Origin of the sequence: Plantibacter sp. Leaf1, from assembly GCF_001421315.1 — a bacterium.
Classification (GTDB): domain Bacteria; phylum Actinomycetota; class Actinomycetes; order Actinomycetales; family Microbacteriaceae; genus Plantibacter.
On record NZ_LMJX01000001.1, the window covers coordinates 434 to 58,104 of the forward strand.

At 67.1% G+C, this 57,671-nt stretch carries 46 protein-coding genes, 2 tRNA genes and 1 pseudogene (1 of these 49 cut by a window edge); 25 read left to right on the plus strand and 24 right to left on the minus strand.

From position 1 onward, the window contains the following. The 3 genes from ASE44_RS18640 to ASE44_RS00020 all read right to left on the minus strand — a co-directional run. On the minus strand, positions 1 to 572 hold a 572-nt coding region (locus ASE44_RS18640; RefSeq protein WP_200920973.1), incomplete at its 3' end, for a hypothetical protein. Continuing rightward, positions 569 to 1,150: a hypothetical protein gene (locus tag ASE44_RS00015; RefSeq protein WP_157579730.1), complete on the minus strand. Its 582-nt coding sequence runs from the start codon at positions 1,148 to 1,150 to the stop codon at positions 569 to 571. The genes ASE44_RS18640 and ASE44_RS00015, both read right to left, overlap by 4 nt. A gap of 758 nt (positions 1,151 to 1,908) precedes the next feature. Next, on the minus strand, positions 1,909 to 2,463 hold the full coding sequence (locus ASE44_RS00020; protein ID WP_056776269.1) for a MarR family winged helix-turn-helix transcriptional regulator: 555 nt from the start codon (positions 2,461 to 2,463) through the stop codon (positions 1,909 to 1,911). Between the two features lie 170 nt (positions 2,464 to 2,633). Between ASE44_RS00020 and ASE44_RS00025 the strand changes: the two genes are divergently transcribed. The 3 genes from ASE44_RS00025 to ASE44_RS00035 all read left to right on the plus strand — a co-directional run bounded on the left by ASE44_RS00025 (position 2,634) and on the right by ASE44_RS00035 (position 7,442). Continuing rightward, on the plus strand, positions 2,634 to 3,929 hold the full coding sequence (locus ASE44_RS00025) for an MFS transporter (protein WP_235522504.1): 1,296 nt from the start codon (positions 2,634 to 2,636) through the stop codon (positions 3,927 to 3,929). A gap of 21 nt (positions 3,930 to 3,950) precedes the next feature. Further along, complete coding sequence (locus tag ASE44_RS00030; RefSeq protein ID WP_056776275.1) at positions 3,951 to 6,599, plus strand: alpha-L-rhamnosidase; 2,649 nt, start codon at positions 3,951 to 3,953, stop codon at positions 6,597 to 6,599. Positions 6,600 to 6,698: 99 nt separating this feature from the next. Further along, entirely contained in the window at positions 6,699 to 7,442 is a 744-nt protein-coding gene (locus ASE44_RS00035) for an NADPH-dependent F420 reductase (protein ID WP_255353609.1), read from the plus strand. Positions 7,443 to 7,959: 517 nt separating this feature from the next. On the opposite strand, the gene ASE44_RS00045 is transcribed toward ASE44_RS00035, so the two are convergent. Then, positions 7,960 to 14,712, minus strand: coding sequence for a PA14 domain-containing protein (locus ASE44_RS00045; protein ID WP_056776283.1), 6,753 nt, complete (start codon positions 14,710 to 14,712; stop codon positions 7,960 to 7,962). Between the two features lie 906 nt (positions 14,713 to 15,618). Between ASE44_RS00045 and ASE44_RS18645 the strand changes: the two genes are divergently transcribed. From ASE44_RS18645 to xerC, 3 genes are all read left to right on the plus strand, one after another. Beyond that, positions 15,619 to 16,281, plus strand: a complete 663-nt coding sequence (locus tag ASE44_RS18645; protein WP_157605280.1) for a hypothetical protein — start codon at positions 15,619 to 15,621, stop codon at positions 16,279 to 16,281. A gap of 932 nt (positions 16,282 to 17,213) precedes the next feature. Beyond that, complete coding sequence (locus tag ASE44_RS00050; protein ID WP_056776286.1) at positions 17,214 to 17,402, plus strand: helix-turn-helix domain-containing protein; 189 nt, start codon at positions 17,214 to 17,216, stop codon at positions 17,400 to 17,402. Beyond that, on the plus strand, positions 17,399 to 18,553 hold the full coding sequence (gene xerC, locus ASE44_RS00055) for a tyrosine recombinase XerC (protein ID WP_056776289.1): 1,155 nt from the start codon (positions 17,399 to 17,401) through the stop codon (positions 18,551 to 18,553). Before ASE44_RS00050 ends, xerC begins: the two co-directional genes overlap by 4 nt. A gap of 198 nt (positions 18,554 to 18,751) precedes the next feature. Here the strand turns inward: xerC and ASE44_RS00060 are convergent. The 6 genes from ASE44_RS00060 to topA form a co-directional block, all read right to left on the minus strand. Further along, positions 18,752 to 18,827 (minus strand) — tRNA-Thr (locus tag ASE44_RS00060). A gap of 35 nt (positions 18,828 to 18,862) precedes the next feature. Then, complete coding sequence (locus ASE44_RS00065; RefSeq protein WP_056776292.1) at positions 18,863 to 19,504, minus strand: TetR/AcrR family transcriptional regulator; 642 nt, start codon at positions 19,502 to 19,504, stop codon at positions 18,863 to 18,865. Positions 19,505 to 19,517: 13 nt separating this feature from the next. After that, positions 19,518 to 21,140 (minus strand): alpha/beta hydrolase, encoded by a 1,623-nt coding sequence (locus ASE44_RS00070; RefSeq protein WP_327078802.1) that lies wholly within the window; start codon positions 21,138 to 21,140, stop codon positions 19,518 to 19,520. 9 nt (positions 21,141 to 21,149) lie between these two features. Further along, on the minus strand, positions 21,150 to 22,283 hold the full coding sequence (locus ASE44_RS00075) for a DNA polymerase III subunit delta' (RefSeq protein WP_056014551.1): 1,134 nt from the start codon (positions 22,281 to 22,283) through the stop codon (positions 21,150 to 21,152). A 184-nt stretch (positions 22,284 to 22,467) separates the two neighbouring features. After that, complete coding sequence (gene tmk / locus ASE44_RS00080) at positions 22,468 to 23,103, minus strand: dTMP kinase (protein WP_056776296.1); 636 nt, start codon at positions 23,101 to 23,103, stop codon at positions 22,468 to 22,470. Beyond that, the gene (gene topA / locus ASE44_RS00085; protein WP_255353606.1) at positions 23,100 to 25,982 is read right to left on the minus strand and encodes a type I DNA topoisomerase; all 2,883 of its coding nucleotides are present in this window, start codon (positions 25,980 to 25,982) and stop codon (positions 23,100 to 23,102) included. The genes tmk and topA overlap by 4 nt, the downstream gene beginning before the upstream one ends. A 120-nt stretch (positions 25,983 to 26,102) precedes the next feature. On the opposite strand from topA, the gene ASE44_RS00090 reads away from it, so the two are divergent. After that, complete coding sequence (locus ASE44_RS00090) at positions 26,103 to 26,348, plus strand: hypothetical protein (RefSeq protein ID WP_056014545.1); 246 nt, start codon at positions 26,103 to 26,105, stop codon at positions 26,346 to 26,348. Between the two features lie 19 nt (positions 26,349 to 26,367). Here the strand turns inward: ASE44_RS00090 and ASE44_RS00095 are convergent, their stop codons facing one another. From ASE44_RS00095 to ASE44_RS18875, 3 genes and pseudogenes are all read right to left on the minus strand, one after another. Continuing rightward, positions 26,368 to 26,781 (minus strand): Rv3654c family TadE-like protein, encoded by a 414-nt coding sequence (locus ASE44_RS00095; protein ID WP_056776299.1) that lies wholly within the window; start codon positions 26,779 to 26,781, stop codon positions 26,368 to 26,370. Continuing rightward, positions 26,778 to 27,131, minus strand: coding sequence for a TadE family type IV pilus minor pilin (locus tag ASE44_RS00100; RefSeq protein ID WP_056776301.1), 354 nt, complete (start codon positions 27,129 to 27,131; stop codon positions 26,778 to 26,780). The genes ASE44_RS00095 and ASE44_RS00100 overlap by 4 nt, the downstream gene beginning before the upstream one ends. A gap of 3 nt (positions 27,132 to 27,134) precedes the next feature. After that, positions 27,135 to 27,248, minus strand: a pseudogene (locus ASE44_RS18875) (DUF4244 domain-containing protein); the annotation flags it as partial. A gap of 23 nt (positions 27,249 to 27,271) precedes the next feature. On the opposite strand from ASE44_RS18875, the gene ASE44_RS00105 reads away from it, so the two are divergent. The 8 genes from ASE44_RS00105 (at position 27,272) to ASE44_RS00135 (ending at position 33,912) form a co-directional block, all read left to right on the plus strand. Then, positions 27,272 to 28,741, plus strand: a complete 1,470-nt coding sequence (locus ASE44_RS00105; protein ID WP_056776303.1) for a recombinase family protein — start codon at positions 27,272 to 27,274, stop codon at positions 28,739 to 28,741. Between the two features lie 1,023 nt (positions 28,742 to 29,764). Continuing rightward, complete coding sequence (locus ASE44_RS18320; RefSeq protein ID WP_157579731.1) at positions 29,765 to 29,923, plus strand: hypothetical protein; 159 nt, start codon at positions 29,765 to 29,767, stop codon at positions 29,921 to 29,923. Positions 29,924 to 29,949: 26 nt separating this feature from the next. Further along, entirely contained in the window at positions 29,950 to 30,336 is a 387-nt protein-coding gene (locus ASE44_RS00110) for a hypothetical protein (RefSeq protein WP_056776304.1), read from the plus strand. Beyond that, entirely contained in the window at positions 30,333 to 32,351 is a 2,019-nt protein-coding gene (locus ASE44_RS00115) for an AAA family ATPase (protein WP_056776306.1), read from the plus strand. Before ASE44_RS00110 ends, ASE44_RS00115 begins: the two co-directional genes overlap by 4 nt. Continuing rightward, on the plus strand, positions 32,348 to 32,974 hold the full coding sequence (locus ASE44_RS00120) for a hypothetical protein (RefSeq protein ID WP_056776309.1): 627 nt from the start codon (positions 32,348 to 32,350) through the stop codon (positions 32,972 to 32,974). Before ASE44_RS00115 ends, ASE44_RS00120 begins: the two co-directional genes overlap by 4 nt. Beyond that, complete coding sequence (locus ASE44_RS00125; RefSeq protein ID WP_056776312.1) at positions 32,974 to 33,369, plus strand: hypothetical protein; 396 nt, start codon at positions 32,974 to 32,976, stop codon at positions 33,367 to 33,369. Before ASE44_RS00120 ends, ASE44_RS00125 begins: the two co-directional genes overlap by 1 nt. After that, positions 33,362 to 33,709, plus strand: a complete 348-nt coding sequence (locus ASE44_RS00130) for a hypothetical protein (protein WP_157579732.1) — start codon at positions 33,362 to 33,364, stop codon at positions 33,707 to 33,709. Before ASE44_RS00125 ends, ASE44_RS00130 begins: the two co-directional genes overlap by 8 nt. Positions 33,710 to 33,723: 14 nt before the next feature. Next, positions 33,724 to 33,912 (plus strand): hypothetical protein, encoded by a 189-nt coding sequence (locus ASE44_RS00135; RefSeq protein WP_056776316.1) that lies wholly within the window; start codon positions 33,724 to 33,726, stop codon positions 33,910 to 33,912. A 913-nt stretch (positions 33,913 to 34,825) separates the two neighbouring features. On the opposite strand, the gene ASE44_RS00140 is transcribed toward ASE44_RS00135, so the two are convergent. Next, positions 34,826 to 35,602 (minus strand): tail fiber domain-containing protein, encoded by a 777-nt coding sequence (locus ASE44_RS00140; RefSeq protein ID WP_056776318.1) that lies wholly within the window; start codon positions 35,600 to 35,602, stop codon positions 34,826 to 34,828. Between the two features lie 330 nt (positions 35,603 to 35,932). Between ASE44_RS00140 and ASE44_RS00145 the strand changes: the two genes are divergently transcribed. Both ASE44_RS00145 and ASE44_RS00150 read left to right on the plus strand, forming a co-directional pair. Then, positions 35,933 to 36,283: a PadR family transcriptional regulator gene (locus ASE44_RS00145; RefSeq protein WP_235522506.1), complete on the plus strand. Its 351-nt coding sequence runs from the start codon at positions 35,933 to 35,935 to the stop codon at positions 36,281 to 36,283. Beyond that, positions 36,280 to 36,843 carry a hypothetical protein gene (locus ASE44_RS00150; RefSeq protein WP_235522507.1) on the plus strand — a complete coding sequence of 188 codons (564 nt, stop codon included), beginning with the start codon at positions 36,280 to 36,282 and terminating at the stop codon, positions 36,841 to 36,843. The genes ASE44_RS00145 and ASE44_RS00150 overlap by 4 nt, the downstream gene beginning before the upstream one ends. 27 nt (positions 36,844 to 36,870) lie before the next feature. Here ASE44_RS00150 and ASE44_RS00155 read toward each other — a convergent pair whose 3' ends face one another. The 3 genes from ASE44_RS00155 to ASE44_RS00165 form a co-directional block, all read right to left on the minus strand. After that, positions 36,871 to 37,938 carry a type II secretion system F family protein gene (locus ASE44_RS00155; protein ID WP_056776319.1) on the minus strand — a complete coding sequence of 356 codons (1,068 nt, stop codon included), beginning with the start codon at positions 37,936 to 37,938 and terminating at the stop codon, positions 36,871 to 36,873. Further along, the gene (locus ASE44_RS00160; RefSeq protein ID WP_082455550.1) at positions 37,935 to 38,969 is read right to left on the minus strand and encodes a TadA family conjugal transfer-associated ATPase; all 1,035 of its coding nucleotides are present in this window, start codon (positions 38,967 to 38,969) and stop codon (positions 37,935 to 37,937) included. Before ASE44_RS00160 ends, ASE44_RS00155 begins: the two co-directional genes overlap by 4 nt. Positions 38,970 to 39,142: 173 nt before the next feature. Continuing rightward, positions 39,143 to 40,222: a LacI family DNA-binding transcriptional regulator gene (locus ASE44_RS00165; protein ID WP_056776322.1), complete on the minus strand. Its 1,080-nt coding sequence runs from the start codon at positions 40,220 to 40,222 to the stop codon at positions 39,143 to 39,145. A 151-nt stretch (positions 40,223 to 40,373) separates the two neighbouring features. On the opposite strand from ASE44_RS00165, the gene ASE44_RS00170 reads away from it, so the two are divergent. From ASE44_RS00170 to acs, 4 genes are all read left to right on the plus strand, one after another. After that, a complete protein-coding gene (locus tag ASE44_RS00170; RefSeq protein ID WP_056776324.1) occupies positions 40,374 to 41,321 on the plus strand; it encodes a nucleoside hydrolase in 948 nt (315 codons plus the stop codon). Between the two features lie 53 nt (positions 41,322 to 41,374). Continuing rightward, positions 41,375 to 42,760, plus strand: a complete 1,386-nt coding sequence (locus ASE44_RS00175; RefSeq protein WP_082455677.1) for an MFS transporter — start codon at positions 41,375 to 41,377, stop codon at positions 42,758 to 42,760. Between the two features lie 12 nt (positions 42,761 to 42,772). Continuing rightward, complete coding sequence (locus ASE44_RS00180; RefSeq protein ID WP_056776331.1) at positions 42,773 to 43,711, plus strand: ribokinase; 939 nt, start codon at positions 42,773 to 42,775, stop codon at positions 43,709 to 43,711. A 460-nt stretch (positions 43,712 to 44,171) separates the two neighbouring features. Continuing rightward, on the plus strand, positions 44,172 to 46,163 hold the full coding sequence (acs, locus tag ASE44_RS00185; protein WP_056776334.1) for an acetate--CoA ligase: 1,992 nt from the start codon (positions 44,172 to 44,174) through the stop codon (positions 46,161 to 46,163). A 75-nt stretch (positions 46,164 to 46,238) separates the two neighbouring features. Here acs and ASE44_RS00190 read toward each other — a convergent pair whose 3' ends face one another. Both ASE44_RS00190 and ASE44_RS18745 read right to left on the minus strand, forming a co-directional pair. After that, on the minus strand, positions 46,239 to 46,709 hold the full coding sequence (locus tag ASE44_RS00190; RefSeq protein WP_056014522.1) for a RidA family protein: 471 nt from the start codon (positions 46,707 to 46,709) through the stop codon (positions 46,239 to 46,241). A gap of 23 nt (positions 46,710 to 46,732) precedes the next feature. Next, entirely contained in the window at positions 46,733 to 46,888 is a 156-nt protein-coding gene (locus ASE44_RS18745) for a hypothetical protein (RefSeq protein ID WP_164488328.1), read from the minus strand. 108 nt (positions 46,889 to 46,996) lie between these two features. Between ASE44_RS18745 and ASE44_RS00195 the strand changes: the two genes are divergently transcribed. The 3 genes from ASE44_RS00195 to ASE44_RS00205 all read left to right on the plus strand — a co-directional run bounded on the left by ASE44_RS00195 (position 46,997) and on the right by ASE44_RS00205 (position 53,138). Continuing rightward, positions 46,997 to 49,339: a transglycosylase domain-containing protein gene (locus ASE44_RS00195; RefSeq protein WP_056014519.1), complete on the plus strand. Its 2,343-nt coding sequence runs from the start codon at positions 46,997 to 46,999 to the stop codon at positions 49,337 to 49,339. A 120-nt stretch (positions 49,340 to 49,459) separates the two neighbouring features. Continuing rightward, entirely contained in the window at positions 49,460 to 52,012 is a 2,553-nt protein-coding gene (locus ASE44_RS00200) for a transglycosylase domain-containing protein (protein WP_157579734.1), read from the plus strand. 151 nt (positions 52,013 to 52,163) lie between these two features. Continuing rightward, positions 52,164 to 53,138 (plus strand): metallophosphoesterase, encoded by a 975-nt coding sequence (locus tag ASE44_RS00205; RefSeq protein WP_235522508.1) that lies wholly within the window; start codon positions 52,164 to 52,166, stop codon positions 53,136 to 53,138. A 239-nt stretch (positions 53,139 to 53,377) separates the two neighbouring features. On the opposite strand, the gene ASE44_RS00210 is transcribed toward ASE44_RS00205, so the two are convergent. The 4 genes from ASE44_RS00210 to ASE44_RS00225 form a co-directional block, all read right to left on the minus strand. After that, a tRNA-Pro gene (locus ASE44_RS00210) sits at positions 53,378 to 53,451 on the minus strand. A gap of 123 nt (positions 53,452 to 53,574) precedes the next feature. Then, positions 53,575 to 54,108: a hypothetical protein gene (locus ASE44_RS00215; RefSeq protein WP_056014513.1), complete on the minus strand. Its 534-nt coding sequence runs from the start codon at positions 54,106 to 54,108 to the stop codon at positions 53,575 to 53,577. A 244-nt stretch (positions 54,109 to 54,352) separates the two neighbouring features. Next, positions 54,353 to 54,901: a hypothetical protein gene (locus ASE44_RS00220; RefSeq protein WP_056776337.1), complete on the minus strand. Its 549-nt coding sequence runs from the start codon at positions 54,899 to 54,901 to the stop codon at positions 54,353 to 54,355. A gap of 122 nt (positions 54,902 to 55,023) precedes the next feature. Beyond that, complete coding sequence (locus ASE44_RS00225) at positions 55,024 to 56,823, minus strand: DUF4012 domain-containing protein (protein ID WP_056776339.1); 1,800 nt, start codon at positions 56,821 to 56,823, stop codon at positions 55,024 to 55,026. A 134-nt stretch (positions 56,824 to 56,957) separates the two neighbouring features. Between ASE44_RS00225 and ASE44_RS00230 the strand changes: the two genes are divergently transcribed. Beyond that, on the plus strand, positions 56,958 to 57,440 hold the full coding sequence (locus tag ASE44_RS00230) for a VanZ family protein (RefSeq protein ID WP_162235713.1): 483 nt from the start codon (positions 56,958 to 56,960) through the stop codon (positions 57,438 to 57,440). Here the strand turns inward: ASE44_RS00230 and ASE44_RS00235 are convergent. Further along, positions 57,416 to 57,671, minus strand: partial view of a UDP-glucose/GDP-mannose dehydrogenase family protein gene (locus tag ASE44_RS00235; RefSeq protein WP_056776345.1) — the 3' portion only. Its footprint extends 1,055 nt past the window's final position; the window shows 256 of its 1,311 coding nt (coding positions 1,056-1,311); its start codon lies off the right edge, out of view — the gene reads right to left on this strand; the stop codon is at positions 57,416 to 57,418. The genes ASE44_RS00230 and ASE44_RS00235 overlap by 25 nt on opposite strands.

The following is a 57,671-nucleotide window of genomic DNA, read 5'->3' on the forward strand; positions in this document are numbered from 1 at the left end:
CTAGGCGCTTCGGCGCCGGTCGCCGAGCTCGCACCACCGGTCCCCGACGCCACCCCGGTCCCTGAGCCTGTCGAAGTTCGGCCCCGATCTGGCTCGCCGCCGCCTCGGCGCCGCAGCTCCTCTGGATTACGCACGACAACCACGAGCCCCCAAGCGAGAGCGATCGTGACGACCACGAACGCGACCGCCCAGATCCACGGCCAGAGGTCCGGCGGGGTCGGTTGGCCCAGTCGGACCTCGCCCGTCCCGTCGCGCACCCACGCTGCGACTGACGCACCGACCCGCGCATCGTCGCTGCGCACGACGGCGCGCTGCGTGCCCTCCGCCGCCGGGTAGGTCACGGTCACCGTCCGGTACTCGACCCAGTGACGGTTCCGGCTGTTGCCTTCCATCACCCGTTCCGTGTCCTCGCCGACCACCTGCGCGGTCAGCGGTGAGTAGGTGGCGGTGATATCGGTGACGAGACGCTGCACCGCGGTGGCGCCTAGCAGTCCGGAGAACCCGGTCAGGATGACGAGGACGAGCACGGTGACCACCCGCCCGGACACGGACGATCGCGGCTGGGCGTTCACGGCCCGGCTGGCGGCTCGAAGCCTCGATAGGCGTGGACGGCGGCGATCGTCTTCGCCACCTGGGCGTCGATCCGCTCGAGCGGCCAAGTGGAGGAACCACCGCAGACATGCATCGACGCAAGCACCGGGAGGTCGCCCGCGCTGATGCCGGCGTGGTACCAGACCGGGTGGGATGCGTATTTGGCTGCTTCGTCGGGTGCGAGCTCGAACTGCCGCCGCAAGTGCTCTCCAGCGAGGTAACCAGGCGGGCGCCAGAAATCAGCAGGAACGAAACGGTACGGCGCGAGCTCCGCTGTGACGGCATCGTTCGCCTGCTGACCGGCGAAGTAGTAGCCAGTGTGCACGATCAATCGTGCGGGCTCGTAGACGGTCTCGTTCCCCGTGTGCGGAACGGGCGCCACCGTGCGGGCGAGCGCAAAAAGCCGTTCATACTCGCCGTAGACCGCGAGGAACGCCACCACCCTGACGACCTCGGAGAGCTTGACCTCCCGGGTGAACGAGAACGACCTCGCCGCGGTCTTGGCGTATCCATGCACACGTCGGGGCAACGCGAGCCCGCTGGTGTCCAGGAGCTCCACGATCTGCGGAGCGACGGCATCCGAGAACGCACGGAGCTCCTGCTTCGTCGCCCAACCCGAAGCCGGTTCAGCACTCACAGCTTCTTCATCCTCAGATCTCCCCCGATGGTCCGGAACGCGTGTAGACAGCTTGGCCGAGCCCGTCCCGCGGGTGCAATGGGGACATGTCCCCAGCGATCACCGGGAACACCTCGAGGAGCGCGAGTACCGAGAGCGGAGTGAACCCACGCGTGACGCGACGCGCTGGCCTAGTCCCTGAAGAACGGGCAGCGGGTTCGTCGGTGACGGGCCGGTTGTTGATGTCGCGAGGTCCGTCGACCCGGAGGTCAGGATTGAGCGAGGCCAACCACACTTGCGGGCGCGCGGTAACAGCAGGACGACTCAAGCTTTGAAGGCCCAGCCAGCCTTGCAAGCGAGCCACCCGACGGAGCACGCCCGCTCAGCAGCGGCTGAGACGCGCGACCAGCATGTCGTTCTACCCGACGATCGACCCTCGCAGATGTGAACGCCCGCGCAAAGTGTCGCCGTGGCACCGCTGAATCAGTGGGTGTCCACCGCCAAGTGTCGCCGCCGTTCCAGCGCAAAGTGTCGCTCCGAACATGCTCGCGTGATTCCGGAGTTCTGAGGCAGGAATGGGGTCATATGGTGGCGCTCCGCGGCGGGGCTTACGTGTGGAACGGCGCTGCACGCGTCGAGACCGACCGTCGCGTCAGGTCCTCTACTCCGCATGAACAATCGCCTTCCGCCTCAGCGAGCCGCTATTCATCAGAGCCAAAAGAGACGCCAGCAGTCACGGTGAGTGGATGGTCGGGATACGCATCGAGAGTGGTTGCGAGTTTGACCATCAACCGCTCGAGCAGTTCGATGTCATCGGTGCTCCATCCAGGCAGCGCGCCGAAGTCCTGCATGGAGGCGAGCACACGTGACCCGAGATCCCGACCGGTGGGGGTCAGCCCGATGACGGTGCCTCGCGCGTCTCGAGGATCGTGCGCACGGAAGACCAGGCCGGCGGTCTCCAGGCGAGCGATGACGCGACTCATGTTCGAACGCGTGGTGTCGACAGCGTCCGCGAGGCCGGTGGGGGTCGCCAATCCTCGGTAGATGAGCTGGTTGATTACAAGGAACGCCGGTAGGTCTTTCGGGAACGGGAATCCGCTGTCCCTCATGAGTTGTTCACGGAAAGACCGCGACGTCCCCCAGGTGACGATGGCCTGGAGCGCCGACTGGAGTCTCGGTAGTTGAGTTCCCGCGAGCGGAGCGATGTCCACTGCTGCGAGGGCGTCCAGCGGGAGGGCGTTCTTGCTTCTCGACATCGGACGGAGCTCTCTCTACGACACGGGCTCTCAGCTTAGAGGGCCTGCGGGCCAAGTTCGAGAAATCTATTTGACTCAGGAACATACTTGGTGGCACTCTTGGCCCGTTGATTCGTTTCATTTCGTCCCCCGACGATCCCCACGCTCGTGCACTTCAAAGGAGAAGTCCCGTGTCACTCACTTCCAAACCCGCCCCTCGCCCGTGGTGGGTCGCCGTTGTTTCCGGCATGGCCTCGTACGTCGATGCTGCCGCCATCACCGGCTTCGCCACCGCGATCGTTGTCTTCCAGCAGATCCTCGGGCTGAACGAGATCCAGATCGGCATGGCCGGCGGAGCACTCACCGCTTCCATGGCCATCGGTGCGCTCGTCGGCGGTCGGCTCGGTGATCGTTTCGGTCGTCGGCCCGTGTTCACCGCGACGATGATCGCGCTCATCATCGGCGCTGTCGTGCTGGTGTTCGCATCGTCGTTCCCCGTCATCCTCGTCGGGGCGATCATGCTCGGATTCGCGAGCGGTGCCGACCTGCCGGTCTCGCTGTCGACCATCTCCGAAGCGGCGACCGAGCACAACCGGGGCCGTCTGATCGGGTTCACGAACCTCCTGTGGATGGCAGGCATCATCGCGAACATCGTCATCAGCACCCTCGTCGGCGACCTGGGGGCCGTGGCACCGATGATCCTGTTCGGACACATCGCTGTGGTCGGCGCCCTGATCCTCCTCGGACGGCTGACGATCCCCGAGTCGGCAACGTGGCTCGCAGCCCGGGCCGAACGACGGGCCGGGGTGAAGACGGTCCGCGCGGAGCGCGCCGGCATTCGTATCCTGTTCCGAGGCCCCTACGGCACCGTCTTTCTCGCGTTGATCATGTTCGCCTCCCTGACCAATCTCATCGCGAGCACGATCGGCAGCTATGGCACCTACATCCTTGTGAACTTCGGGGACGTCTCGATCAGCCAGGCATCACTCGTCACCCTTCCGCTGCTACCGGTGAGCATCATCGGGTACCTCTGGTTCATGAAGATCGCCGACAAGCCCGTCCGGTTCCGCTACTTCCAGGCGGGAGGCATCGCATTCGTGCTCTCTCCGCTGGTCGTCGCGCTCTTCGGTGCAAGCGTCCCCGTCTACCTCGTCAGCCTGCTGCTCATGGGCGTCGGCTCGGCCTTCGCCTTCGAAGGCATCCAACGAGTGTGGGCACAGGAGCAGTTCCCCACGCTCCTGCGCACGACAGCTCAGGGCAGCATCATCGCCATCCAGCGATTCACGGCCGCCGCGCTCGCAAGCGTCACACCGACCCTGCTCATCGGCGGGCCATCACTCCTGTTCGGCATCCTGACGGTCGGCTCAGCCATCGGCGTTGGCTGGGCCTGGATCGTGTTCCGCACCCGCGATCGTCACGACGAGTTCGAGTCAGAGGCCGGCGCCACTGAACCGGCAGAACACTCTGCGCCGATCGCCTTCCACTAACCCTGTTCAGAGGACTCCATCATGACCCCGCATTCGCTCACCGTCGATCGACGCCCCGCACCGTTCGGCATCGACTCGGCCTCGCCGGAATTCGCCTGGAAGCTCCCGAACGACGCACCTCCGCAGCTCGGATACGAGATCGAAGTCTCCACCGACTCGTCGTTTGACCTTCACAATCTCCTGTGGTCGAGTGGGCAAGTCAGGAGCACGACCCCCTACGGCGTCCGCTATGTCGGCGGAGCGCTCCGGTCCCGCACCGAGTACCACTGGCGGGTGCGGGTGCACGAACCCGAAGGCGCCGTCAGCGAATGGGCTGCCGCGTCCTTCGAGACCGGGCTGCTGAGTCCGAGCGACTGGCAGGCCGACTGGATCAGCCACCCACTCACCAACAAGAACGACCCCCGAAGCATCTACCTCTCGACGACGATCGAGCTCCCAGCGGCTGTCGTCCGAGCGCGTGCGTACACGAGCGCGCTCGGGTGGTACCGGCTCTTCATCAACGAGCACGACATCACCGGTACCGCCCTGGTGCCGCGGTGGACACCGTTCCACGAGTACACGGAGTACCAGGTGTACGACACCGCCGACGAGCTGCGGGCCGGCACCAACACCATCGGCATCATCGTCTCCGAAGGACGATTCCGCGGCCGCCTCGGCGCCTTCTCTCTCCCCAACCGCTATGGCGATCAACTCGCGGCCCTGCTGCAGCTGGAACTCGATCTCGCCGACGGCACCACAATGCAGGTGACGAGCGACGCGGGCTGGACCTCCAGCCACGGGCGGGTGCGGGTCGCGGACCCGAAGGACGGTGAGCGGGTCGACCTTCGCCTCCCGGAACTGCCGTGGCTGAAAAGTCCTGCGGAAGGCTCCGTCTCCGCTGTGATCGTCCCTGAGCGGCGCCGAATGATCGCGGAATCCGTCGCACGGGTCGAGCAGATCGACCAACGCCCCGGGACGGTGTCGCGGACACCATCTGGCAAGCAACTCATCGACTTCGGCCAGAACCTCTCCGGCGTCGCACGCGTCAGACTGTCCGGCCCGGAGGGCGCCACGGTGCGGCTGTCGTACAGCGAGGTGCTGGCCTCGAGCGGGGAGATCGCGACCGGCTACCTCGGGGGCGGCTCGTCCAAGAAGGATTGGTTCCAGCGCGATGAGGCGATCCTGGCAGCCGAACCCGTTGTCTACACCCCAGGCGCCACGATCAAAGGGTTCCGCTACCTCTGCATCGAGGGGCCGGCCGACCCGATCTCCGCGGACGACGTCGAGGCCATCGTCCTCTCGACGCCGCTTCCTGCCGTAAGCGAGTTTCACAGCTCGGACGACCGGCTGAACCAGCTGTGGAAGAACGTGGTGTGGTCGCTGCGCTCGAACTTCACCGACACCCCGACCGACTGCCCGACCCGGGAGCGCAGCGGCTGGACGGGAGACATCCAGGTGTTCGGGACCACCGCCGTGCAACTCGTCGACGCCGGCGCCTACCTTCGCCGCTACCTCCGCAACCTCGCGGCAGAGCAGCACTCAGACGGAACGATCCCTCCGTTCATCCCCTCGGAGGCAGCACCAGGGATCAGCCGCAACCCGTTGGGCTTCACCCGCACCTCGGCAGGGTGGGGCGATGTCGCTGTCATGCTCCCGTGGACGCTGTACCAGTACTACGGCGACACCGCGGTCCTTCGCGACCAGTACGCCAGCTCGAAGGCGTGGGTGGACCAGCTGGCGTCACGGGCCGCGCGCAAACGAGGCATCAGGCGCAGGTTGCGGCGCGGCGTCGGACAGCTCGAACGGTACGTCGTCGACACCGGCTATCACTGGGGTGAGTGGCTCCGACCCGGAGAATCTCTCGCGTCGGAGATGCCCGGGAACTTCCTCGGACGACGCACCAGCGTCGCAACGGCCTACCTCGCCCACTCCGCACGACTCCTGTCACGAATCGCCGACATCGTGGGCGAGGACGCGGATTCCCGTCGCTACGCCACCCTGGCCGAGAACGCCGGCTCCGCCTGGCGCGCCGCCTTCGTATCCGACGGAGGGAGACACATCGGCGACGACCGGCAGGACGACTACGTGCGCGCCCTCGCATTCGACCTGCTGGAACCACAGCACCGCGACCGAGCGGCCGCCCGCCTCGTCGAACTCGTCCAGCAGGCCGGGAACCACCTGGCCACCGGATTCCTGAGCACGCCGATGCTACTCGACACACTCGTCGACACCGGTCACCCCGACGTCGCTCTGCGTATCCTGCTCCAGACCAGCGCCCCGTCCTGGCTGCAGGCCGTCGAGCGCGGTGCGACGACCACCTGGGAGACCTGGAACGGCTACAAGCAGGGCGAACCCGAAGCATCACACAACCACTACGCATTCGGTGCCGTCGCCGCGTTCCTGCAGGAGCGCATCGCCGGCCTCGCACCCGCCGCTCCCGGATACGCCCGGCTCCGCATCGCTCCCATCATCGGCGGGGGCCTGACCTCCGCCGCGGTCTCGATAGACACCCCGTACGGCCGTGCGTCATCGGCCTGGGTTCGTGACGAGTCCGGAGCAGTCGCCCTCACCGTCGAAGTGCCCTCCGGCATCCAGGCGGACATCACGCTCGGCGAAATCTCGACCGAAGTGGGATCGGGGACTCACCAGTTCACGTCGAACGCCTGGGAGACCGCACACAGCACCCGGTAACCCCGCCCACCACCGTTCGCCTGGCTGGACTGCACCCCGGAACGTCACCTCACAAGGCGAATCCCCTGCCACGTTCACCCGCGACCACAGAAACGAGACATCTTGAAAATCGGCATCATCGGATCCGGCGCAATCGGCGCAACCCTCGCCCAACGCCTCAGTGGCGCCGGCCACGAGGTCGCTATCGCCAACTCACGCACACCCGACACCATCGCCCCCGAGGTACTGAGCACCGGTGCGCGAGCCGTCTACGCAGCAGAAGTAACCACCGACGCTGATGTGGTGATCGTCTCCGTCAACACCGGCAACATTCCGGACATCTCCGACCTCGTGCGCACCGCACCCCGAGACACGGTGATTATCGACACATCGAACTACTACCCCCTCCGCGACGGCCAGATCCCTGAGCTCGACGCCGGGCAAGTCGAGAGCCTGTGGGTCGCGGATCACTACGGTCGACCAGTCGTGAAGGCGTGGAACATGATCACCGCGCAATCACTCAATCTCTACGCCTCCGCCCCAGGCACCGACGGACGGATCGCCATTGCGGTCGCCGGCGACGACGCGGACGCGAAGGCAACCGTGATGACGCTCGTCGACCAGAGCGGATTCGACGCACTCGACTCCAGCGCACTTGCCAACTCATGGCGCCAACAACCTGGAACCCCTGCCTACTGCACCGACCACACCCGCGCTGAGCTCCCAGCAGTGCTCGACCGCGCCGACGCGCAACGGTCAGCACGTCGCCGAGACCTCTTCATCGAAGTCGCCACGGAACGCGGACAGGCAGAGGGCTCAGTGAGCGCCGACTACCTGGTGCGCCTGGGCCGCACGATCTACTAGAGCGACCTCACCGCGCCCATCACTCGTCGGCTGGTCTAACTCACGTACGCGGATAACGTGAGTTATGACAGCGTGAGTGTTTCCTCTGCGGATAATTCGACACCGATCGGACCCCCGGCAGGCCGACGTTTCGCTAGCACGATCGCTGCAACATCCAGCACCGTCTGCTCCTTGACCTAATCCTCGGTGAAGGCCGCACGGGTTTCCGGCCTACCGGCCAACCAACTCGAGCCTCTAAGGGGTCTCTGACCGAATAGCTCTGCCTCCACGCGCGTCTCCTCAGACCCGCGTTTCAGCCATCGGACGTCCCAGCTAACGATTAGGGATTGGAAGTAGGCGGTGTCGTCAAAGTAGTGGTCGCCCGGCACTTCATCCTCTGGACCTGTCTCGACGAACAACGTCCACCAAGGCTCCCGAGTTTCGGGGTACGCGAACACATGACGCCCCTGCAGGTCACCATGCCGGATAATTCCAACTCGACCGTGTTCACCCCAGAAATCCGCCTCCGACTGCACACTCACATCCATCCCTTGCGGTGGTTCACGTGGAAGTTCCTGTAGCCTGGCGTCTTTTCAAGACCCCAGGTCAGGTTGGACGACTTCCCATACTTACCCTTCACTTTTGCGCCACGATACCCTCTCATTCCGTTTTGGATCCATTTCGCGCCGTTCCTCGCCTTGTCGTGTACCGCCGAGCGCTCCCAGGACCTGGTCATGATCCGTCCGGCAACTGCAGCCGTAGCACGAGTGGCCTTGATTGTCGCCTTCGCACCCTCAACGCCCTTGATGAAAGCGTTCGCTGCACGGATAACTCTGAATACTCGGTACGCAGCGACAAGCAGCCCTGCGCCCGGAACAAACATCAGGGCGATCGAGGCAATATCCGCGACCAGCCACCAGTCGATCTCAAACTCTCCGGTGACATCGAACTTGTTGACTGGGTCATTTGGGTAGATGTACGAGTTTTCGACTCCCCCGTCGACCGGGTCTACAGAGAGGAATCGTCCGAGGGCAGCAACGTACTGTCGGGCACCCATCTCGATCGTTGCGATCGAGCCAAGTCGTTCTGACAGTTTCTGGTGTTTTCCGACCCATCCGTAGTCTGCCTCGCCTCCGATTGCTCCTGGTCCAACGTCATTTGAGACATTCGTGCCGATAGCTCGAGTGACGGGGTCGACCGTTTGCCCGAACGGGTCGTATCGGTACAGGTCGAGTACTTCGCCGTCATCGTTCGCATTGACAAGCACGTCGCCATGAATGTTTGGGTACAGCCAGTTCTGGGGACCACCCGTCGGCTGCTGCACGATGACGTTCCCTGGGAGACTTGTCGTAGTGAGTGTCAGGTTGTTCGCGCCGTCGAGAATGAGGTCAGGGGTATCTCCGGCTCCGGTGAAGGACAACCGTTGGATCCGGTCTGGCTCGTTGGGGAGGCTGACCGTCCGCGCGATGATGCGGTCAAGCGCGTCTCTGAGGTAAGTCACCTTTCCGAACCCTGCGATTTCGGTTGACAGGTGGCGGCCTGCTGAGTCGTAGACGAGGGCTTGCGGTCCGAGAGTGGTCGTATTGCCCTGAGCGTCATAGGCGATTTCGCCAACACCGAGACCATCCGATACCGGGTCTGCTCCGGCGGCAGGAGAGCTGACAGTGCTGCCCATCAATCTGTCGGCCCCGTCGTAGCAATAGGCGGTGACTGAAGTGGCGGTCGGGCGCACATCCGTCATGGTGGTCCGGTTGCCGTTGAGCCCCGCGCCGGCTGACGACCCGCCCGCGCATCCTGACGTGGTGCCGAAGCCATAGGAGAGTTGGTGTCCGGGGATGGTCGCGTTGATGAGCCTGGCTGCGGTATCGAAACCGTAGGTTGAGATCTCCTTCGACGATCCCGCCGTCATGGTGTTCTGGACGGTTCGCCCGGACTGAGATCTGACGACCTCGTCTGTGACGTTCGGTTGGTTCGGGAAGGACCAGCGCAAGCTCGACGTGGCGCCCTGCGCGTCCTGGCCAATGGCCAGCGAGGATCCGTTCCCGAATCCAGTGGACGGGTAGTCGACCGCGATCAGCGCGCCTCGCAAGGAAACGTCAGCAAGTGCGGCGTGTCCGTAAGTCACCTCGGCGGCCGAAAGGCCCTCTACTGTCACCGTCGTGGTGCGCCCTTCCTCGTCGTAGCCGAAGGTTGTCGAGGCTGCCGTTCCACCAGGTGGTGTCGTCGTCAGCGCAGTGAGATGACCGAGAATGTCGTACTGTGCAGTCGCAACAGTGCCCCAGGCATCTACGTACTGGGTGACGTTCCCGCTGAGATCTGTCGTGGTCGTCACACGACCACTCGCGTCCTGCGTCCAGCTCGTTAGAGGACTCGCGGTCGCGGTGCCGTCTGCGGTATATGCGGACGTAACGGTTCGTGCTGGGCTCGTCGCATTCGCAGGGTAGCTCAGAGTTGCAGTGCGGCCTCTGGCGTCGAATGTTGTGCAGGTCCAAGCAGTATCACCGATGCGTTTGCTGCCGACGCCGCGCCCGAAGAGGTCATACACGTACTGCGTCGTGACCTTCGTGTTCGTGCTGTTCGTAGCTTCGGCTGTGCTCTTGAGGAAACCGTATTGGGGAGTCGATGCGGGTAGACCGCAAACGCTCCCTACGTGGGCCTGTTGGAGCGTCTCGGTGTTTCCGTAGTAAGCGTAGGTGCTGCCGCCAACAGCGGCTGTTGTGCCTGCCGCAGTGGCCGCCGGCAGTCGTTGGCTCGTACGACGGAGGTAACTGGTGGGAGCTTCGTGCTCGTAGGAGGTCGTCAGGTTCAAACCGCCCGGGTCTACGGTCGATGAATCGATGAGCCCCAGCCAGGGCGAGGAGCTCTGGAACTTGGTCGTCGTGGAAGGCGCCTCAGCTCCAGGCACTGAGGCTGGAGCCTGATCGATGGTCGACGTCGTGGTGACGATTCCGTAGTCCGGCTTGAGTTGTGCGCCGGGGATGTGTGCGCGCGCTTCTCCCGGTGGCGTCCAGAAGAGCTCGAGGCTGGCCGGACCGGTGTCCTCGAAGTATTCGACGCGGATTCGAGCGGTCTGTCCCGCGATCACGTTGACGATTCCTTCTGCTGACCACCGCACCGCGTGGCTAGACCAGTCCTCTGTAACGAGGACGTCGTCGATGTAGACCCGTGTGCCGTCGTCGGCGTAGGTCTGGAGCTTGTACTGGCCCGCCTTCGGGAAGGTGACGGTGCCGGTGAGGCGCATTGAGACACCATCGACGGCGGCATCAGTGGGGCTCCTCTGTTCCCAGTCTTTCGCGATGCTCCCGCCAGCTCCAAGGATCCCCAGTGTCATGGCAGTGGGTACGCCCGTGAGCGAACGGTTCGGGAAGAGAACTGCCGCGAGACTGACGAGGCCTTCGTCATATCGTTTGATGGTGTGCGGGGTGGTTGTGGCGCAGTCGGCCGAGGGCGTGCGGTCGGCGAGGAAGCATCCGGCAGGTGCGGGACCGAAGGTGTCCGTTAGACGGTCCTGCCCGTCATAGAGGTTCGTGGTCGTTTTGCCCTGAGGACTCGTTGTCGAAAGGACCTGGTCTTTTTCGTTCCAGAGGGTGTTCGTTGTCAATCCCGTGGCGCTGATGTCGTTGGTTTGTCGCCATGAGCTGTCGTACTGGACCGTCCGCGCATGCCCTGGCGCTGGTGCCGCGGTCGGCGGGGTGAAGCCGGCTCGGTCGATGTGGCTCTGTCCGGCCTCGTACGAGTAGCTGGTCCAGGGTCGATTTGCCTCCGTGAGGCCGTCAGGTGCCGCCTGGGTGACAACGGAGGCCCTTCCGGCAGCGTCGTAGGTGATGGTGGTTCGGGCTGCTGGTGGGCTGATGATTCCGCTGGCTGTCGCCCAGTCGTTCTCGAGTGCATCGCGGATCGCTGTAACACGGCGGTTGGAGTCGTATCCGAACGTGACTGGTTCGTTGCCGGGATCGAGGATCGCGGCAAGCCGCCCGCTGCTGTCATAGAGCAATCGAGTCGTGTCGTTCGTTCCTGCGACGTGTCCCGGGTAGATGATGCGGCAAAGCATCCCGGCCGGGACCGCTGTGTATCCGGCTGGGACCGGGCATGCGGAGCCGGTGACATCAGAGTCGGTTGGAGCAAGCCCAACCGATGCTGCGCTGTCGCCCGAATACGCGAATCGGACTTCGCGCGAGTAGGTCTTGGGGTTCGAGCCGGCGTTCTCGGAGACCCGGTCGGAGATCCGATCAACTTGACCGGTTCCAGTTCGGTAGCTCGTCACCGTGGACGCAGGCTTCTTCAAGTCGGCCGGGCTCGTCGACGATGAGACCTTACCGTCTGCGCCGAACGTGTACACCACGCCGCTCTCGTCGGTGAATGACACGGAGTTGTTGAGGTTGAGGGCCATGACGCCGTACTCCCCCACCGGGGGTTCGTACCCACCGTTCGAGGTCTTCGTGTACGCGTGCGTACCTCCAGTCACATCCGTGAGAGTGATCGAGCCTTCTTGCACTCGCACACTGGAATAGTCGCCGGAGCCGCTTGAGAGCACTGTCGACGAACCCCAGCCGTCAGGGAGCACCTCGACCGTCTTCGTGAACCACGATGCCGGCACCGGGAAGGGTGTCCCAGTTGTACCGAGCTTGGCCCAAAGCTCAACCTGGGCGGTACTGGTGTTGTCGAAGTACTCCATCCGGAAAGGCACCGGCGTTGCAGTCAGTGTCTTCGCGGAACCCCATATAGTCGCGCCAGCCGAGTGGGTGTCGGTGTACTTATCGATAACTTTCGTATCACCGACCCAGGTGGCGACACCGTTGTCGTGCATCGCTCCGAACGTGTAGGAACCGGCCTCGGAAGGCGTGATGAAGCCCGTCCAACGGGCGAGAAATCGGTCCACGGGAACAGCGGGGCCCGGGGATCCTGCGTCCCATCGGAACGAGACTTGCGGATCAGTTCTTACGAGCACGGGCTCCCGGCCAGCAAACGTCCACGACTGTGTCGCGCCCGGTTCAGGGTTGGCGTCGAAGTACTCGCCCTTCAGGCCCCGGTTGGAGGACTTCTGCGAGTTGTAGGTGAAAGCCATACCGATCGGTCCGCCGAGCGTGTTGACGGTGGGCGAGGTGAAGCTCATGTTCACGTTGCCGTTAGCCAGGTTCACTGTGACAGGACCTGCCGCGTCGGTGGGCGATGGGCCCGGGTCGCCGACGCGCTGGTTCACGGTGAATCGTCCGACCCATGAGGTGACGGATTCTGAGTACTGGTCCTTGGTGAGAACCGTCCATGAGTAAGCGGTACCGTCCTGCAGGTAGCCGGCTGGTGCCGTCCAGGTCAGGCCCGTCTGCCATCCGGAGCTCACGACTGCGCCGGTCTTCGCGTCGGTGCCGGAGGCGACTCGGAACCAATACTGCAGCGGCCGGTTCTGCGGGTTGGCGGGCGCCGCAACAGCGAATGTGGGCGATGTCGTGACGACGACAGAGCGATCTCCGGGCGATGCGGTCGACAGAGAGGTCCCCGGGGTGTCATTGGTGGTGAAGGACCAGATCGGTGAGCTCTTGCTGTTGTTCACTCCCCAGACGCCGTTGTACTCATCGGCGACGAACCCGCGCCAGTAGTACCGGGTGCCGGGTTGAAGTTTTGGCGACGGCATCTTCGCTGTGTCGGCGGTGATCCAGCCAGTCTCCCAAAGTGGGCTGAGGTCGGGGTTCGGGTTCAGGCTTACACGGAAGTAGTAGCGGAGCGAGGTGCCAGCCGCGGGCGTGCCGGTTACTTTGAACGTCGGCGTCAAGGTCGTGTTGGTTGCGGCGTTCCCAGGTGAGGGCGCGACGATGGAGCCGAACGCCGCGTATTCTTTCCACCATACGAACATGGATGTGTCCACATGCTTGTAGGTGAACGTGTTGCTCTCGTCGCCGACGAACATGAGGTACGAACCAGCTACACGGTCGTTTACCCATTGGGCAACGCGGCTACTAAGGCGGTCGTCCTGCGCCCAGCCCGCGCTGTCCGTGACGTGAAAGCCGCCGAGGTGTTCACCCGCAGCTGCATAGTTGAAGGCAGTGGCGTGGTAAATGTTGTTTTGGCGAGCGGTAACGGTGCTGTCATCGCTGATTGCTGTCGCGTGGATTTCGGCGCGTAGCACCTGCTTGCCGAAGAATTGCTCGTAGTTGAAGTGGGCGATCGTCCGCCAGATACCGTTGGAGTTTGTGTTTCCCATCTGGATGCCGTAGTTGACGTTGGTCTGACCATTCGTCTTGTACGATCTTGTGTCGTTCTGCGGCACCCAAGTGTCCGGGTCGACCATGACGGGATAGACCCGCTTGAGGTCATTCAGCCACGCCCCGCTGGCCTCGAGCGTGATCCACCAGGCGTTGTCGCGCTGATCGAGTCGCACATCGAGCGGGGCCTGATTGTCTGCTTGTTTTCCTCCAACGCCCGCAGAGTCCCACATCGTCGGCGGCTGCATGACGAAGTCTACGTCGCCGCCTTCGTCGATGAACTCGACCGCCCCGAGGGCGTCCAAGCGCAGCGAGCCGTCGGTTTTCACCTTCCAGGTCCACGACGTCTTACCGTCGAGCCCCGGCTTCTTCGCCAGCCGGAACAGCTCTTTCACCCCTGAGTTCTCGACCTCGTAGACGAGGTCGGTGTTCGGAAAAACGTCCTGGTACTCAAGCTGGTTCTTCGTCTCAGACCACGGGGCGGCGTCGCGAACCAACTTGCTGTCGGCTGCGTCGACCAAAGTGAAGCCGACGTCCGAACCGTTGCGGGAGATCTGCAGCAGGTTGTCGTCGCTCGCCGTCTCGGCAAAAATCGGACTGAGAGGGTGCTGGTCCACTGCTCCACCGCCGACTCCGAACCATGAGAATGGTCCGGTCGTCGAAACATCTGTGTTGATCGGTTTCCAGTCACCGTCGACATCAACGCTCACCGGTTCGCGTGCCATCTCGGTGACGCGCCGGCCGTCACCGGCATCGTACGTCAGCGAAAACTCATCACGGTTAACCACCTGAGCAGTTTCAGCGTCGAAGTCGTCGGTTTCGAGCGTCTCCGAGTCCACGGCGCCCTGCCCCTTTGCACGTTCAGGAATTTCGGCCACTTCGGCGTCAGGCTCTCCCGAGAAATCTGCCGTCGGTGGCTGTTCCCCCAGCTGCACTTCCGGCTCTTCAGACTCTTCGGGCGGAGCGATCGCGGGGACCGGATCGCTCGACTCCTCGGCCGCCGCCGCCGTGTACTGGACGAACGATCCGAGTAGGACGAATGTGATGATCATGCTGAGGGCAGCAAAAAAGAACGGGCGGAATCGAAGCGCCAAGGGCGCATCCTTCAAGGTAGGGAGACCTCGCAACCCACGAAGCTGAGAAAAACCTAGTAGATCAACCGGTTAAACATCAAGGCGAACCCCGAAAGTCAAGCTCTTGACTTCGGGGGCCAACATGGGGGGCGAAGTCACGTCGTCATTCTCGGCCGCTATTCGGTTGAACTCGTTCGTCAGCTGGCCTGTGCTTGCCTCGACCGCTCCCCTCTCGACACTGATCTGTGCCCGAAACCCGACCCGCGCGGACCCGCTCCGCTCGAGTCGACTCCATCGCGGAGGTCGTCGCAATCGCCTACCTGGAGGGACACAGTCCGGACAGCGTTCCCCTCTGTGGCCGCACCGAAGTGCGCGTGTTCGTCGACCGGCTTCAGACCAACGGCACCTTGCAGCATGGAAGGCCTTCCCGATTCCGACTGCGCGTGGCCTCGTTGCAATGCGTCCCGAGCAAGTCGAGTGCCACGCGAGCCGCCCCACGGACCCCATGGCGCCAGCGATGATCATCGTTCGAGCAGTGTCGCCGCTCAATTCCTTACCACGTCCCGATTGGAGGTACGCATCGGTCAGTATCCGACAACGAAAGAGTTCCCGAAGCCGCACACCAGATCAAGGATCCGCATCTCTCGTTGCAGGAAGCCCCCGCGTCCCTGCGAGCACATCGCCAGCAGGAACGCCCGTCTAGTCACGAGCGCAGCGCCCGCTAGCGAGAGAGCGAACGTGCCGATCTCGGAAAGAGCTTTGACCTGCAGATTCTGGTTGCCTGCCCATGGTCTGCGAACATCGGGATCAAAAATGCGCTATTTCAGCAAGAGGCGGATCGAGTTTGGTGCGATCCGAGGCGACGGAAAAACAGCTGACATCCGGCGGTTATAGCAAAAGACTTACCTGAAAACAATAGGCACAAATGTGGACATCCGCCGCAAAATAGGGCAGATACGATTGTCGAAATGCAACCGCCATGGGGGAATCGTGTTCAATACCAGAATTGCCCGATATAGCTCAATAGCAGCCACCTGCCTCACTATTGCGGCTCTGTCTCTATTACCGGGCGGACCCGCGCAGGCTATTAGCGCTAATGATCCGCAGTACGAACTAGTGATGAATGGGGAAGTATTCCAGACCGGAAACTCCACGGCTCCCAACGCCGCGGCTCGCGCAGCAGCATCTACAGCACCCGGATGCGCAGGAAAGGAAGCCGGCTGGCGGATCAACGCATTCAGACACGCCGCGAAGGGACCCGCACCTGCCGGAGTGGCCACTCTGAAGTGCGGAATAGGAACGGAGGATGGTTGGGGCTGGAACCACATTGCATATGGACACACGTCAGACTGGACCATTGTCGCCGCCCCGGCGGGTGGAAGCTGGGACCAGATCGCGCAATGGGCAATCGAGCAAACTCTGCTCGCACCAAGAAACGTGACTACGCAGTCCAACGAGACCTACCGATACACGGCGCCAGTGCAGATCCGGGACGCTAGAACGGGCGAGGTCGCCGAGGAATGGTTGGTGCTGGTGTCGTTTGGGCGAGTTAACCAGAACATCATCACCGCGTATCCGGTCAGCTACTAGGATTCAAGTTTAATGGTAAATGAAATTCTACGAGAGCTAGGATCCTATCTTCAGGATCCCGACAAGACAGTGACGTTTGCGGACAACCCAGAAGCCGTCGTCGTATCTTTTGACGGCACTAGCAAAGGTCAACTGGGGCCCTTCGAGATTGATGTCCCACTGAACGCGTTGGTCTCGAGACTACCGACCCTCGGATCGAATGCGGCCGCGCTATTCGAGGACAAAGAACCAAATACAGCTGGACTGCTGCTACTAGCCAGTCTTATCGACGAGGTCGCACACGATAGGCGCTCTCCAGGACGGCGCGGGTTCCGATTCACTGCCGAAGGAAAGTTCGTTCAGCTAGACTGACCTGCCTTGTTCTGACCGAGGGTGGTGGCATGACATGCCACTCTGGCAGGACGGGCTGCGTCAACTGAGCTGGAAGTGTCTAGTGCTCCGCGCTTTGGCACATGGATGGTCTTCAGCGAAGACCGGTGACCATTTCCGGCCAAGCAAACTGCTCTCGTCCCGAGGACGAGCCAGTTTGCGCAACTTGATAACCGAATCACATGATCACCACTATGCCGATGCCAATCTCGGAGCCCTTACCTTGTCGGGGCGTCAACTCACCAAAGGGGACGCGCCATCCAGACTCGGCGATTGGTGCGCCGCCCGCGTTTCTCACACTTTTCTCACCCGAAATTCGAGAACACCACGTCCAACCAGGTCTCACACTTCCCCGCTACCACGCCGAAGTTCGCTCCAGTGAGTTTCAGTTAGCCGACAGTTGGTAACTTCAGCTTCCCAAGCTGAACCGATCCCAGGAACCCAACGCACAGTTGGCAGACCGCCGGATTTGCCAATCCACTGGAGTCCGCCGTTCAGGGCGCTTGCCGACAAGGACAGTCACGGGGCACCCACTCGGATGCCCCACGACTGATGGGATCACCATGCCAATCGACAAGCTGCTGCTCACCGCCGAAGAGGCAGCACAATCACTCGGAGTGGGACGCTCCACCGTCTACGACCTCATGAGGCTTGGCCACCTGTCCAGCGTCAAGATCGGACGCGCCAGACGCATCCCCGTCGCCGCCCTGCACCGCTTTGCCCGACAGCTCGCAGGTGCAGACCAGGCGTGAGTCAGCGCGCGAACGGTGAGGGGTCGATCTACAAGCGAAAGAACGGAACTTGGAGCGGTGCGACGCACGTGCTGGCCCCGGACGGTGCGAGGAAGCGCCGGACCGTCTATGGCCACACGACAGCCGAGGTGGCGTCCAAACTCCGCGAATTGCAGACCCAGACCGAAGACGGCGTGCCCGCAGCAGTGTCCGGGTGGACCGTGCGGTCCTACTCCGCCTACTGGCTCGAACACATCGCCCCCAACACGCTCCGTCCAACGACGCTCGCGAACTACGACTGGATCCTGAACAAACACGTGCTGCCCGCCGTCGGCGGGAAAAAGCTCGAGCAACTCACCCCACAGAACGTACGCGAGCTCCACACCGCGGTAGCAAGGACGGGGGTGTCCGCTCACACGGTGCGCCTCGCGCACGCAGTCCTCCGGAGCATCCTCAGCGAAGCCGCGCGCGAGCAGCACATCGCTCGCAATGTCGCTTCACTCGTCCGCGCGCCGAAGATCGAACATGTCGAGGTCGAGCCGTGGACAGCCCAGGAAGCGTCGACGTTCCTCGAGTCGAGCCGAGACTCCCAGTTCGCGCAGCTCTACGTCGTCGCGCTGACCCTTGGACTGAGACGCGGCGAGATCCTCGGACTCCGATGGGCGGACATCAATCCAGAGCGCACCCAACTCTGGGTGAGGCAGACAGCACACCGCGCCGGCGCAGGCCAAGGCATCACCATCGGGCCGACCAAGACAGCTCGATCGAAACGCACACTCCCCCTACCCGGGAAGACGGCCACGGCACTCCGTGCCCGCGCGAGCATTCAGCAAGCCGACCTCAGGGCAGCGGGTGAGGGGTGGGTGGAGACCGGTCTGGTCTTCACCACGACTCTCGGCACGCCCATCGAACCGAGCAACCTGCGGCGCACCTTCGATAAGGACATCGCGGCAGCGGGCGTCCGCCGGATCCGCTTCCACGATATGCGTCACACCTGTGCGTCGCTGCTGCTCGCGCAGGGAGTGCAGATGCGGGTCGTCATGGAAGTACTCGGCCACTCCAACATGGCCATCACATCAGACATCTATTCACACGTTGCACCGACCACGCTTCGGAGCGCGTCAGAGGCCATGAACAGCGCGCTCGACGTCAACGATTCAGGGCTGAAGTGAGCGGTCCGGTCCACCGTCGTCCGCCCCGATCCACTGCCGTTGCTGTACGCGTTGCTGTACGCGTTGCTGTACGCGTTGCTGTACGGGACTCCGAATCCCTCACCTGTCCTGCAGATTCGGGGAGGGGCGCGCGACTATCGGCGGCAAGAAAAGAGCCGCTGACCTGGGTTTTCCAGGGCAACGGCCGGGTGATGCTGGTGGAGCCGCCCAAGGGAATCGAACCCTTGACCTTCTCATTACGAGTGAGATGCTCTGCCGACTGAGCTAGGGCGGCGCGTGCGCTGGTCGCCCGGCGCACGAGTATCCATGTTAGCGCAGCTTTTGCACGGTCGTGTACAGCTCGGCGAAAGAACGACGGATCCGCTCCGCGAGCGACCCGGGGGTCGGCGCATCGGCCCAGCAACGCCAGGCATGGCGGAGCCCCGCGAATCCCACCATCGTCATCATCCAACACCGATCGAAGAGGGCTTCCGAGTCACCCGCGAGCGCGGGCTCGTCGTTCAGCACCCGCCGCTCGACGACCTTGTACAGACCTTCTTCGAAACCGCGCATGCTCGCGATCCGCGCCCCGAGGAGGTGCGGGTGATCACGCAGCACGTCCTTGCGGAGATGGTGGATCTCGACGTCCTCATCGGCATCGCCCACCGTCCGGGCCAACAACTCGCCGAGATCGGTGAGGACGTCGGTCGCCGGGCCCGCGGTCAGGAAGGCTTCGAGGGCGTCGCCGTCGGGGATCAACGGGATGTCGCCGATCAGCGCCTCCTCCTTCGTCCCGAAGTAGTTGAAGAAGGTCCGCGGTGAGATCTCCGCCCGCCGGCTCACCTCCTCGACCGTCACGTTCTCGAGCCCGTGCTCCCCCGCGAGCGTCAACACCGCGTGCTGGATCGCCCGACGCGTCGCGAGGCGCTTCCGCTCGCGGAGCCCGAGTTCGGCCGGCACCGTCATGGTCATCGAGGTCCCGCCATCAACTGCACATCGGGTCCTTCGACGGGACGGTACCGTCGATGAGGTACTGGTCGACCGCCTGGTTCACGCAGTCGCTGCCCTTGTTGTACCCGGTGTGCCCCTCACCCTTGTAGGTGATGAGCTGGCCCTGGTCGAGCTGCTCCGCGAGGTTCTGCGCCCAGACGTACGGCGTCGCCGGGTCGTTCGTGGTTCCGACGACGAGGATCGGAGCGGCACCCTTCGCGTGGATCTCGCCACGCTCGGTCCGCGTCTGGTACGGCCAGTTCGCGCAGAACGTGTCGCCGTAGGCCATGTACTCGCCGATCACCGGAGCGGCCTGCTCGAGTTCCTTCGCCTCGTCGGCCATCTTCGTCTTGTCGTCGTCGTAGCTGTAGTCGAGGCAGTTGATCGCGTTGAAGGCCTCGGTCTGGTTGTCGGTGTACTTGCCGGAGTCGCCGCGGCCGTTGTACCCGTCGGCGAACTGGAACGCGATGTCCGTGCCGCCCTGCATGACCTCGTCGAACATCCGACTCAGGTACGGCCAGGCGTCGGCCTGGTACAGCGGGTAGATGATCGCGGTGAGCAGCGTGTTGCCGCCGAGCTCACGGCCGTCGTCAGCGGGGATCGGGCTCGCGTCCACCTGGTCGAGGAGGCTCTTGATCTCCGTCATCGCGTCGTCGACCGAACCGGAGAACGGGCAGTCCGTCCCCGACATGCAGTCCTCGAGGTAGGCGCGCAGCGCGCTCTCGAAGCCCTTGGCCTGCTCCTTCACCACCTCGAAGTTCGACGTCGACGGATCGATCGCCCCGTCGAGGACGAGGCGCCCGACGTTCTTCGGGAAGAGCTCGGCGTAGGTCGCGCCGAGGAAGGTGCCGTACGAGTAGCCGAGGTAGTAGAGCTGCTTGTCGCCGACGGCCGCCCGGAGCATGTCGAGGTCCTTCGCGGCACTCTGCGTGTCGACGAACTCGAGCATCTTGCCGGTCTCCTCCGCACAGGCGTCGCCGAAGTCCTTCGCGGCCTTCTCGTTGGCGGCGATCCACTCGTCGGAGCCGCGCTCACCCGGCGTGACGTCGTACAGGTACGCGTCCATCTCCGAATCACTCAGGCAGGTGACGGGCGTCGACTTGCCGACACCACGAGGGTCGAAGCCGACGACGTCGAAGTTCTCCTGCAGGTCCTTGTCGACCGCGAAGTCGAGGCTGTCGGCGACGAGGCTGTAGCCGGAACCGCCCGGCCCGCCGGGGTTCATGAAGAGCGAACCGATCGGCTTGCCGTTCGTCGCCTGGTGGCGCACGAGCGCGAGGGACAGCTCGCCGTCGGACGGGTTGTCCCAGTCGATGGGCGCCTTCGCCGTGGCGCACTCGAAGCCGTCGACGCACCCACTGGTCTTCCAGTCGAGCTCCTGCTCGTAGAAGGGCTTCAGCTCCGCAGCGACGTCGCTGGTCGCCGCCGACGACGACGGCGTCGGTTCGGCGGCCTTCGGGGGCAGGAACGCCGTGACGCACCCACTCAGCGTGAGGGCCGCCACCGCGAGACCGGCGACGAGCGCGACACGTGCCGTCCGCCGCGCACGCGGACCGCTGCGGCGGGATCCACCGGCCGGTCCCATCGAGGCCGACGGCTGCTGCCTGGGCGAAGTCACAGAGGCTCCCTACCGGACCGCCGACACGAGCATGGCCTCCAAGGCCAGCGCCGGGGCGACGTTCCCTTCGATTCGTGTTCGGGCGACGGAGATCGCCTCCAAGGTATCGATCGTAACCGCCGGCGTCGTCCGCCGAGCGGCATCCTCGAGTTCCGGACGCAATTCCCGGTTGATGATCGTGGCGTCGTGTCCCAGCTGGAGGAGCACGATGTCGCGATAGAGCGACAGCAGGTCGACCATGATGCGGTCGAGCCCGTCGCGGAGACTCCGTGTCGCGCGCCGCTTCTGGTCCTCCTCCATCGCCCGCACCTGCGACCGGAGGGCGGGAGGGACGGACTGGCCGGGCTCGACGCCGAGCGACCGCAGCGTGCTCTCGCGCTCGGCCTCGTCGCGCAGCGAGGTGTAGGCCTTCGCGTCGTCGCCGGCGAGTTCCAGGAGCCGCCCGGCCGTGACGACGGCCTGACCGGCACTGCGGATGTCGAGGACGGCCCGCAGGGTGGACTCACGACGTTGCCGGGCTCCGGGATCGGTCGCCAGACGGTGGGCCATCCCCACGTGGCTCTGAGCTTCACGGGCCGCGCGCTCCGCGATGTCGTGCGCCACGCCGTCGCGTCGTTCCAGCAGCTCCGCGACGTCGTCGATGGTCGGCACGCCGAGCCGGACGGAGCGCACGCGGGACCGGATCGTCGGCAGGAGGTCCGCCTCGCTGGGCGCGCACAGGACCCAGATCGTGCTGCTGGGCGGCTCCTCGAGGGACTTCAGCAGCAGGTTGGACGTGCGCTCGGTCATGCGGTCGGCGTCTTCCACGACCATGACGCGGAAACGGGCCACGGACGGTGCACGGTAGGCGTTGCGGACCAGGTCGCGGACCTCGTCGATCGTGATGATGACGCGATCGGTGCTCAGCGCGGAGAGGTCGGGGTGGGTGCGCGCTTCGACCTGCCGACGGGTGACGTCGTCTCCCCCGGGCTCTCGGCTGAGGAGTGCCGCAGCGAATGCATAGGCCAGGGTCGACCGGCCGGAACCGGGCGGACCGGTGATGAGCCAGGCGTGGGTGAGGCCTTTGGGTTCGACCGGGTCCGACGCGGCCTGCAACAACTCGATCGCGTCGCGTTGACCCGTCAAGTCGGTCCAGGAAGCCATGGGTCAACGATACCGGGCGCCACCGACGGCGGCTGGCGGTCGTGCGGGTGTCCGAGCCGACGGGCGGTCACTGAGCCGCCCACCGGTCACTGAGCCGCCCACCGGTCACTGAGCTTGTCGAAGTGCCGAGCTCACGCTTCCAGACACCGGGCCGCCCTTCGACAGGCTCAGGGGCCGGGTCTGATCAGAGGAGTGGCGCGATCCGCTCGCGGATGTCGGCCGCGAGTTCCTCGGGCGGCAGCGCGGCGTCCACGACGAGGAACCGTTCCGGTTCCGCTGCCGCGAGGGCCAGGAACGATTCGCGCACGCGGGTGTGGAAGTCCTGCGCCTCAGCCTCCAGCCGGTCGAACCGCTTGTTGGCGTTGTCGAGCCGACCTCTGGCGACGGCGACGTCCAGGTCGAGGAGCACGGTGACGTCGGGGAGCAGGTCCTCCGCGGCCCACAGCGAGATGCCCCGGATCTGCGCCGCGTCGAGGACCCGTCCGCTGCCCTGGTAGGCGACGGACGAGTCGAGGTAGCGGTCCTGCAACACGATCTCGCCGCGGGCGAGTGCCGGGCGCACGACGGTGGCGATGTGGTGGGCACGGTCCGCGGCGTACAGCAGTGCCTCGGCGCGCGGGGAGATGTCGCCGCGATGGTGCAGCACGATCTCGCGGATCTCGACCCCGAGATCGCTCCCGCCCGGTTCGCGGGTGCGGACGACGGTGCGACCCTGCTGCTCGAACCAGTCGCTCAGCAGGCTCGCCTGCGTCGACTTGCCGACACCGTCTCCGCCCTCGAGGGTGATGAACAACCCTCGGGGCCGCGCTCCCTCGCTCACGTGACGGCGTCGGCCTTCGCCGCAGCCGCCTTGTTGGCAGCACGGGTCGCGGCCGCCTTCTTAGCCGCGGCGGACCGCGCCGTCGACGTCGCCGTCGTGGCCTTCGCCGTGGTCGCCTTGGCTGTCGTGGCCTTCTTGGCGGGTGCCTTCTTGGCAGGGGCCTTCTTCGCCGGAGCCTTCTTGGTGGTCTTCGGCTTCGCCGGGCCCTTCGCGCGCTTGTCCGCGAGCAGCTGGACCGCTCGCTCGAAGTCGACGTCCTCGACCTGTTCGCCGCGCGGGATCGTCGCGTTCGTCACCCCGTCGGTGACGTAGGCGCCGAAACGACCGTCCTTGATCTTGATCGGCTTGCCGCTCTCCGGGTCCGCTTCGAACTCCTTCAGCGCGCTCGACGCCTTCCGAGCGCCGTACTTCGGCTGAGCGAACAGCTCGACCGCGCCGGGGAGGTCGACGGTGAAGATGTCGTCCTCGGAGGTGAGCGACCGGGTGTCGGTGCCCTTCTTCAAGTAGGGACCGTATCGGCCGTTCTGCGCCAGGATCTCCTCACCGGACTCGGGGTCCGCCCCGACGACACGCGGCAGGTCGAGGAGTTTGAGTGCGGTCTCGAGGTCGATCGTCGCGAGGTCCATCGACTTGAAGAGCGACGCCGTGCGGGGCTTCTCCGCCGCTGCCTTCTTCTTGGCAGGAGCCTTCTTCTTCGCGCCGGCTGCCGGCTCGGTGACCTCGCCGGTCGCCGTGTCCACGGAGAGTTCCGCCTCGGGCTCCGGGTCGAGTTCCGTGATGTACGGGCCGAACCGGCCGTCCTTCGCGACGATCTCCTTGCCGGTGGCCGGGTTCAGGCCGATGACGCGATCGCCCACGACGGGCGCGTCGATGAGTTCGTGCGCCTTCTCCGGGGTCAGCTCGTCCGGCGCGAGATCCTCGGGCAGGTTGACCCGTCGCGGCGTGGGGCCTTCCTCTCCCTCGGCGGGCGGCGGGCCGTCCGGTGTCACCTCGAGGTACGGGCCGTACTTGCCGATCCGAAGCGTGACCCCGTCGTCGATGACGATCGAGTTGATCCGACGAGCGTCGATGTCGCCGAGGTTGTCGATCACCTGGCGGAGGCCACGGCCGGCGTCGTCTCCGAAGTAGAAGCCCTTGAGCCAGTCGACACGATCGACCGTTCCACCGGCGATGCGGTCGAGGTCGTTCTCCATCTCAGCCGTGAAGTCGTACTCGACGAGTTCCTCGAAGTACTCCTCCAACAGTCGGACGACGCTGAACGCCACCCAGCTCGGGATGAGCGCCTGGCCGCGCTGCGTCACATAACCACGGTCGATGATCGTGGAGATGATCGACGCGAACGTCGAGGGGCGGCCGATGCCGAGTTCCTCGAGGCGCTTCACGAGGCTGGCCTCCGTGTACCGCGGGGGCGGCGAGGTCTCGTGCCCCTTCGCCTCCGGGTCGGCGACACCGAGCTGCTGCCCCTCGGTCAGCGGCGGCAGTTTCGCCTCGGCGGCGTCCTCCTGGGAGTTGCGGTCCTCGTCCTGACCCTCTTCGTACGCGGCGAGGAAGCCACGGAAGGTGATGACGGTACCCGATGCGGTGAACTCGGCGCGGCCGACCTCGGTCGCGGCCTCGAGCGTGATCGTCGCGGTCGAGCCCTTGGCGTCGGCCATCTGGCTGGCGACGGTGCGCTTCCAGATGAGGTCGTAGAGCTTGAAGTCGTTGCCGCGGAGCGTCGAGGAGAGCGACGACGGGGTGCGGAAGGTGTCTCCGGACGGTCGGATCGCCTCGTGCGCCTCCTGCGCGTTCTTGCTCTTGCCGCTGTAGAGGCGCGGCTTGTCCGGCACCGTCTCGGCTCCGTAGAGGGACGCCGCCTGCTTGCGCGCCGCATCGATCGCCTGCTTGCTCAGCGACGGCGAGTCGGTACGCATATAGGTGATGTAGCCGTTCTCGTAGAGCGACTGCGCGACGCTCATCGTCTGGCGGGCGGAGAACCGGAGCTTCCGGCCCGCCTCCTGCTGCAACGTTGAGGTGGTGAACGGCGCTGCCGGTCGACGCGAGTACGGCTTCGACTCGACCGAGAGGACGGTCGCCTTCGACTGCTCGAGTGCTGCGGCGAGCGCCGTGGCGCGCTGTTCGTCGAGCGGGACGGCGCTGCCCTTGAGCTGGCCGAGGTCGTCGAAGTCGCGGCCGGTGGCGACGCGGTCGCCGTCGAGGCGGACGAGGCGGGCGGTGAAGGGTGCACCGGTGGCGTCTTCGCCCGGGAGGAAGCGGGCGATGACGTCCCAGTAGGAGGCGGCGCGGAACGCGAGGCGCTCACGCTCACGGTCGACGACGAGTCGGGTCGCGGCGGACTGCACGCGTCCCGCGCTCAGTCCGGGACCGACCTTGCGCCAGAGCACCGGGGAGATCTCGTACCCGTAGAGGCGGTCGAGGATGCGGCGGGTCTCCTGGGCGTCGACGAGGTCGGTGTCGAGGGGGCGCGTCTTGTCCTTGGCGGCGAGGATGGCGTCCTTGGTGATCTCGTGGAACACCATGCGGCTGACCGGGACCTTGGGCTGCAGGACCTGCAGGAGGTGCCAGGCGATCGCCTCGCCTTCGCGGTCCTCATCAGTCGCGAGGAGGAGTTCGTCGGCGTTCTTGAGGGCGCGTTTGAGGTCCGCGACGGTCTTCTTCTTCGCGTCCGAGACGACGTAGTACGGCTCGAAGCCGTTGTCGACGTCGACCGAGAACTTGCCGAGGGAGCCCTTCTTGAGCTCGGCGGGAAGGTTCTTCGGCTCGATGAGGTCGCGGATGTGCCCGACCGAGGACAACACCTCGTAATCGTCACCGAGGTATCCGGCGATCGACTTCATCTTGGTCGGTGACTCTACGATCACGAGTTTCTTGCCTGCCACGAGGCTCCTTCCATCAGCGACACCATACACACGTGCACGGCAGGCTTGTCCAATCGGGAGGCGGGCCACTCGGGTGTCCATCCCCTTGCGTTCTGCGGCGTTGGGAGCAGAATGTGTCCCATGAGTACCCAGACGAACTACACCGTGAAGTTGACCGACGGTCCGCTGGAGGGCAAGACGATCAGCGCCCCGCTCACCGATCAGGGATCGCCGAAGCCCACCGTCGACGTGCCGAGTGGCACGGCCGGCAAGGTCTACCGGTACGCCCGGACGACCGGTGAGGAGTACGACGACTCGGGAGCACCGAGTGCCGTCGACTACCGCTTCCTGGAGGCGGTCTTCACGACCGGATCCGACCAGCCCTGACCCGTCGTTCCGGTACCTCTTAATACGGTGCGTTTCCGGGTGCGCCGTTCGGCCGCCCTGCGGTGTCCGGCGGCGGGCCCGCCCTCGCCGCGACCGTGACGGTGCCGAGCGGGGTCTCGACGATGGCGTCGACGACGACCGTCTCCCCCTCGATGGTGCAGGCCCCGAGCGTGGCCTGGTTGCGGGATGCGACCACGCGCGCGGTGTCGCACGGGAAGCCCGCGACGCGTCCGGAGAGGGTGTCCGCGGCGGCCAACGCGGCTGCGTCCGCCGCGTTGGCCGCCCGCTGATGCCCGGCGAGCAGTGTCGCCACGGGGAGGGTGGCGAGGAGGAGCGCGACGAGCGCACCCATGACACCCACCGCCAGCACCGAGCCTGCGCCCGCCTCGTCGCGCAACCGTGCCAAGCCGAGCCTGCCGTGGCGGTGCTTCATCGTCCGCCGACCAAGGCGCAGGAGGACACCGAGATCGGGATGAGCGCCGCGAGGCCTGAACCACCTGCGGCGTCGACCTGCACGCAGACGAGGTCACCCTCCGAGCTGCTGGCGGTGGTCGCCCCCGGCAACATCTGCGAGACCCGGCCCGCCGCCGTCCCACCGTCCTCGCCGCGTCCCAGGCTGCGGGCCGCGTCGGCAGCGGCATCGGTCGCGCGGAGCTGGGTCAGGCCCACCTGGATGGCGGAGAGCCCCATCGCCAACACCAGGACGACGGCTGGGACCACGACGGCGAACTCCGCCGTGACGGAGCCGTCCTCGGAGCGGAGCGCACGGCGACATCGACGCACCGTTCAACCGTTCGCCGTGAGCGCGCGACGGATGAGGTCGGTGAGGATGCCCCGCACCTCATCGCCCCGGAGGATGGCGACGAGGAGTCCCGCGAACCCGACGGCCGCCACTGTAGCGCGTTTCGGCGTACTCTGAGGCCATGACTTCGACCCGAGTTGCCCCCGTCCGCGCTGCAATCTACGCCCGGCAATCGGTAGCCGAGCCCGAGGGTATCCGGCGACAGGTCGACGCGTGTCTCCAGCTCGCCGCCGCCCGCGACTACGAGGTCGTCGAGACCTACGAGGACAACAACGTCTCGGGATACAAGAGCCGCGGCGCGGGGACCGCCTATGACCGGCTCCTCACCGACGCCCGCGCGGGCAAGTTCGACGTTCTGATCGTGCGGAAGCTCGACCGGCTCGGCCGGAGCCTGAGTGCCCTCGAAGCGCTCACGGCGGCGAAGGTCAACACGGTCACGACGGACGGCGCTCTCGACCTCGCTTCCCCCTCGGGTCGCCTCGTCGCGAACGTCCTGACGAGCGTCAGCCGCGCAGAGTCGGAAATCAAGGCTGAGCGGCGCATCTTCGCGAATGCCGACCGGCGAGAGCGAGGCGTCCCGACCTCCGGCCGGGTGCCCTACGGCTACCTCTGGGTCCCGACCGCCGATCGGACGGCGGAGTCCCCGAGCGCCTACCTGATCGACCCCGAGCGAGCCGATGATGTGCGACGGATGTACGAGTCTCTCCTCTCGGGAATGACCCTCGGCTCGATCTGCCGCGAGCTCAACGCCGCGGGCAAGCGGACGATGCCGTCGAAGCGAAACCCGGACGGGGTCGAGTTCCGGCCGACGACGCTCCGGCGGATGCTCCTCTCGCCCTACTACGCGGCCCTACTGCCGAGGCGGAACCCGGATGGCGAGCTCTACGACCTCGAATCCATCACGCGGGAGTCATGCGTCCCCGGCGCCTGGGAGCCGATCGTCGGCGAGGAGACCTGGCTCGCGGCGAAGGAGCTCCTCTCGCACTCCGGGCGGCGGACGAACGGCGGGGAGACGGGCCGGAAGTGGCTCCTGTCTGGCCTCGCCGTGTGCGGGGTCTGCTTCGACCCGATCCGGGCCGGTGGCGGCGACGCGGGCGTCCACTCCTACCGGTGCCGGTCGATGGCCCACTTCATGCGCCGCGGCGCCCCGCTCGACCGCTTCGTCGAGTCGGTCATCGTCGCCCGCCTGTCGCGGCCCGATGCCGCCGACCTCCTCCTCGACCGGGAGCGGCCGGACGCCGACGCCCTCCGGACCGAGCGGCTCGCACACCAGGCCCGCCTGGACAGCGTCGTCGACCTCGTCGCGGACGGGACCCTGTCGTCCGACGACGCCCGCGCCGCGGTCCGGAACCTCCGCGAGCAGATCGCCACCATCGACGCGAAGATGACCGAGGCGGGCCGGGTCGACGTGCTCGGCGACATCATCGGGCAGGCCGATGTCTCGGCGACGTGGGAGGCGCTGAGCCTGGATCGGAAGCGCGCCGTCCTCGACGTGCTCATGACCGTCGTCGTCCACTCGGTCGGCCAGGGTGGCCGGTCACAGAGCATGGAAGCTATGGCCGCGAGCACCGAGATTCAGTGGCGAGACTGAGCTCCGCTCACACCACGTCGGCGATGGACATGCTGCCGGTGTTGCTGTCGCACTGCGGGTTCGTGCAGGTGCGCCGGACCTCGATCGGTGGCGCGCTGTCCCCGAAGGTCATGTCGCCCTTCACTCGACGCTCTCGAACCGGGCTTCCGCACATCTGACAAGGTGCAACGCCGTTGTGTTCCATCATCTGACCCCTTTGTTGAATGACTGGACGATCAAGGTACCGCGAATGCGCCTCGATCCCTACCGCGCCCACGATGGGGACCCGAGCGTAGTTCAGGCGAGATGCACCCATCCTCGGGACGGTCTCCGAGCACCCGCGGGCACTGACCCCGGTTTCCGAAAGCGAGCCTAGGTTCACGCCGTCGACGCCGGGTGAGAGCCGTCACCTCCCCGCACTCCGATCGAGAGGCATCCCGAGCACCTGGAATGAGTCTCCATCGGATGGCGAATCTGCCCCTCAGTCTCCATCGAGTCTCCATCCCCGGTCTCCACGGTCTCCAAGCGAGTCTCCTCTCAACTTCCGCGTCTTTCCGGGAAAGTCTCCATAGTCTCCACCCCAGTCTCCATCGAGTCTCCAAAGTCTCCCCCCCTCTATAGGAGGGGGAGATGGAGACCGAGACTGAGACCGAGACCAGGCGTCGATATTCGACACTTAGGACCGAGTAGACGGCCTCCAGATCGAGTAAGAGTTCCGGGCAAGCCGGATAAATAAGTCCAGATCAGAAGCCGGAAAACGGTAGGAATGCGTCGACCATACGTGCTAGCGTTTATCCCAGCACACACCTCCCAGTGCAACCGAGATGGGGAACTGGGGATCGGTAGTGATCGAGCCCCAGCGCTCGTCGCCTAGTACCGCCTTCACCGGCAGGGAACGGCCGCTCCGCTCCTCGCCGGAAGTCCCCATCTCATGACCGTCCTCACTGACGACGACCGCGCTGTCGTCGAACGCATCGTCGACCGAGCTCCGGTCCTCTCAACCTCCCAGGCCTCTCGGCTCTCGGTCCTTCTCGGAGGTACCCGATGACGGCCGACGAGGCTCCGCGCCCGCCGAAGATGAGCGACCTCAGCCCCGGCTACCACGCCGCTCGGGAGCGGGAGGCTCGGGTCAACCGAGCGACCCTCGCGGCTATGGCCGCCGTCCACCGACAGGAGACCGAGCGCGAAGGTGAGGACGCCTGATGGGGTTCACGCCTGAGTCGGCCCGAATGGCATCGCTGGCAGGGGTCGCGAAGAAGGGGCCGGAGTGGGCCGCTGAGCGTTCCCGGAAGGCGAATGCCGCGAAGGCCGCGAAGAACTCTGCGAAGGCCGAAGCGCGCGAGGACGCCCGGCAGATCGTGGAGAAGAAGCTCAAGAAGCGGGGCCTCGCGCCCGATGAGGTCCACGAGCGCCTCAAGCTCGCCGGTCTCCTCCCGCCGGTCAAGCGAGTGTCGAACGAGAAGAGTCTTCCGCTTCCCTCCGAGGACGACCTCCGGGACTATCTGGACATCGTGGACCGTGAGCACCCCGGCCTCCCATGGGCGCGGCGCAAGCGTGCCGCGGTCGCGCTGCTCCGAGCGGACCTCGCTCGGGGTGTGTGGGAGGCGAGTCGATGACCCGCAAGCTCGCGCCACGTGAGAACGTGGCGGCGATCGCGGCTTCCCTTGCCCGCTACGGGTGGAAGGTCTTCCCCGTCCTCGTGGAGCTCGACGGCGAGAAGCGTCGGAAGAAGCCGCTGGTCCGATTCACCGAGGTCGCCTCCGACGACCCCTCGACCATCTTCGAGTGGTGGCAGGCGAACCCGGACGCCTTCGTCGGCGTCTACACCCGGGGTTCCGGACTCGTCACCCTGGATGTCGACCTCTCCGACGACCCGACGAAGGATGGACCTACGTCCCTCCGGGCGCATGGGCTCACGGCGCCGGAGACGCTCTCCTACCCGACCCTCGGCGGCGGGCGACACCACGTCTACGCCGCTCCCGCGGGTCGGGTACTCACGGTCGGCCAGAACCTCGCTCACGACGGCGAGAAGATGGGCGGCGTCGACATCCGATCCGGGAACGGGTACTTCGTCTACTACGGCGACGCGCTCACCGAGGAGCCGAGCATCGCCCCAGCTCCCGAGTGGGTCCTCGTCGATGGCCGGGCTCATGACGCGACGCACGACCTCGCGCTCGCGGACTGGGTAGCCACACTCACCCCCGGCAAGCCCGGAAAGCGAGTCCGGAAGGCCGCGTCCCTGATCCACGAGCACGGCACCTCCCACGGAACGATGCTCGAAGCTACACGCCTCCTGGCTCAGCTCGGGAGCGAGGGGTGGGTCGGTGTCGGCGAGGCCGTGGCCCAGGCTCGCGAGACGTACACGAAATTCCATCCCGGCTACGCCGCGGACTTCGACTCAGCCCTCCTCACCTCGGCGAACTACTGGGGACCCGCCCCGACATTCATCCCGTTCACGAAGGCCGAGCTCAAGGCGGCGCGGAAGCTGAAGCAGGACGTAGCGCCCCCGGCATCCGAGGCGGAGGGCACTCCGGAGGAGCGGCGGATCGCCGACGAGGTCGCGCGTCTGAGCATTCGTGCCGAGGCCGAGCGGCAGTTCAAGGCGCTCCAGCGACAGGACCGGCCCTCGTTCGCCGATCGGCTCCTGTCTCGTGGCGATCTGGCCGCTCTGCCGAAGCCCGAACCGCTTGTTCCGGGCGTGCTGTCGAGGAACTCCACGGCGATGCTCGTCGCCCCGCCGGCCGGATTCAAGTCGCTCCTCGCGCAAGGGTTCGCCTACTCCATCGCCACCGGCCATCCGTGGCTGGGACGGGAGGTCGAGCAGGGCCGAGTGCTCTACATCGCGGCGGAAGGTGCGTCCGGGCTTGATCGTCGGTTCCAGGCTCTCGAGGTGGCGTGGCGCGAGCCGCTCAAGGAGGGCCTGTTCGTCTACCCTGACCCCGTCGACTTCGGGAACGCGGCCGAGGTGGCCGAAGTCGCCGCGGTGGTCGCTGGCCTCGGGATCGACCTCGTCATCGGCGACACGCTCAACCGCCTCGCTCCGGGCCTGGAGGAGAACTCGGCAACGAGCATGGGTCTCGTCGTCTCCGCGGCCGATTCCATCCGGAAGGCGCACGAGGGTTGCTCGATCCTGCTCCTGCATCACACCGGCCACAACGGCAACCTCCGCGGTTCGACGGCTCTCCTCGCGGGCATGGATCAGGTCCTCCAGCTCTCCGGGGACGGCGATGTCCGAACGCTTGAGCTCGTCAAGAACAAGGACGGCGAGGCCGGGAAAGTCATGGACGTCAAGCTCTCGCCGGTCGACGGGACCGAATCGGTCATCTTGAACTACGCGGCCTCGTTCGGGGCGGCGGGTGAGGCCGAGCAGATGGCTCCGCGAGTCGAGCAGGCCCTCGGCATCTTCCGCGCGGCCTTCCTCTCGACGGGAGCAACCCGGTCGGAGTGGGCCTTCCTGCTCCAAGAATCGGGACTCTCGAAGGGTGTGGCGTACAAAGCCATCGGGGCGCTCGCCAACTCCGGTCGCGTCGTGCTCAGCGGCTCCAGATTCTCCATCGGCCACGTCGACTCCGGCAGTCCGCCGACAGACGAGCTCCTCGATCCCCAGTTCACACAACGAAAGGCATCATGACCATGCAGAACATCAGCCTCACCTCCTCCAACCGTCAGTGGACCGTCGATCTGCCGGTCGAGACGGGTATCGCCCCGATCGACCAGGCGATCGGGAAGCTCCTCGACACGTACAACCGCTGGACCCGACTCGTTGTCGAAGCGAATCAGGCCGAGGCTCTGATCGGTCGGGCCGGTGCCGACGACAGCGCACGAATGACCGCGCTGTTCAACGACGACCCCGACCAGGCCGAGCAGGCCGACCCGCTGGAGGCCACGAAGACCGCCGAGCAGCGGGCTCGTCACGCCCGGGCGCTGGTGGAGCCTGCCGACCGGGCCATCTACACGGCTTACGGCGAACTCGTCGCGACCATCAACGCGAACCGCAAGCCGTGGAAGAAGGCCGCGCTCGCGAAGGCTGCACACAACCGCGACCGCGTCGGCGCCGCCCTCAAGACGTTGCAGGTCGCGAGCGACGAGCTCCGTACGTCGCTCGGCGTGATCGAGCTCCTCGCTCCGGATCAGCTCCCGTCTGTGCTGAGCACGTCGTCGAACTCTCGCGGCATCTTCAACCTCCAGTCGGGTTCCGATGTCGTCCGCGACGGCCTGACGAGCATCGACATCCAGATCCGGACGGTTGAGTGATGGGCGAGAAGAAGAAGTCGAAGACCATGGTCCTGGCGCCCGAGACGCCGGAGAACTCACGCGCGGCGGAAGCCTGGGCGCTCAAGGTCGCCGGGTCGGACTACGACGCGATCGGTGAATCGATGGGCGTCACCGCGTGGGTGGCACGCGAGCTGTGTTCCGCCTACTACGTGCGGCTCGCCACGGAGACCGCCGACGAGCTTCGGGCGACGAGCGAGGCACGGCTAGACAGGATGATCCGGGATCTGAACCGGGACCTCAACCTCGCGGCGAACCAGCAAGCCCGGAACGGCATCTACGCCCTGATCCTCAAGGCCGAAGCTCAGCGAGCGACACTCCTCGGCCTGAACATCCCCGCGGACACACCCGACGCGAAGGTGGTCCGGAATGCCTAGAGCACTGGCACCGCGTACCGGCGCCCGGGCAAGCGAGCTGGCGGCTGAGCGGGATCGCGAGTGGTTGAAGCAGTTCGCCGAGACCGTTCGACTCATCGAGCGGGGCCACAAGCTCACCCGGGCGGAAGCGGAGCGCCACACCGTCCTCCTCGACCCCGCCCCGCACGGACCGGGCGTGCCGACGCCGCCGCGGAAGGCGACGAAGGCACGACGAGCCGAAGCCGCCCCGGCTGAGTCCGAGCGGGACAGCTCAGCCCTCGTTTCCCGGCAGGCCCGGAAGAGGCAGAGACCGCGACTGACCATCACCGCAGACCACTTCGACGACGACGACTTCGAATGAACAGGAGCCAGACCATGAGCACGAACCATCGACAGACCGCGAGCGAGCGGCAGGCCGCGCAACTCGCCCCCTCCGAGCCGGACGAGCCGAAGCCGGTCCGCAAGGTCCGGAAGATCAACGGCGCGGACGGTGGAGATCGCGGACGCGCCCCGGCTACGGCCTCGGCCTCGGAGGACCAAGCACGCGCCCTCGACCGCTCCTAGCCCCCAGAACCCCCGCGGCGTGAGATGGCGCGGGTCTCGTCGGGTCGCCGACGAGAGAACCCCCTGGACCTACCCTTTCGGGTCCAGGGGGTTTCCTTTGGGGGCCGTCCATCGTGCCGATTCTGTGGACAACGTCGCCATGCATAAGCTCCCGGCACCGAGAAACCTGCCGCGACACGCCGGAAAACGTCCCGGGCTGAGAATTTATTGGGTCTACAAGACCCTGTGGATAACTTTGTCCACAGGTTGTGGAGAAATCCCCCAAATCACGGCGTTTTCGACCCCCGCGGGGTGGTACGTCGTAAGCCGAACCCGGTGGAGAACCGGTGGAGAACTCGCTCGATTCGGTGGAGAACCGGTGGAGAACTACACGGCTGTAACTACCTCAGGCCGCGGTCCCTGGAGAACCGCGATTATCGCCAGTAAGCTTGGAACATCAGGAAGCTCTGGTCGTTTGGAGGCACCCGCCGCCGGACGTGACAATGCCCTCAGCATCAGCCGAGGGCATCGTCGATTCTCCAAGAAACACATCTGCCCGGACTGCAATCCGGCTACCGAACCTTAGGAGGTTCACTCTCATGAACGATCACGACTGGATCAGTACGATCGCGTTTCTCTTCCACCAATGTACAACACTGTGTATAGCCGGGTACACACTTCGTACCAGCGTTTCTACAGTTAGCGCTCCCGTTACGGTTCCCACCAACGTTCCCGTTCTTCGCACGGTCAACGCTCCCGGTGCGGTTCCCACCAAGCGAATCACGTTGGAGAAGCTCAGAAGCGTGATCTCTGTTCTCCTGGACCTGAGCAAGCTTCTCGACCGGGGCCTCGCGTTCTCGCGTGGTATCGCCATCGCGTAAGCGTCCCAGCGAGAACGGCCCTCCTCCTTCGGGACGGGGGCCGTTCTTCGTTTCTACATGCCGTGCGCGCGGAGTCGAGCGTCCAGCGAAAGAAGGACGGCCTGTTGGGCGACGGCGATCATCGCGTAGTTGACGCCGTCCGGGACGACGGCGCCGTCCACCTCGCGCCACACGACGAACTGATCGAGCCCGGCGTCGGCGAGGTCTTCCGCGATGAAGCCGACCTCCTCGGCGACGACGTACTCAGGGCCGACGTAGTGCTCGAACTCGGGGTCGTCGCGCTTCCGGACCTCGTCGATGTAGTGGAAGGTCTTCGGGTGGATGGTGAGAACGGCGGCGGGGTCGATCATCGCGGGTGCCTCGTCTTGCTTGTAGCGGCGCGACGACGAGGCGGTCCCGAGACGGCCGGTCGCGTTCTCCAGCCATGCGGCTACTCTGCCGCCCGTGATGTTGAACCCCGGAGCGTTCGTGGCGTAGAGGTCCTGCCCGCTGAGCGCGGTCGTCGCGGCGATCGCGGCTCCGGAGATGACGTTGCCACTCGCGGTCACGCTCCCGGAGGCGGTCACGTTGCCGGTTACGTTCGAGCCCGAGGGCGGGTTAGCGATGCGCTGGTCGATGTCCGCTCGGAGGTAGGTCTTGTCCTCGACGAGCGTGTCGACTTGGGCCGAGAGCTCCTCGACGAGGACACGGAGCCGCTCGACGGTCTGACCGATCTGTTCACCTGACGGGGCCTCCACAATCTGGAGGCGTCCCTCGATCCGATCGAGAATGTCGATCAGGAAGCCGAGGTCGGTGGGGGTGTTGGAACGAAAAGCCGCGGACTGGGGCATGGGGGGATCTCCTCGTGTCGATGTACGCCCTTTTGGCGCCACAGTTGCCATGGTCGCCACGGCGTACTCCGCCGTCGCCGACCCTCGCTCGTCCCGCAGGAGGCGTCGCGCCTCGCACACGATGTCCTGCTCGATCCGGCTTCCGATCCTGATCATGATGTTCCTTCCCTGCACCGGAGTGCTGTGTCCGTGGCACGAACACCTCCATGGTCCCCGGCCGCGGCGGCTGTCGGATCGACAACGGGCTCGGGAGCGACGCGTGCTTTCGCCGGACGTGTTGTGGAGCGGCTTCCATTGCAAAGCAGCGCTATTCATGGTTGAGTAATAGTCGTGGATGAACAGCTGGCGGGACAGGACTCGCAACTCCTCCGAGGGGTGTTGCCGATGCTGATCCTGTCGACCGTGCAGCGCGGCGAGACGTACGGGTACGCACTCGTGGAGCAGTTGCGCGCTCTCGGCCTGACGGACCTCGCCACCGGGGTCGTGTACCCGGTCCTCAGCCGGTTCGAGCGTGACGGCCTGGTGACCGGACGCCGGGTCGCGTCACCTGGCGGACCGGCACGGAAGTACTACGCGATCACCGAACGAGGAGAGGCGGCGAGGCTCGACGCCATCGCACGCTGGAGGGCGATGACCGACATCGCCGAGCGAGGACTGGACCCAGAGGGAGCCCGACCATGACCGATCGCAAGACCACCCCGACGGACGAGCGATCCGCCGAACCCACTCCGCACCGCCCGGGTGCCGCGGACCGATGGCGTCGCGATGCCTACCTGCAGCGCGTGGACTGGCACCTCGAGGCCGTCGTGCCCGGACGCGAACGCCGGTCGATCGTCCGATCGCTCCGCGAGGACCTCACAGCCGAGCGGAGGCCGATGGCCACAGCCCTCGCCGACCTCGGCTCACCCCGAGCACTCGCCGCACGATACGCGGAAGACCCGACACGGCTTCGGCCTGTGTGGTCGATCGGGGCCATCTGGGGTGGCGTCGCGATCCTCGCCTACTGGTGCGCCTTCGCCCTGTTCACGCTCGGGATGCTCTCGGTCGTCGAGCAGTCGACGCTCACCGAGGCACACGCGCGGTTCTTCTTCGTCGACGTCCTCGCGTTCGCCGGTCCGGACGGGATCGGGGTGGGATGGAGCGGCGACCTGGCCTGGCTCGTCGTGCCGGCGGTGATCCTCGCGGTCGGCGTCCTGCTCGGTGCCCGCTGCTGGCGCGCCCTGCCACGCCCGCGACACTAGAGCGCCCACACCGGCGACCACCGGGGCTCAGAACCCCAGTGCGGTGGAGGTCAGGACACTTAGGAGCAGCGGGGCCACACCCACGAGCAGGAAGGCGGGCAGCACACAGACGCCGAGCGGGATCATCAGGCGCGTCGCGAGGACCGCAGCGGCGCGCTCGCCGTCGGAACGAGCCTGATCGCGTTGCTGCTGCGCCTCGCTCCGGAGCAGTTCGCCTGCCGGGACACCCGCCCTCGCCGACAGGGCGAGCACCCCGGCGATCGCCTGCTCGTCGTAGGGCACGTGGAACCGTGTGCAGGCCTCATCGACGATCGCCCGGGCCGCCGGAGCGGCGCCTCCACCCGCCATCGCGACCGCGACGAGGTCGAGTGACAGCCCGGGGGCCGGATCCCGCTGGGCTGCCCGCGCGCTCAGCGACGCGCTCCACCGTGCACCGAGCACGAGGAACCCCACGCCGACGACCAAGCAGCCGAGACCGGGTCCTGTCGCGAAGAGCGTCCGGAGGGTGTCGAAGCCGAGTGCCATCCCGAGGAGGACGGCCACGACCGGCAACCAGAGCACGAGCCGCGCGGTGGCCGCAGGGCCGGCGAGCGCCGTGCCCACGTCACGGGCGATGCGATCCAGCTCCCGCAACGATCCGGCCAGGTCTCGGAGGCAGACCCCGAGCGGCGCGCCGCTGATGGAGGCGACCTGCCAAGCGGCAGCGAGCCCCGCCCAGGCCGTGCGAGCGCCCGTGCTCGACTCCTGCTCGGCGATGGCGGCGATGGCCTCCGGCATGTCCCCGCCTCGGACCGCGGCGTCGGCCACGGCGGCGAGCGCCTCCGCATCCGAGCGCGCCTGTGGCTCCGGGTCTACCACTCCGACGTCCGACGCGTCGTCACGGGCAGGCTCGACGGCACCGGCTCCTGCGACACCACCCTGCGGCTCCGCAGCCGCGGCGAGATGCGTCCAGGCACTGGCGGGTGCCACACCGGCGCCGAGCAGCACGGCCAGACGGCGCGTGGTGCGGGCGACCCGCGCGGGACCGTCGTCCTCCGGCGGGGTCGCGCCAGGGAACGCCGCGAGCACGGGGCGAAGCCATCGAGGGGTGATCACGGCAACTCCTCGACCGCGAGACGATCCCGTTCGTCGAGCACGAGCCGTCCGACGGCGACGACCTGCCTCCCGGCCGGAAGCCGAGCGAGATGGATGATGAGCCCGATGGCGCTCGTCGCCTGACGCGCGACGGCCTCCTGGCTCATGCCGGCGAGCGCACCGAGCGCTTCGAGCCTGGCGGGGACGTCCGTGAGCGAGTTCGCGTGGAGCGTGCCGGCGCCGCCGTCGTGGCCGGTGTTGAGCGCCGAGAGCAACTCCCGCACCTCTGGACCTCGACATTCGCCGAGGACGAGGCGGTCGGGCCGCATGCGGAGCGCCTCGCGCAGGAGGCGCTCGAGGTCGATACCGCCTGCGCCCTCGAGGTTCGCCTGGCGGGACTGGAGTGCGACGACGTGCGGGTGGAGGATCCGGAGCTCGGCGACGTCCTCGATGACGACGAGCCGTTCAGCCGGTGGCGCGAGCCCGAGCAGGGCACCCAGCAGGGTCGTCTTGCCGGACCCCCCGGCGCCGGTGACGAGGATGTTCACGCGCGTGGCCACGGCCTCACGCAGGAGTTCGGCGACGGTGGACGGGAACATGCCGGCGGTCTGCAGGGCTTCGAATCCCAGCGCCTCATCGCGAGGCACCCGGATGGACAGCAGGGTGCCCCTCGTGGAGACCGGTGGCAGCACCACGTGGACGCGGATGCCGTCCTGCAGCCGGACGTCGACGCACGGGGTCGCTTCGTCGACGTGCCGTCCGCCGCGCGCCACGAGGCGGATGGCCAGCGCACGGATGGTCGCCTCGTCGGACGTCCATCCGGCTTCGCGGACGAGGCCGGCGCCGTGGTCGAGCCAGAGGCCGGACGTCCCGTTCACGAAGAGGTCGGTCACCCCCAGGTCGGCGAGGTAGGGCGCGAGGGCGCCGAAATCGGCGAGCGCCGTGACCCCGCGGGACTCGTCCGCGCGGGTGGCTTCGGCCTCGTCGGCCACCCCCGGTGCGTCGGGTGGGGCGGTGTCGGGCGGCACGGAGACGACGAAACGTTCGGACATGCGGCGAGCGTAGGCGCGGTCCGGTCGGTGCTCGCGGTCGGACGAGGCGACCGGCGACGGTGACCCGGGTGGGGACGATTGTGGAGCGGTGTCGAACCGCGACACGTGACGCGATGCCGGCTTCGCGCGGGGCGGCCGGACGATCGACCGGCTCCGCGACGCGACGGCCCGGCTCAGCGTCCGATCGTCGACGCCCGCACGACGAGGTCCGCGGCGATCACGGGCGCCGGTGCCGCCGTCCGGCCCTCAATCTGGGCGAGGAGTTGCTCGGCCCCGGCACGACCGAGCGCCTCACCGGGCAACCGCACACTCGTCAGCGGCGGATCGCTGACGACGGACGAGGCGAGGTCGTCGAACCCGACCACGGCGAGTTCGCCGGGCACCGGCATACCCATCGCCCGCGCCGACTGCAGCACCCCGTAGGCATGCGTGTCGGTGGCGCAGACGAGCGCCGTCACCCCGGCGTCGCGCCACCGCGGCCAGCTGTCGACGAACGCCTCCGCCGCCGCGGCCAGGTCGATGATGCTCTCCGCCCGGTCGTCGGCATGCACCCGCATCCCGCGGAGCGCGGCCTCCCGCTCAAGGAGCAGCCTTCGGAGGCGGAAGGTGTCGGTCGCCGTCCGCCCACCGAGGTAGCCGAGCTGGCGGTGCCCGAGCACATGCAGGTGGTCGAGGAGCGCGCGCACCCCGCCGAGGAGGTCGAAGTCGACCGAGACGGCGCGGCGGTCCGGCGACGGAGCACCCGAAGCCGCCTCGACCGTCGAAGCGGGAAGCCGAGGCGCGTCGAGGAGGACGAGTGGAGTGTCGAGCCGCAACTCGTCGAGGAAGGCCTCACTCGGAGCGTCGACCACGACCCCGGCCGGCCGGAGCGCCGCCAGCCGTCCGAGTGCTGCGGCGGTGGGGACGTCGCCCTCCCCCGTCACCGAGACGAGGAGCTGGTAGGTGTCACCGAGCCCCTCACGGAGCCCGCGGATGACCGCGCCGAAGTACGGGTTCGAGGCATCCGGGGTGACGAAGACGACGAGGTTGCTCGATCCGCTCGCAAGCGCCCGGGCAGCGTGGTCGGCGACGTACCCGAGCTCCGCGATCGCCCGACGGACCCGCTCGGCGTTCCGCGCCGAGACATGGCCGGCGTCCTTGCCGTTGGCGACGAGCGACACGGTCGCGACCGACGTCCCTGCACGCTCCGCGACCATCGCGGCGGTCACCCGACGGGCGCCGCGCGGGCTGGGATCGTTCGACGCGTCAGTCACCCGTCGATCGTATCGGGCGCCGGAGCCTCGGCACCGATGGCCCGGATTGGCGAACCTAAAGCGCTTGACGTAAGCTGCTCGCGGCGCACCTGAAGCGCTTTACGTCCTGCGCGGCTCGCACCGCGCCGGCACCCCAACGATGTGGAGAACCATGCCCCGCAAGATCATCCTCGACTGCGACCCCGGCCACGACGACGCGATCGCCATCCTCCTGGCGCACGGCAACCCGGAGATCGAGCTCCTCGCCGTCACCACCGTCGTCGGCAACCAGACGCTCCCGAAGGTCACCAGGAACGCCCTCGCCGTCGCCCGCATCGCCGGGATCACCGACGTGCCCTTCGCAGCCGGCGCCGACCGCCCCCTCGTGCGTCCGCTCGAGAACGCCCCGGACATCCACGGCGAGTCGGGCATGGACGGCCCCGTCCTCCCCGACCCCGCGATCGAGCTCGACCAGCGGCACGCCGTCGACCTCATCATCGACCTCGTGATGTCGCACGAGCCCGGCGAGATCACCCTCGTACCGACCGGCGGCCTGACGAACATCGCCCTCGCCGCCCGCAAGGAGCCGCGGATCGTGGACCGCGTGAAGGAGGTCGTCCTCATGGGCGGCGGGTATCACGTCGGCAACTGGTCGGCGGTCGCCGAGTTCAACATCAAGATCGACCCGGAAGCCGCACACATCGTCTTCAACGAGGCCTGGCCCGTCGTGATGGTCGGTCTCGACCTGACACACCAGGCCCTCGCGACGCCCGAGGTCGTTGAGCGCATCGCCGCTGTCGGCACCGGCCCGGCGCGGTTCGTCGTCGAGCTGCTCGAATTCTTCGGCACCACCTACAAGGACGCGCAGGGCTTCGACAGTCCGCCCGTGCACGACCCGTGCGCCGTCGCCTACGTGATCGACCCGACGATCGTGCGCACCGTCAAGGTCCCGATCGACATCGAGCTCACCGGCACGCTCACGCTCGGCATGACGGTCGCCGACTTCCGCCACCCCGCCCCGGACGACTGCAGCACCTGGGCCGCGACGGATCTCGACCACGCCCGCTTCTGGGGACTCGTCACCGAAGCGCTCGAGAACATCGGGCAGGTCGAGCTGTGAGCGCCGCGTCCGGCACCACCGGCACGACGCCCGCGGTCCGCATCGGCGCACTCATGGCCGCGCTGCTCGCGGCCTGCGTCGCCTTCCAGCTGAACGCCAGCATGCTGAGCCCGGCGCTCGTCAGCATGGCGCGCGAGCTGAACACCGACGACGCCACCATCGGCCTCTCGCAGACGATGTTCTTCACCACCGCCGCCCTGTTCTCCGTCTTCCTCCCCCGCCTCAGCGACATCGTCGGCCGCAAGCGCGTCCTCACCGGGATGCTCGTCGTCATGCTCATCGGCACCGTCGTCGCGGCCCTCGCCGTCAACGTCGAGATGCTGTTCGTCGGCCGCATCATCCAGGGCGTGTCCGGGCCGGTGGTGCCCATCACCTTGCTCATGCTGCGTGCGGAGGTCACCGACCCCAAGCGGTACGGCGCCATGATGGGCCTCATCACCGCGGTCAACGGCGGGATCGCCGGGATCGACGCCCTCGCGGGCGGCTGGCTGGTCACCAATCACGGCTTCCGGTCCGTCTTCTGGACCATGGCCGTCGTCGCAGCGGTCGCGATCGTCTTCGTCATCCTGTGGGCGGCGAACTCGCAGCCCTCGAAGGGCACGCGGATGGACTGGTGGGGCGTCCTCCCGCTCGTCGTCTCGATCGCGGCACTCCTCACCGCGTTCAACGAGGCCGGCAAGCTCGCAGCGGCGAACTGGTTGCTCGTCGGCGGCTTCGTCGTGGTCGCCCTCGTCGCGTTCGCGATCTTCTGGGCCGTCGAGAACCGCGTCGCGGAACCGCTCGTGGCGACCAGGTACCTCCGTCAGCGCAGCACGTGGGCCCTCCTCCTGACGACCCTGCTCACCATGACCGGGGTCTTCGCCGTCGTCAACGGCCTCGTCACCTCCATCGCGCAGAACGCCGACGCGGGGTTCAGCATGGAGGCCGACCTCGCCTCCCTCGCATTCCTCACGCCGTATGCGCTCGTCGGCTGGATCGTCGGTCCGTTCGCCGGTCGTCTCGCGCCGACCATCGGCTACCTGAACGTGCTCCGCATCGGACTCGTCGGCAGCATCGTCTCGATCGTCGTCATGGCGCTCGTCGGCGTCCATTCCCTGCCGGTCCTCATCGCGACGACGGTCCTCATCGGCGCGACGTACGCGGGTATCGGCAACATCATGCTCAACGGGCTCGGCATCGTCCTGTCGCCGAAGGAGAACCCGGGGTTCCTGCCCGGGCTGAACGCGGGCGCCTTCAACCTGGGCGCCGGTCTCAGCTTCGTCGTGCTTCCGGCGGTGCAGATCGCCGTGGCGCCGAACGGCGGGACGTCGACCGCGGGATACACGAGTGCCATGCTGGTCGGCGCGGGCATCACCGCCGTCGCCCTCCTGGTCTCGTTCCTCATCCCGAAGCCGGCGAGCGCCGAGGTCCGTCCCGCCGATCCCGTTTCGGCGAGCTGAGAGAGGAACATCATGCAGGGTCCACGCATCGTCGTCGTCGGGTCGTTGAACGCCGATCTCGTCGTCCGCACCGCCCGCTTCCCCCAACCCGGTGAGACGCTCACCGGTTCCGAACTCGCCGTCATCCCCGGCGGCAAGGGCGCCAACCAGGCGGTCGCCGCCGGACGACTCGGCGGCGACGTCACGATGGTCGGCGCGGTCGGTGACGATGCGAACGGTTCGATGCTGCTCGATTCGCTCTCGGACGCCGGCGTCGACGTGACCCGGATCGCGCGCCGGGACGACACGGCGACGGGTACTGCGGTGATCACCGTCGACGATGCCGGCGAGAACACGATCATCGTCTCTCCGGGAGCCAACGGCACGCTCGCGCCGGAGCGGATCGGCGAGGCGTGGTCGGCACTGGACGGCGCCGGGGTCGTCTGCCTCTGCCTCGAGGTCCCACTGGAGACCGTGCTCGAGGCCGCGCAGCGCGGTGCAGCGGCAGGCGCGGTCGTCCTCCTCAACCTCTCCCCCTTCGGCCCCGTGCCCGAGGAACTCCTGCAGGCGACGGGCGTGCTCCTCGTGAACGAGCACGAGGCGGCCGAGCTCACCGGCGTCGATCCCGAGGAGTCCGGTTGGGCGGCGATGGCCTCCGCGCTGCGCGACCGAGGTGTCCGACGAGCCGTCGTCACGACCGGGGCTGCCGGCAGCGTCGTGATCGACGAGGGGGCCGATGCGGTCGTCGTGCGGTCGCCGAAGGTCACCGCGGTCGACACGACCGGCTGCGGTGACGCGTTCATGGGCGCCCTCGCCCGCAGGCTCGCCGCCGGAGACACGCTCGTCGATGCGGCACGGTTCGCCTCGGCGGTCGGGAGCTTTGCGGCGACGGGAGCCGGCGCACAGGCCTCGTACCCGAGCGAGGAGCAACTCGAGGTGTTCCGCGAGGAGCATCCCGTCGCCTCCGACTGAGCTGCAGCCTGTCAGGACGCCCGTGCCACCGGAACCCCGGAGGCGCGGGCGTTCTTGCATGACCCGGGCGTCGGCGTCCGATTCCAAGCGACATGGCGTGAGATCGCCCACTCGAGCGTGTGACCGCCGGAGACAGAAGAAGGCGGCACCCATTGGGGGGAATGGGTGCCGCCTCTGCAGTGCCGGATTGGGGGGAATCGCTGGCACTGCATGCACGAATAAGTATTCGGCCGGGTTCAAGTGTACGCCAGTCGACCCGGAACACAAGCATTCCGATGGCCCCAGATCGAGTGGTTTCCCTACCATGCCCAGATCATTCACAGACTGGTCGCCGGAGTTTGTTCGGATGAGTGACAAATCCGCAACCGAGAACGCGCTACGCTCGTGCATGGCACGGACCCGGCCGCCGAAGCGCGGACAGGTCAGGAACGCGGATTCGCAAGGGAGCGAGAGACACACGATGAGCACTCACATCGACAGCCTGCTGCACGAGGACCGACGGTTCCCGCCGTCGGAGGCGTTCGCCGCACAGGCGATCGCCGACGCCGGACTGTACGAACAGGCCTCGGACGACCGACTCGCGTTCTGGGCGGACGAGTCCCGCGAACTGCTCACCTGGAGCAAGCCGTTCACCAAGACCCTCGACTGGTCGAACCCGCCGTTCGCGACCTGGTTCGAGGACGGCGAGCTGAACGTCGCCTACAACTGCCTCGACCGACACGTGGAGGCCGGCAACGGCGACCGCGTCGCGCTCCACTGGGAGGGCGAGCCGGGCGACAGCCGCTCGATCACCTACGCCGAGCTCACCGCAGAGGTCAAGCGGGCCGCCAACCTCTTCACGAGCCTCGGCGTCTCAGCCGGGGACCGTGTCGCCATCTACCTGCCGATGATCCCCGAGGCCATCGTCTCCATGCTGGCCGTCGCCCGCATCGGTGCGGTGCACTCCGTCGTCTTCGGCGGGTTCAGCGCCGACAGCCTCCGTTCCCGCATCGACGACGCCGAGGCGAAACTCGTCATCACGGCCGACGGCGGCTACCGCAAGGGCAAGGTGTCCGCGTTGAAGCCGGCCGTCGACGCCGCACTCGCCAGCCGCGGAGAGCTCCCGGAGCAGGCGACGGTAGACCACGTCCTCGTCGTCCGTCGCGGCGAGAACGACGTCGAGTGGACCGCCGGACGCGACCTGTGGTGGCACGAGGCGATCGCCGACGCGGAGCCCGAGCACGACGCGCAGCCGTTCCCCGCGGAGCAGCCGCTGTTCATCCTGTACACCTCCGGCACCACCGGCAAGCCGAAGGGCATCCTCCACACCTCGGGCGGGTACCTCACGCAGACGGCGTTCACCCACAAGAACGTCTTCGACCTCCACCCCGAGACCGACGTCTACTGGTGCACGGCCGACATCGGTTGGATCACCGGACACAGCTACGTCACCTACGGCCCCCTCGCCAACGGTGCGACCCAGGTGCTCTACGAGGGCACGCCGGACGCCCCGCACCCGGGCCGCTGGTGGGAGATCATCGAGAAGTACGCCGTCAGCATCTTCTACACGGCGCCGACGGCGATCCGCTCGTTCATGAAGCTCGGCCGGACGATCCCCAAGCAGTTCGACCTCTCGTCGATCCGCCTCCTCGGTTCGGTGGGCGAACCCATCAACCCCGAGGCGTGGATGTGGTACCGGAAGATCATCGGGAACAAGCTCGCCCCGATCGTCGACACCTGGTGGCAGACCGAGACGGGCGCGATCATGGTCTCGGCCCTCCCCGGTGTGACCTCGACGAAGCCGGGCAGCGCGCAGGTCCCGATCCCCGGCATCTCGATCGACGTGGTCGACGAGGTCGGCGACGCGGTCGGTGCCGGTGGCGGCGGGCTGCTCGTCGTGACCGAGCCCTGGCCGTCGATGCTCCGTGGCATCTGGGGCGATCCGGAGCGGTTCAAGGAGACCTACTGGGAGAAGTTCTGGGACGTCGAGGGCGGACCGTTCTACTTCGCCGGCGACGGCGCCCGGCTCGACTCGGACCGCGACGTCTGGCTGCTCGGCCGCGTCGACGACGTGATGAACGTGTCCGGGCACCGGCTCTCGACCGCGGAGATCGAGTCCGCGCTGGTTGCCAACGAGATGGTGGCCGAGTCCGCCGTCGTCGGTGCGGCCGACGAGACCACCGGCCAGGCGGTGGTCGCCTTCGTCATCATCAAGGAGTCCCACCTCGAGCAGGCTTCGGGGCTCGCGGACATCACGGGTGCCCTGCGCAGCTGGGTCGGCGAGCAGATCGGGCCGATCGCCCGACCGCGCGAGGTCTACCTGGTGAACGAGCTGCCGAAGACGCGCTCCGGCAAGATCATGCGTCGCCTCCTGCGCGACGTGGCCGAAGGCCGCGAGGTGGGCGACACGACGACGCTCGCCGACACCACCGTCATGCAGATCATCACCGACAAGATGGTGAAGAACAGCTAGGCGAGTGCTCCAAGTACGAGAGCCGGACGGAATCGCTGATTCCATCCGGCTCTCGTGCGTCGACGCAGGGACTCGCTAGGCGAATTCGACGATGAGCTCCACCTCGACCGGCGAGTCGAGCGGGAGGACCGCGACGCCGACAGCCGAACGGGCGTGCACGCCGAGGTCGCCGAAGATCTCGCCGAGGACCTCGGAAGCACCGTTGATGACGCCGGGCTGGCCGGTGAACGCCGGGTCGGAGGCGACGAAGCCGACGACCTTCACGATGCGGGTGACGCGGTCGAGCGAACCGATCTGGCTCTCCACCGCGGCGAGCGCGTTGAGGGCACAGGTGCGGGCGTACGCCTTCGCGTCCGCTGGCGAGACGAGGCCGTCGCCCTCACCGACCTTGCCGGTGGCCGGGAGCTTGCCGTCGGTCATCGGCAGTTGACCGGAGGTGAAGACGTGGTCGCCGGAGACGACCGCGGGGACGTACGCGGCCACGGGCGGGACGACGGTGGGCAGGGTGATGTCGAGCTCGGCGAGTCGATCGGCGATCTGGGACATGGGGGCTCCTCCGGGGCGTGCGGTCAGTCGGCGATGGGTCGTTTGAGGTAGGCGACGAGGCCGCCCTCGGGACCGGTGACGACCTGGACGAGTTCCCAGCCGTCCCCGCCCCAGTTGTTCAGGATGGCTGCCGTGTTGTGGATCATCAACGGCGTGGTGAGGTACTCCCAGCGGGTCATGTCTCTCCTCGATCGGGCGCTCCACACAGTGAGGCGGATGCGCAGGGGACGGACGTGGCGAACACCGGGTGAAGCTCGCTCACAGTTTCCCCGCTTACCTTCGATCCTATGCCTGAACCACGTACCCCCGCGAAGACGGTCGTGCAGAGCGTCCTCGGCTTCGTCGGCCTGAGTGTCGCCGCCGGTGTCCTCGCGACCGCTGCGGTCACCCCCGCCATCGCGATGACGGGCCTCGCCACGTCCACGGGCATCACCGTCTTCGACGGTCTCCCCGACTACCTCCAGCTCGACTCGCTCGCCCAGAAGTCGAGCATCTACGCGAAGGACTCCGCCGGCAACCCGGTGCTCCTCGCCTCCTTCTACGACCAGAACCGCATCGAGGACAGCTGGGACCAGATCTCCCAGTTCGCGAAGGACGCGGCCGTCTCGGCCGAAGACCCGCGCTTCTTCGACCACGGCGGCATCGACCTCGCGGGCACGGTCCGCGCCGTGGTCAACAACGCCGCCGGCGGGTCCACGCAGGGTGGCTCCTCGATCACGCAGCAGTACGTGAAGAACGTGCTCGTGCAGAAGGCCGAGGCGATCCCCGATGCGGCCGAGAGCAAGAAGGCCTACGAGGAGGCGACGGCCACGACCCCGGAGCGCAAGCTCAAGGAGATGCGGCTCGCGATCGGTCTGGAGAAGACGTACGGCAAGGAGGACATCCTCCGCGGGTACCTCAACATCTCCGGGTTCGGCGGTCGGGTCTACGGGATCGAGGCCGCCGCGAACTACTACTTCAACACCACCGCCGCGAACCTCACCCTGGAACAGGCGGCGACGCTCCTCGCGATCGTCAACAACCCCGAGAACCTCCGCATCGACAGACCGGACAACGCCGACAACGGGGCCGCGAACGGATACGCCCTGACGAAGACCCGCCGGGACTACGTCCTCGACCAGATGCTCAAGGAGGCGAAGATCTCCCAGGAGCAGCATGACGCCGCCATCGCGGTGCCGGTGACACCGACGATCGTGCCGCCGGTCACCGGCTGCTCGGCTGCCGCGTCGGCGGCCTACTTCTGCGACTACGTCACCAATGTGCTGCAGAACAACGAGATCTTCGGTGCCACCCAGGAGGAGCGCTGGACGAACTTCAAGCGCGGCGGGTACAGCGTCTTCACGACCCTCGACCTCGATCTGCAGGGCGCATCACAGGCCGCGATCGACGAGTACGTGCCGAAGACCACCACCGAGGCCGACCTCGGCGCCGTCTCGGTGAGCGTGCAGCCCGGTTCGGGACGCATCCTCGCGATGGCGCAGAACAAGGACTACTCACAGGACCCCGACGTGCTCGCGACGGGCGCCAACTACAGCGCCATCAACTACAACACCGATCAGGCCTACGGCGGATCGGCCGGGTTCCAGCCCGGGTCGACGTACAAGATCTTCACCCTCACCGACTGGCTGAAGGCGGGCAAGGGTGTGAACGAGTCGATCAACGCGAACCGCCGATCCGACTGGGGCACCTTCACCAACAGTTGTGTGCCGGGCGGGACGGAACAGGCCGAGGCCGGATGGAGCCCACGGAACGACGAGGGTGAATCCGGTTCGTACACGGTCCGTCGGGCCACGCAGCAGTCGATCAACACGGCCTTCATCGCGATGGCGCAGGAACTCGACCTCTGCGACATCAGCAAGACGGCCGAGTCGATGGGCGTGCACCGCGCCGACGGAGCACCGCTGAACAACTCCCCGGCCACGGTGCTCGGCACGAACGAGGTCGCTCCGTTGAGCATGGCGACGGCGTTCGCGACCCTCGCCGCCGGCGGCAAGACCTGCGACCCGATCGCCATCGACTCGATCACGAAGCCCGACGGCTCGACCGCCGAGGTCCCCTCGGCGAACTGCCGCCAGTCCGTCGACGCCAAGGTGGCGGCCGCCGCCGACGACGTCCTCCAGGGGGTGGTGTCGAACGGCACCGCCTCGGCCTCCGGCAGCCGCACCGACGGGGTCGGCGAACTGATCGGCAAGACCGGGACGACCGACAACGCCGAGGCGACCTGGATGAGCGGCGCGAGCACCACCGTCGCGACGGTCGTCGGCACGTTCAACGTCTCCGGGCACGTCAACCTCCGCGACACCTACATCGACGGCACGCAGGTCGCGTCGATGCGCCACCTCATCTGGCCGGAGATCATGACGGCCGCCCTGGCGAAGTATCCGGGTGGCGACTTCCCTGAGGCCGACCGCGCCACGCTGCAGGGCGACGGATCCGGTGGCAGCGGAGAGGATGCGACCCCGTCGCCAGCACCGACCGCCGACCCGACGCAGGCACCCACCCAGGCGCCGACACCGGCACCGGGCGACGAGGGCGGCACCGGCGGCACGGGTGAACCCGGTGAGCCGGCCGCGCCCGGGAACGGCAACAACGGCACCGGGAACGGCACCGGCAACGGCCCTCCGGATTGATCGGACGGACGGCGGGCGGGGCGGTCGGCTTCCCGACCTCCCGCCGCCGGCCCGACAACGATCGGGTTTCGACGTCGCTCTGAGCGGGCCTTTTTCAGGAATGTCGCTTAGCATCGATCCATGCCTCAACAACATCGCACGGCCACCGGTGTGCTCGGCGGCCTCCTGGGCTTCCTCGGGCTGAGCGTCGCGGCGGGTGTCCTCGTCACCGCGACGGTCACGCCGGCCCTCGCCGTCACCGGGATCGCGACCAACAGCACGATCAACGTGTTCGACGGTCTCCCCGACTACCTGGCCCTCGACGAGCTGGCGCAGAAGTCCAACATCTACGCGACCGACAGTGCGGGCAACCCGCAGCTGCTCGCGTCCTTCTACCAGCAGAACCGCATCGAGGTGGGCTGGGACCAGATCAACCAGTTCGTCAAGGACGCGGCGATCGCTGCTGAAGACCCGCGCTTCTACGAGCACGGCGGCGTCGACCTCACGGGAACGATCCGAGCCGTCGCGATCAGCGCGACGGGGCGCGATCTGCAGGGTGGTTCGTCGATCACGCAGCAGTACGTGAAGAACGTGCTCGTGCAGAAGGCCGAGGCCATCACCGACGAGGCCAAGATGAAGGCCGCGTACGAAGAGGCGACGAAGACGACTCCGGAGCGCAAGCTCAAGGAGATGCGCATGGCCATCGGCCTGGAGAAGCGCTACGGCAAGCAGGACATCCTGCGCGGCTACCTGAACATCACCGGCTTCGGCGGGCGCGTGTACGGCATCGAGGCCGCCGCCAACTACTACTTCAACACGACGGCGGCGAACCTCACCCTCGAGCAGGCGGCGACGCTGCTCGCCGTGGTGAACAACCCGTCGAACCTGCGCTTCGACCAGCCCGAGAACGAGGTGAACGGCGCGGCCGACGGCTACAGCAAGACGAAGGACCGGCGCGACTACATCCTCGGCAAGATGCTCGCCGAGAAGAAGATCACGCAGGAGCAGTACGACGCGGCGATCGTCACGGTCATCACCCCGACGATCACGCCGTCGAGCACCGGGTGCATCACGGCCGTGAACGTGAGCCCGGGAGCGGGCTACTTCTGCGACTACGTCACGCGGGTGTTCCAGAACAACCCGATCTTCGGTGCGACCGAGGACGAGCGCTGGGCCGCCTTCAACCGCGGCGGCTACGACGTGTTCACGACCCTCGACCTCGACCTGCAGTACTCGGCACAGACCGCGCTCGACGCCTACATCCCGCACGCGAGCGACCAGCTCGACATCGGCGCGGTGGCGGTGACGGTCCAGCCCGGAACCGGGCGCATCCTCGCCATGGCGCAGAACAAGGACTATGCGAGCGACGAGGACACCCTCGCCCTCGGGTCGAACTACTCGGCCGTCAACTACAACACCGACGTCGACTACGGCGGGTCCACCGGCTTCCAGCCCGGATCGACGTACAAGACCTTCACGCTGGCCGAGTGGCTCAAGGAAGGCCACGGCCTGAACGAGGGCGTCGACGGCCGCAAGCGATCGCCGTGGGGCACGTTCAAGGACTCCTGCGCCGACGGTGGCACCGTGTACGCCGGCTCCGACTGGAACCCCGGCAACGACGAGGGTGGCAACGGTGGCCAGTACACCGCACTCCAGTCGACGAAGCTGTCCATCAACACCGGCTTCATCGCGATGGCGAAGCAGCTCGACCTCTGCGGCATCCGCAAGACGGCCGAGTCGATGGGCGTCCACCGCGCAGACGGCGGGCCGCTGCTCCAGTCCCCCGCGACCGTCCTCGGTACCAACGAGGTCGCGCCGCTCAGCATGGCGACCGCCTTCGCGACCTTCGCGTCCGGCGGCACCACCTGCGACCCGATCGCGATCGACCGCGTCGTGAAGCCCGACGGCACCGAGATCCCGGTCCCGGCGGCCAACTGCCGCGTCGGCCTCGAGGCGAACGTCGCGGCCACCGCCAACGTAGCCCTGCAGGCCACCTTCAACGGCGGCACGACGAGCTCGTCGCGCACCGGCGACGGCATCCCGCTCATCGGCAAGACGGGCACGACCGACAACAACGAGGCCACGTGGATGAGCGGTGCCAGCACCCAGGCCGCGACGATCGTCGGTGTCTTCAATGCGACCGGCCACGTCAACCTCCGCCGCACGTACTTCGACGCCGGCCAGGTGGCCACGATCCGACACAAGATCTGGCCACGGATCATGTTGACCGCCAACGCCAAGTTCGGCGGCTCGGCGTTCGGCGACCCGGATCCGTCGCTGATCAACGGCCAGTCGGTCCAGGTGCCCGACGTCGCAGGCAAGACGATCGAAGAGGCGCAGAAGCTCCTCGAGGATGCCGGCTTCGGCTTCGCGAACGGCGGCGCCGGTGACTCCGCGCTGCCGGCAGGCCAGGCCGCGAGCACGAACCCCTCGGGTACGGTGCCGAAGGGCTCCATCGTGACCGTCTACACCAGCAACGGCCTCCTGGCGACCGTCCCCGACGTGAGCGGCGCCGCGAGTTACGACGAGGCCAAGGCGGCTCTCCAGAGCGCCGGGTTCGCGAATGTGGGCCAGAAGTGTGCGGTCGATCCGGCAGCCACGACCCCGAAGGTGACGGGGGTCGATCCCCCGGCGGGGACGGCGGCGCGCAAGGACGGCAAGGTCACCGTGACGGTCTCCAAGACCAGCTGTTAGCGGTTCGCGTCAACCAGGAGGGCCCGGTCGGACATCCCGACCGGGCCCTTCGGCGTTTTCCACGACGGGCGCTCCGAGGGTCCTCGGAGGGCGCACCCGGTACGCTCGGGGGACGGTCGGAACCACCCGACGACCGAGAAGGAGACGATCGATGGCGGCACCCATGAGCACCGGCGGCAGACTCGGCACCGCGGCGGCCGTCGTGGCCGGCCTCGGCGCCCTCACCTTCGGGTACGCGTCCCTCGTCGAACGCAACGCCTTCACGCTCCGCCGGGTGACCGCTCCGGTCCTGCCACCGGACGCCGAGCCGATCACCGTGCTCCACCTCTCCGACCTCCACATGGCTCCGTGGCAGCGTCGCAAGCAGGCCTGGTTGCGCGAGCTCGCCGAGCTCCGCCCGGACGTCGTCATCAACACCGGCGACAACCTCGGCCACGAGCACGGCATCGACGGCATCCGTGCCGCGCTGTCCGTGTTCGCCGGCGTCCCCGGCGCGTTCGTGCACGGCTCGAACGACTACTACGGTCCGAGCGCGAAGAACCCGTTCAAGTACTTCACGCAGACCTCCTCCAAGCACGTCTCCCCGACGACGCTCGACACCGGCGCGCTCGAGCGGTTCTTCATGGAGGACCTGGGCTGGCTGGACCTCAACAACGCGGTCGGCGAGATCACCGTCCGCGGGACACGACTCGACCTCTTCGGCGTCGACGACCCGCACAAGCACTTCGACCGCCTGGACACGTTGACGGCCCTCATCGACGAGCGGCTCGACGCGGAGACCCTCTCGACCGACGACCCCGCCCTGGCGCACACCGTGACGGTCGGCGTGATGCACGCCCCGTACCGCCGCGTGCTCGACGCGTTCGTGACGCAGGGGGCCCAGTTCATCTTCGCCGGGCACACTCACGGCGGCCAGGTCTGCGTGCCCGGCTACGGCGCGCTCGTGACCAACTGCGACATCCCCCGCAAGCAGGTGAAGGGGCTCAGCGTGTGGCGTCACGCGCTCCGCTCCGCGTACCTCAACGTGTCGGCGGGCCTCGGCACGTCCATCTACGCGCCGGTCCGCTTCGCGTGCCGCCCGGAGGCGTCGCTCGTGACGCTCCTCCCCCGCCGCACCGCGGTCTGAGACGGCTCGGGGCGCACGCCGCCCTTCGACAGGACCGGGGCCGGACGGGCGGAACGCCCTTCGACAAGCTCAGGGACCGAGAGGTGAGAAACAGAGAAGCCCGGTCAGACAATTGCTTGTCTGACCGGGCTAATACTGTCGGGGTAGCGGGATGTGCAACCCGCTGGCTCAGCCGCTCGCCATCCCGAAAAACAGAGAAGCCCGGTCAGACAATTGCTTGTCTGACCGGGCTAATGCTGTCGGGGTAGCGGGATTTGAACCCACGACCTCTTCGTCCCGAACGAAGCGCGCTACCAAACTGCGCCACACCCCGATGGCCCGAAGGCCTTGTCTAGGATAGCCGATTTTTCAGCGGCTGTTCGCCACTTCCGAGAATCGGACGATCCTGGACCGGATCGATCGGGCGGCGCCGTCGACGCCCGACCGATCCGCGATCTCAGGCCTGCTGACGGCGGCGCACGAGGACGGTGCCGAGCGCTGCGGCACCGACCGCGAGGAGGCCACCGGCGGCCCACGGGAGGGCCGTTCCGGCGAAGCCGGTGTCGGCGAGGGCGTTGCCCCCGGCGGACGGGTCGGACGCAGCGGCGGCAGCGGCCTCGGCCGGGTCGAGGACCGTGAAGTCGGACGAGTCGCTCACGGCACCCTGGGTCGCCGTCAGCGTGTAGGTGCCGGCGGGGTCGGCTGCGGTGTCGATCGAGACGTCGATGTCACCGGCCGCGTCGGCGACGGTCGACAGCGTGCGGGTCGATCCGCCTGCGGCCGACGAGTCGATGGTGATCGACACGGTCTGGTTCGCCGCCCAGAAGTCCGAGCAGGAGTAGGTGACGGCTGCACCCCGGGCGACGCTCGCGGGCGTGATCGAGTTGCAGCTGCCGGGTCCGTAGCTCTCACCCTCGACGGCGTTGGCTGCGGTGGGCAGCGCGACGACGGCGAGGAGGACGAGTGCGGCGGCGGAGAGAGTTCGGTTCATGTGCAGGCCCCTAGGTGTGCGGATGGCGCATGCGGTGCGATGACGCGTCATGCGGACAGTGGGCCTGGAGCCGAGCACTGGTCACTCGTGGCCTCCATGGCCGTGATCATGCTAGGGCAGCGGCCGCCGACGGGACCGCTGAAAACCGCGGAATTCCGCGGATGTGACCACCTTTGGGGGTACGGGCACCCCGGCTACCCGGGCCCGCGAGACGTGCTCGCGGACCCGGGACCGGATGACCCGATCAGGCGGTCTTGCGACGACGGATGGCGAGTGCGGAGACGACGCCGGCGCCGACGACGAGCAGGCCGCCACCGATCCACGGCAGGGCTCCACCGTCGAAGCCGGTCGAGGCGAACTCGCGCTCGGAGACCTGGAAGGAGGCGCTCTCGGTGGTCGCACCCTGGGTGGCGGTCACCATGCAGGTGCCCGACTTCGTCGCGTCGGTCGAGATCGTCACGGCGAACGCACGAGCGGTGTCGGCGCTGAACGTCCCGGAGGTGGGGACGGCGCTCTGGCCGGCGGCCTGCTCGGTCGTGCCGGCGGTGTTCGGCTTGGCGGGGGCGGGCACGCTGCAGCCCGGTCCGTCGACCGTGACGGTCACGGGGGTGCCGGGGTCGAAGGTGCCGTCGCACCGGAACACGGTGGACTCCCCCTGGGTCACCGAGACCGGGGTGAGGGTGGCACAGCCGGCAGGGCCGTACGTGGACGAGTCGGTGGCTGCGTTCGCCGCGGTCGGGACCGCGAAGACGGCGAGCAGGCAGAGCGATGCTAGGGCAAGGGTGCGCTTCATGTGTGTATCCCCAAGGAACGTCGAGTACCCCTGCGTCCGCCGATTTCGGGTGGGCGTCCGCGCGAGGTTCCCCAGGGTCACGAATTCGGGTGCGTGGCTTCCTGAGGTGTTGTCATGCTATGTCAGGAGCCACAGCGAGGGAAGGTCGAAATCGTCGTTTTGCCCGTGATTCCGGGGGTTGTGACCAGGTTTGGGGGTACGTCGGAGGCCTTCGGAGCGACCACCGTGAAGACGAGTTCGGTGGATGCCCCCGGAGTGAGGGTCACGTCGGTCTGCGCGTAGAGGCGACCGTTCGGGTCGGTCACCGCCTTCACCGCGAGGTCGGTTCCGTCGCTGGCTCCGAGGAGGGCGGCGCCGAGTGGTCCGTGGATCACGACGCGCGTCGCGATGTCGCCGGGAGGGGTGCCGAAGCGCCCGCCGGCGGTCACGTAGTCGGGCAGGGACGTCGCGGCGTCCGCCGGTGCGGTGGACGTGAGGGTGACGGCGACGACGTATTCGGCGCCCTGGCTCGTGCAGCGGGCGTCGCGGAGGTCGACCTTCGTCTCCAGGTAGTAGTCCATCTTCGCCCGGGTGAGGTCCTCGAGGTACACCCCGGTGTACACGGCGTCGTCGTCGGTCGCGGGCGGGATCCCGGCGAGCGTCGTCTGGGCGATGAGCGTCTGCTCGGCGGGCACGGCACTCCAGAGGTGGAGCCGGTTCTCTGCAGCGGATGCCGACAGCGCCTCGACGAGCGCGGCGGGGTCCGGTGACCGGGAGATCATGGTCTCGAAGACCGAACCCGAGACGGCGGCGAAGAAGGCGTCCTGGACGAGCCGGTCCGGGAACCGCGCGTAGACGTCGCTCAGGAGGGTCTTCGGGGCGTTGTCGGCGGTGAGTTCGGAGCCGTCCGGCAGGGCGACCGGGCCGGTCGCCTGCAGCAGGTGGGCGAGGACGTAGGGGTCGATGGCGACCACGGTGTCGATGGGCACGCCGAACACCCGGGTGCCCATGGCGGCGGCGAGTTCGCCCGTCCGGCTGAAGTCGACGGTGAGGTTGGTGTCCTGGATGTAGGTGCCGAGGTTGTCGGTGTACACGTTCTGCTCGAACGGCGTGAGCGGCAGGACCGGGGCCGGGAACTTGGAGAAGTCGTCGCTGCCGCGGGTGCCGGCGAAGGAGATGACGCCGTTCTCCGCATGGATCAGTGCCACGGCGCCGGCGATGCCGCCGCTCGAGCGGACCTCCGCGTTGTTCTGGATCATCACCATGATGTTCCGCGGCCCCGCCCCGCCCGCCATGTCGGGGAGGAGGGCCGTGGCGCGCGCGGCCGTGTCGAGCATCGTGCTCGCCCCATCGAGGGTCCGGGTGAGCTTCTCGACGGCGTCCGCGACGACCGGGAGGGCACCGTCCGTGCTGATCGTGTCGACGCGACCCGCGATGGCGTCGGCGGCGGCCGCGGCTTCGGCCACCCTCGGCGCGACGTCACGCAACGGCTCGGTGGCGATCGACCCGTCGCCGGGGAGGAGCGAGGAGAGGTTGACCCGACCGGCGATCTCGACGACCGACGGGATCACGTCGTCCGCCACGTCGTCCGTCGCGGCTGCGGCCTCGCGGACCGCGGAGAAGTTCACGCCGAGGAACGGGAGGACCTCGGCGGCGCGCCACACCGGATCGCTCGTCAGGGAGACGGCCTCGCCGGTGTGCGCCGACAACGACCGTCGGGTGGCGTCGGTGCCGCTCGCATCACCGTCGAGGACGGCGGTCTGGAGGGTCTTGGCATCCGCCTGGGCGGCCTCGAGGGCGGACTTCGCGAGGGACGCCCGGACACCCAGCCACGCTCCGACGGCGAGGACGACGAGCAGGACGGCCAGTGCGATCCACCAGAGGCGCGACCGTCGGCGACCACTCGTGGGGATGCCGGCCGTCGCCGGGCGTGGGTCAGCCAAGAGTGCTCCTTGTTCGGGTAGGCACAGCCTAGCCGCCAGCTGACGGGCGGAACGGGGCGCTGCACGCCCCCGTTTTGGGGCAGGCAGCCGCCCGTCGCCCGGGTCTCGGGCACCCCATGGCCTACGATTGCGAGGTGCCGACGGCACGACCCGACGACCGATCAGGAGCCGCACCGCAGATGACCCGCACACCTCGAATCGTCATCGGGGTCCTGCTGCTGGTCTGCCTGTGCGTCATGCTCGGGATCGCGTTCTGGCCGACGCCCGTCGACGCCGGCGGTCGCGACACCCTGCTGGCGCTGATCGATCGACTCCAGGCCGCCGGAGCGCCGTCCTGGTTCGACTACCGCTTCGTCGAGTCCGCCGCGAACGTCGTCCTGTTCATCCCGCTCGGCGCACTCCTCGCGTTGGAGCTCCCACTGAAGCTGTGGTGGATCGCTCCGTTGACGACGACGACGTTCTCCGTCGCCATCGAGCTCGGCCAGACGCTGCTCCCCGCTCGGGTCGCGACCATCGCCGACGTCTACGCGAACGCCGCCGGAGGGCTACTCGGCGCGACGATCGTGCTCGTCGTCCGACTCCTCGTCAGCACTCAGGGGCGACCGAGGCCGACGTAGCGCCATCCGGCACCGCGCCACGCGTCGACGTCGAGGCAGTTGCGGCCGTCCACGACGATCTTCCCGGCGGTCAGCGCCGCCACCGCCTCCGGGTCGAGGGCGCGGAACGCCTTCCACTCGGTCACGACCACGACGATGTCGGCGTCGGTCACCGCCTCTTCAGCGGACTCCGCGAACATGAGCTGCGGGTGGAGACGACGCGCGTTGGGCACGGCCTCCGGGTCGAACGCG

Coding starts and splice junctions, on each gene's coding strand:
- ASE44_RS00020 (WP_056776269.1), bottom strand. CDS start 2,463: ATGTCGAGAAGCAAGAACGCCCTCCCGCTGGACGCCCTCGCAGCAGTG.
- ASE44_RS00130 (WP_157579732.1), top strand. CDS start 33,362: ATGCCTAGAGCACTGGCACCGCGTACCGGCGCCCGGGCAAGCGAGCTG.
- ASE44_RS00150 (WP_235522507.1), top strand. CDS start 36,280: ATGACCGATCGCAAGACCACCCCGACGGACGAGCGATCCGCCGAACCC.
- ASE44_RS00065 (WP_056776292.1), bottom strand. CDS start 19,504: ATGACCATGACGGTGCCGGCCGAACTCGGGCTCCGCGAGCGGAAGCGC.
- ASE44_RS00170 (WP_056776324.1), top strand. CDS start 40,374: ATGCCCCGCAAGATCATCCTCGACTGCGACCCCGGCCACGACGACGCG.
- ASE44_RS00075 (WP_056014551.1), bottom strand. CDS start 22,283: ATGGCTTCCTGGACCGACTTGACGGGTCAACGCGACGCGATCGAGTTG.
- ASE44_RS00200 (WP_157579734.1), top strand. CDS start 49,460: ATGCCTCAACAACATCGCACGGCCACCGGTGTGCTCGGCGGCCTCCTG.
- ASE44_RS00095 (WP_056776299.1), bottom strand. CDS start 26,781: ATGAAGCACCGCCACGGCAGGCTCGGCTTGGCACGGTTGCGCGACGAG.
- ASE44_RS00115 (WP_056776306.1), top strand. CDS start 30,333: ATGACCCGCAAGCTCGCGCCACGTGAGAACGTGGCGGCGATCGCGGCT.
- ASE44_RS00215 (WP_056014513.1), bottom strand. CDS start 54,108: ATGAACCGAACTCTCTCCGCCGCCGCACTCGTCCTCCTCGCCGTCGTC.
- ASE44_RS00090 (WP_056014545.1), top strand. CDS start 26,103: ATGAGTACCCAGACGAACTACACCGTGAAGTTGACCGACGGTCCGCTG.
- ASE44_RS00105 (WP_056776303.1), top strand. CDS start 27,272: ATGACTTCGACCCGAGTTGCCCCCGTCCGCGCTGCAATCTACGCCCGG.
- ASE44_RS00220 (WP_056776337.1), bottom strand. CDS start 54,901: ATGAAGCGCACCCTTGCCCTAGCATCGCTCTGCCTGCTCGCCGTCTTC.
- ASE44_RS00140 (WP_056776318.1), bottom strand. CDS start 35,602: ATGCCCCAGTCCGCGGCTTTTCGTTCCAACACCCCCACCGACCTCGGC.
- ASE44_RS00175 (WP_082455677.1), top strand. CDS start 41,375: ATGGCCGCGCTGCTCGCGGCCTGCGTCGCCTTCCAGCTGAACGCCAGC.
- ASE44_RS00030 (WP_056776275.1), top strand. CDS start 3,951: ATGACCCCGCATTCGCTCACCGTCGATCGACGCCCCGCACCGTTCGGC.
- ASE44_RS00120 (WP_056776309.1), top strand. CDS start 32,348: ATGACCATGCAGAACATCAGCCTCACCTCCTCCAACCGTCAGTGGACC.
- ASE44_RS00180 (WP_056776331.1), top strand. CDS start 42,773: ATGCAGGGTCCACGCATCGTCGTCGTCGGGTCGTTGAACGCCGATCTC.
- ASE44_RS00190 (WP_056014522.1), bottom strand. CDS start 46,709: ATGTCCCAGATCGCCGATCGACTCGCCGAGCTCGACATCACCCTGCCC.
- ASE44_RS00110 (WP_056776304.1), top strand. CDS start 29,950: ATGGCATCGCTGGCAGGGGTCGCGAAGAAGGGGCCGGAGTGGGCCGCT.
- ASE44_RS18745 (WP_164488328.1), bottom strand. CDS start 46,888: ATGACCCGCTGGGAGTACCTCACCACGCCGTTGATGATCCACAACACG.
- ASE44_RS00125 (WP_056776312.1), top strand. CDS start 32,974: ATGGGCGAGAAGAAGAAGTCGAAGACCATGGTCCTGGCGCCCGAGACG.
- acs (WP_056776334.1), top strand. CDS start 44,172: ATGAGCACTCACATCGACAGCCTGCTGCACGAGGACCGACGGTTCCCG.
- ASE44_RS00135 (WP_056776316.1), top strand. CDS start 33,724: ATGAGCACGAACCATCGACAGACCGCGAGCGAGCGGCAGGCCGCGCAA.
- ASE44_RS00205 (WP_235522508.1), top strand. CDS start 52,164: ATGGCGGCACCCATGAGCACCGGCGGCAGACTCGGCACCGCGGCGGCC.
- ASE44_RS00160 (WP_082455550.1), bottom strand. CDS start 38,969: ATGTCCGAACGTTTCGTCGTCTCCGTGCCGCCCGACACCGCCCCACCC.
- ASE44_RS00195 (WP_056014519.1), top strand. CDS start 46,997: ATGCCTGAACCACGTACCCCCGCGAAGACGGTCGTGCAGAGCGTCCTC.
- ASE44_RS18320 (WP_157579731.1), top strand. CDS start 29,765: ATGACGGCCGACGAGGCTCCGCGCCCGCCGAAGATGAGCGACCTCAGC.
- ASE44_RS00050 (WP_056776286.1), top strand. CDS start 17,214: ATGCCAATCGACAAGCTGCTGCTCACCGCCGAAGAGGCAGCACAATCA.